A 57,671-nucleotide genomic window follows, 5' to 3' on the forward strand; every position below is an offset into this window, starting at 1 on the left:
ACCTCACGAAGGCCCGCCTCTACGGCGAGATGGCCCTCGTGCTGCGGGAGCGCCTCAAGGACGACGCGCGCGCCGCCGAGGCGGCCACGAGGGCGGTCGACCTCGATCCGACGGGCGTACCGGGGCTCATGATCTCGGGCGATCTCGCGTTCGAGGCCGGCCGTTTCCTCGAGGCGGCGCGGCACTACGAGCTCCTCTCGAGCCGGGTCGACGCCCTGCCGAGGGAGCAGGGGCTCAAGCTGCTGCTCCGCTACGTCGACGCGCTCAGCAAGAGCGGCTCGAGCGGCAAGGCGATCGGCACCGTGCAGGCGCTGCTCGCGCTCGCGCCGGACGATCCGGCGGCGCTGTCGCGCGCCGCGAAGGTCAACCTCGACGCGGGCAGGGCCACGGAGGCCACGGAGCTCTACGAGCGCCTCGTCGAGCGCTTCGGCGCCGGCCTGCCGGAGCGGGAGCGGGCCGAGGCGCTCCTCCGGCTCGGCGAGGCGCGGCTCGCGGCCGGCGACCCGGACGGCGCGGTGGCGCCGCTGAACGACGCCGCGGATCTCGTCCCGGAGTCCCCTGCCCCGCTCGCCCTGCTCTCCCGGGTGTTCGAGGCTAAGGGCGACTGGGAAGAGGTCGCGCGGCTCAAGCACCGGCGGCTCGACGTGGTGACCGGCGAGGAGCGGAGCGCGCTCCTGCTCGAGATCGGCGACCTGCTCGCGACGCACCTCCACGACCGGACGCGCGCGGCGAAGAGCTACGTGGCCGCGCTCGACGAGCGGCCGGACGACCGGAAGATCCTCACCAAGCTGATGCAGCTCTACAGCGAGGAGAAGGACTGGTCGAAGCTCATCGACATCGTCCTCAAGCTCGCCGCGAAGATCGACGACAGCCGGCAGAAGGCGAAGTACCTGCACACGGCGGCGATCGTGAGCGCGCGGCAGCTCGGCGATCTCGACCGGGCGGCCCAGTTCTACGACGAGGTGCTGGAGCTCGATCCGTCCCTCACCCGGGCGCTCGCCGAGGCGATCGAGCTCCGCGCCGAGAAGGGCGACCACGAGGAGGTGGAGCGCCTGCTCAAGGTCGAGCTCGACCGGGCGACGGAGGAGAACGACACCGCGAAGATGCTCGAGACGTTCGACCGGCTGGGCGCCGTCTACAAGGACAAGCTCGGCTGGATGAGCGAGGCGATCGACGCCTACGAGGCGGCGCAGACGCTCGATCCGGACAACGAGGAGCGCAACGAGCTCCTGGCGAACCTCTACGCGAGCAACCCGGCGGAGTACCTGGACAAGGCGGTGGCCGCGCAGCTCCCGATCCTGCGGCGCTCCCCCTACAAGCCGGACGCTTACCGGCTGCTGCGGAAGATGTACACGGAGACGAAGCGGGCCGACGCCGCCTTCTGCCTCTGCCAGGCGCTCTGCTGCCTGAACGCGGCCGAGCCCGACGAGGAGCGCTTCTTCCGGCGGCTGCGCCCGGACACGGCCGCGGCGGCCCAGCAGCCGCTCGACGATGAGGCGTGGGCGACCGCGCTCGTCCACCCGGACGCCGATCCGCTCCTGACCGCCATCTTCGGCGCCATCGAGCCGGCCGTGCTGCGGAAGAACGGGCAGTCGCTGGAGGAGCTCGGCTACCAGCTCGCCTACCAGATCGATCTCTCGCGCCACCCTTACCCGATGTCGCAGACGCTCTACTACGCGGCGGGCGTCCTCGGCCTCGAGCCGCCGGTCACGTTCCAGAACCCGAACGACGGCGGCGGCGTCTCGTTCCTCCACGCGCACGTGCCGGCGATCGTGCTCGGCGCCGCGGCGCTCCAGATGGATCTGCCGACCCAGGCCGCCGCCTTCATCGCGGCGCGCCACCTCACCTACTACCGGCCGGGCATGTACCTCCGCCACCTGGTGCCGACGGGCACCGGCCTGCGCGCCTGGCTGTTCGCGGCGATCAAGCTGATCTCACCCACGTTCCCGATCACGAAGGAGCTGGAGGGGCCGGTGAAGGAGAACCTGGCGGTCCTGGATCCCACCATCGTGGGGCCGGCGCGCGACCAGCTGGCGAGCATCGTGACCAAGCTCCTCCAGGCCGGCGCGATCGACCTGAAGCGCTGGGTCTCCGGCGTCGACCTGACGGCCGACCGAGCCGGGTTCCTCCTCGCCAACGACCTCGAGCTGGCGCAGGAGATGATCAAGGCGGCCGACGACGCGAGCGCCGCTGTGCCCCAGAAAGAGCGGCTCAAGGAGCTCATGCTCTACGCGGTCAGCGAGGAGTACTTCGCCATCCGAAAGCGGCTCGGGATCAACGTCGACAGCTGAGCACCGAGCGCCGGGCCGCGGAGCGCTCTCGCTCGATCGCGGGGCGACCCCGCCTGCGCCCGCCGCGGGGCGCTGCCCGGCCCGCGCCCACCGCGGGCGCTGCCCGGCCCGCGCACCGCGGGCGCTGCCTGGCCCGCGCACCGCGGGCGCTGCCTGGCAGAGCGGCCGAGCTGGATCGTGGACGATCCAGCTCACGCATGTCGGTTCCGGCCCACTTCTGCACCGGACTGGTTGACGGATAAATCAGCAAATTGCTAGGCTGCGGGCCGGCATTAGGCCCCTTTTGGATGTACGTTAGCTCGCCGCAGCATGGCAGCGGGCAGCCTGAGCGATCGTGTGAAAGCACGCCCATGGCGGCAAAGAAGACCCGAAAAACTTCAAAAAAAGACCGGAAGAGAGCGACCAAGGCCAGCGCGGCGAGCTCGAGGCGAGCCGCGCCTGCGGCGCGGACGCGGAAGGCGAAGCCCGCCGCCCGTTCAGCCGCTCGAAAGCCTAAACGAAAGGCCGCGTCCTCTCGACCTGCTGCGCGACGCACCGCTGCCGTGAAGGCGGCCAAGCGCCGGAAGGCGACGACAAAACGGGCGACCACCCGCAAGTCGGCGGCACCGGCGCGGCGCAAGGCGACGCGCGCACCGGCGCGGGCAACCCGGACGGGCGCCAGGAAGAAATCGGCGGCCACGAAGGCGAAGAAGGCGACACGCGCCGCGGCGAAGCGAGCCAGCGCGTCCAAGGCGAAGAAGTCGGCCGCCCGGACGAAGGCGAGGTCGACGCGCGCCGCCGCCAAGCTCAGGACCACCAAGGCCAGGGCGAAGGCGCGGGCGACGAAGGTCAAGGCCAGGGCCGCGAAGGCCAAGGCGACGCGGGCCAAGACGGCGCGGGCCAAGGCCACGAAGGCCAGGGCGACGCGGGCCAGGGTCGCGAAGCCGCGGGCGGCGAAGAAGGCCAGGGCCGCGAAGCCGAGGGCGGCCGCCGGGCGGGCGCGGCGCGCCAAGGCCGCGAAGACGAAGACCTCGCGGGTCAAGGCCACGCGGCCGAGGCTGGCGCGAGTCAAGGCCGCGAAGCCGAGGCTCGTCAGGCGAAAGATCGCGGCGCGCTCCGAGCGGGCGCTCTCGCCGGCGGCGGAGCCGAAGAAGCTCCGCAAGAAGCTGAGGCTCGGCGACGAGCAGCCGAGGCTGAAGGAGCGGCTGAAGCTCAAGCACGGCGGGGAGCAGGAAGCGGCGGTCGAGGCCGAGCGCCCGCGCCGGACGAGCGACAAGCCGCAGCGCGCGAGCGACAAGCCGCAGCGCGCGAGCGACAGGCCGCAGCGCGCGAGCGACAAGCCCGCCGCCGAGAAGAAGAGCGTGCGGCCGGGCGTGGTCAAGGGGAAGGGCCCGGCGTCGTCGATCGAGCGCCGCCGCGTCCCGCTCCGGGAGCCCCCGCGGGTGGTCACGCTGCCGTTGCCGATGCTGCCCCCGCCGCGGCGCGCCACCATCGAGGAGCGCAGCGCGATCATCGAGCAGCGGCTGAACGCGCAGTCGGACGATTTCCGGCGGCGTTATATCGAGAGCCTCGATATGTCGTGGATTTACCACGACAGCGCGCTCGAGGGCGTCGTCTACACGTTCGACGAGCTGCGCGCGGCCCTCAGCGGCCCGGCGCCGCTCGTGACGGACTCGAGCCTTCAGCCGACGTACGATGACATCCGGCGCCACAAGGAGGCCATCGTCTATGTGCGCGAGCAGGGCGAGAACAAGCGGGCGCCGATCACGCTCGACTGCGTGAAGAAGCTGTACCTGATCCTCCACCCGGAGGAGGGGGACCTCAAGACGGTGAAATACCGCAAGGACATCCCCCAGCACCGGCTCTACTTCCACGAGTACGCCCCGCCGGACAAGATCGCCTACAAGGTGCGGCAGATCATCGACTGGCTGAACGACCCCGAGACGCGGAAGACGCGGAACGGCATCCGGATCGCGGCGCGCGCGCACTACGATCTGCTGCGGGTCTATCCGTTCCCGAACGACAGCGGCAAGGTCGCGAGGCTGTTCATGAACATGCTGCTGCTCCGCACCGGCCTGCCCCCGTCGATCATCCACTCGACCGAGCGGCAGCGCTATTACGAGGCGCTGAAGGGCTCGGCGACGACGGTCCTGCAGATGGTGCAGGAGTCGGTGGAGAACGCGCTCGCGAGCGTCGAGAAGCTCCTCGATGAGCATGAGACGCGGAAACGCGCCTTCGTCAGCTGAGACAGCGAAGCGCGGCCCCGGAGGCAGCCCCGCTCCGGTCGGACGGGGCGCGCGCCGCCCGCCCGGGGCCGCTGCCGCCGCTCGTCCCGCGCCGGCGCGCCCGCGGCCTGGCACCCCGCCTCAGGCCACCTTCGCGCGGCTGCGCGCGCTGCACCCGGACGCTCATTGCGAGCTGGACCACAAATCGTCGTTCGAGCTGCTGGTCGCGACGGTGCTCAGCGCGCAGACGACGGACGTGCTGGTCAACAAGGTGACGCCCCACCTGTTCGCCGCCTATCCCGACGCCCGCGCGCTCGCCGGCGCCGAGCCCGCCGAGGTGGGCGCGCTCCTCCGGCGGCTCGGGATGGGGATGTTCAACCAGAAGGCCAGGAACGTCGTGGGGCTCGCGCGGGGCCTCGTCGAGCGGCACGGCGGCGAGGTGCCGAGGACGCTGGCGGAGCTCGTGGAGCTGCCCGGCGTCGGGCGCAAGACGGCGAATGTGGTGCTCGGCGTGGCCTTCGGCGCGCCGGAGGGCGTCGTCGTCGATACCCACGTGCAGCGCCTGTCCCAGCGGCTCGGGTGGACGAAGAGCGACAAGCCGGAGCAGATCGAGCGCGATCTCATGGCGCTCTTCCCGAAGCGCGACTGGGACATGCTGTCTCACACGCTGATCTTCCACGGCCGCCGGATCTGCTTCGCGAGGAAGCCGGCGTGCGGAGGCTGCGGCATCAACGACGCGTGCCCGAGCGCGTTCCACGCGGAGAACGTGGGGCGCAAGGCGCCGCGCTCGCCGCGGCGCGGCGGCACGCAGGCCTGAGCGCCTTCGACGCTGCGCACGCCGGGCGTCGAGCGCACTTACGGAAACGGGAGCGGGGCAGCGCGGCTCATCGACCGTCGTTCATCGCCCATCGCCCATCGCTCATCGCCCATCGCTCATCGCGGCTCGGCACGTCTGCTGTCAGCTGTTTATTCCCTCGGCGCTGAAGACGCGAGGTAAGCTTGGCCCATGAAGGCCTTGTACCTGACCCTCACCCTCGCCTGCCTCTTCACCGCCGCGTGCGGCCGCCCGGAGGACGATCTCTGCGACGACAAGTGCGACTGCGAGGGGTGTAACGAGCGCGAGTTCAACGATTGCCTCGATCGCTACGATGTCAGGTTCGTAGACGCGGACCGGCGCGACTGCCTCGACCGGTACGACGATCTCCTCGCGTGCGAGGACGATACCGGGATTTGCCGCGACTATAAGTGGGATACGGCGTGCAAGGACGAGAGAGAGGCGCTGGATCGGTGCGTGGACTAGCGCCGCCCGTCGGGAGTCCCCGACGGGGTGGCGGACGGCCCGGCGCGGTCCGACGGGCGGCGGCGCAGGCCGCGGGAGCGCCGTCGCCGCGCCGCATCCCGGCGACCTCGACGCCGGCTCAGGGCCCGTCGCCCGGCGCGACGGCGGCGCCGGGGAAGACGGCTCCGGCGCCGCGGAACGCGTCGACGAGCCGCTCCGACGCCGTGTAGGGGTCGACCTCGCGCCGCGCGACGGCGCGCACCGCCGCGTCGAGCGCGGGCCCGAGCGCGGCGACCGCGGCGTCGGTGAGCGCGTCGCGGAGCTGCACGTGCATCGCCTCGCGCAGGCGCTCCTCCCGGCGCGCGGCGCCGGCCGCGGTCCCGAACAGCCACGCCCGGTGCGCCTCCAGCCGGTCCACGAGCGCCGCCACGCCCTCGTTGCGCGTGGCCACGGTCCGCGCGATGGCGGGCTCCCACGGCCCCTCGGCCGGCGCGCCGCCCGGGGCCGACGCCGCGTCGGCCTCGCGGGCGTGGAGCGCCGCGGCGCTGTGCCCGCGCGACCGCCCGGACGCCCTCGCCACCTCGCCGCCGAGCGCGATCATGAGCTCGAGATCGCGCACCGCGGCGTCGGCCCCGTCTCGATCGGCCTTGTTCACTGCGAAGACGTCGGCGCACTCCAGGATGCCCGCCTTGATCGCCTGCACCTCGTCGCCCATGCCCGGCGCCGCGACGACCAGGGTCGTGTGCGCCATGCGCGTGATCTCGAGCTCGTCCTGCCCGACCCCGACGGTCTCGACCAGCACGACGTCGGCGCCCCACGCGTCGAGCACCCGCGCGATGTCCACCGCCGAGCGCGACAGCCCGCCGAGCGCGCCCCGGGTCGCCAGCGACCGGATGAACACGTCGGGATCGCCGAAATGCGCCTGCATGCGGATGCGATCGCCGAGGATGGCGCCGCCGGTGAACGGGCTCGTGGGATCGACCGCCACCACGGCGACCCGGCGATCCTGCTTCCGGAACGCGCCGATCAGGCGGTCGGTGAGCGTGCTCTTGCCCGCCCCCGGGTTGCCGGTCACGCCGAGGACCCAGGCGCGGCCGGTGTGCGGGAAGAGATCCTTCAGGATCGCGGCGTAGTCGCCGGCGCGGTCGTCGACGAGCCGGCAGGCGCGCGCCGTCGCGCGCGTGTCGCGGGCGAGGACCTTCTCTGCGAGCGGATGCACGCGAGCGGTCTAGGCCCGGCGATGCGGGGACACAACCGGCCCGGGGGCGGCGCGGCGTGGGGGTCTCTACCCTTCCCCGCCGCCGCCCGCGGCGCCGCCGGCCTGACCGCCGTCACCGGACGGCCCCCCGCCGGCACCGCCCTCCCCGCTCGCCGACGAGCCAGCGCCGCCGGCGCCGCCCGCAGCGTCGCCGCGATCGACGATCGGCCGCGTCTCGCCGCAGGCGACGGTGAGCAGGGCCGAGAGCACAGCGCAGGAGGCGAACACGAGCGCGCGATTCCACATGGGCGCGTTCTTGAAGCGGGCGGCCTGCGAAGTCCAGCCGCCCACGCCCGCCAGGGCGACGCGGGCGCGGCGGGGCGCCGCCCGGGACAGCCCGCGCGCCCCCGTCAGGGCGCCGGGGTCGCCGGCCGGTCGAAGCGCCGCCAGCGGCCGTCGATGAGCCGCTCGTGCGGCAGGTACTGGGCCTTGTAGACAAGCCGCGAGCACTTCTCGACGTAGAGACCGAGGTACAGGTACCGCAGGCCCCAGGCGCGGCACAGCTCGAGCTGCTTCAAGATCGAGAAGACGCCGGGGCTCAGCGGCTCGAGCTCGGGATCGTAGAACGAGTAGACCGCCGACAGCGACTCCTGCCCGCGATCCACGACGGCGACCCCGACGAGGCGACCGCCGACGCGGTAGCGCATCTCGAACGTCTCGCAGCAGCTGTCCACGAGGAACGCCTCGTAGCCCGCGGCGCCGAGCGGGCCGTCGTCGCGCATCAGCCCCCGGCCGTGCTTGTGCAGGTTGTAGAGGGCGATCTTCTCCCGCGTGGTGACGGGCGGACCGATCTCGACGTCGACCACCTGCTCGCCGCGGCGGAGCACCCGGCGCTGGGTGCGGCCGGGGACGAAGTCGCGCACGATGATCCTGATCGGCTCGCACGCGCGGCACGAGGGGCACTGGGTACGGTAGAGCAGCTTGCCGTGACGGCGGTTGCCCGCGACCAGCCGCCGGTCGAACTCCGCGCGCGTGAGCGGACGGATGGGCACGCGGAGCGGCATCCGCGCGTCGACCTCGGGGAGGTACGGGCAAGGGCTCACCTCGTCGTGGACCGTGAGCTCGATCGGGTCCGACACCTCGTCGAGCCGAGGGAGCTCGACGTCTTGACCCGATGCCGCATCTCGCTCGCTCGATGAGCCCATGTCGCTGTCGATCCGAGCGCTCGAAACCCCGTCGACACGCCGGCCGCTACATTCAGGGGATGCCTGTTGCGCGGCCACGTCAAGCAAAACCCAGTGCGGCACGAGGGCGCGCCGGGAGATCCCGCCCGCTCGCGCAACGCGGCCAGCGGAGCGGTATTCGGCATCGGCATCGGCCAGCGGGCATCCGTTGCCTTGCGCGTTGCGCGTTGCGCGTTGCGCACGCTCTCGCGCCACCGCTCACTCACACCATAGTGCCATTTTGCTTACATTTACCCCGATAGACGCACCCATTGTCCGATCCAGCGCGCTCAGCGCGCCCAGCCGGACGGGCTGCGCGCGGAGCTGCGCGGCGCGCCCTTTTCCCTTGGCCCCGAGGCCGGTATGACCCAGCGCGCGCCCGCGAGGAGAGGTCGGCCCGGTGAAGGGCCCGCCTCGCGCGAGCGACGCAAGAAAGGCCGAACGCTTTGGATCTCACAGGAAAGCAGCGCCGCCACCTCCGGGCGCTGGGGCATCACCTCGACCCGATCGTGCAGCTCGGCAAGGCCGGGCTGACGGACGGGGTCGTCGCGGCCGTCGACGCCGCCCTGGAGCGACACGAGCTCGTCAAGGTACGCCTGGGCACCGAGTGTCCGGACGACCTGGGCGAGGTCGCCGACACCCTCTCCGAGCGGCTCCGCGCCGAGGTGGCGCAGACGCTCGGCCGGACGATCTTGCTCTACCGGCGCCACCCGAAGGAGCCGAAGATCAAGCTGCCCGCAGGCGCCTGACCGCGAGCCGCCCAGCCACCTCGCCGCCCGCCGCAGCGCAGGGCGCCCCGGATCGCCGGGGCGCCCTGGACCGCGTCACACGTGCCGCAGCGCGGGTCGCTCGGCCAGGATGTGATCGAGCCAGGCGTTCGACAGCTTCTCCTGCACCGTGTTGGCCCGGAGCCTCGCGGCGAGGTTCTTGAAGTCGACGTGGTCGATGAGCTGATCCTGGTTGAAGCACGAGAAGACCACCGTCTCCTTGCCCGTCTCCGGATCCACGTGGCGCTGGAGGCACTGCGCGCAGACCTCCTTCATCATGCACTGCATCGGCGAGTTGATGCTCGCGATGCCCACGTGCTTCGGGTTGAGGTGCGGCGCGAGCACGCCGTGCCGCGCCTCGCGCACCGCGTTCATCATCTTGTCCGAGCCGATCGCGATGATGCGCCGGACCTCCGAGAGGCTCGCCAGCTCGCCGCCGAGCTGCCGCTCCGCGTAGGCCCGCATCGCCTGGACGATGTTGCCGCGGAAATGGCGATCCGTGGCGCGCCGCGGGGGGATCTCCGCGCCGCCGTCGGTGCACCAGATGACCTGATCGGTCGCCACCTCGATCTCGTCCTGCTTGAAGAGATCCTCGCCGCGCCGGTAGCCGGCGAAGTAGATCACGCGATCGCCGCGCGCCTTGAGCGCCTTCGCGATCGAGAACAGCACGGCGTTGCCGAGCCCGCCGCCGGCGAGCAGCACGGTCTCGCCCTCGGGGATCTCCGTCGGCGTCCCGGTCGGCCCCATCACGACGACCTCCTCGCCCGGGCGCAGCGCGGCGAGCAACCGGGAGGACGCGCCCATCTCGAGCGCGATGAGCGACAGCAGCCCCTTCTCCTTGTCGACCCACGCGCCCGTGAGCGCGAGCCCCTCCATCGCGAGCCGCGTGCCGCGGACCACCGGCGAGCGCACCTCGTAGTTCTGCAGCCGGTAGAACTGCCCCGGCTCGAACTTCCGCGCCGCCGCGGGCGCGCGCACGACCACCTCGACGATGGTCGACGTCAGCCGCTCGACGCGCTCGACCACCGCGGTGAAATCGTGATCGAGGCGGGCGAAGAGGTCGCGCCGCCGCGCGTCGCGCGCCGCCTGCGGCTCGTCGCCGAGCCGGGCGAGGTCGCGCTGGAACAGCGCGACGACCGACGGGTACGCGTCCTTGGCGCTCGCCATCGCCTTCACGACGCTCCCCGCGTAGTGCGGGTGGTTGTCGCCGTAGAAGCTCACCGCGTGCTCGCCGTCGTTGTAGCTCGTGAAGAAGCCCTCGCGCGCCTTGGCCGGCTCGACCTTGAGCGCGCCGGCCTCGTCGACGTACGCGCGGTGCGGCTGGAAGAACTGCTTCCACTTGTCGAACGCGAACGAGCCCGGGCGCTCCTTCTCGTACGTGACGTTGGGGCTCGTCCCGGCCGCCACGCACACGGTGCGGGCCGGGATCGAGACCGTCTGGCCCGCGCTCCGCCACTTGCCGTCCACGACCTCCTGGCGATCGAAGACGAGCGACGAGACGCACCCGCGCTCGTCGAGCACCGCCTCCAGCGGGGCGAGGTTCTCGACGTAACGGATCCCCTCCTCGAGCGACTTGGCGACCTCCTCGTGGTTCAGCCGGTAGGCGGGCGAGTCGATGAGCCGCTTGCGGTAGACCAGCGAGACGCCGCCCCACGCGTCGATGAGGCCCTGGAACCGCGGCGGCCGCCCCTCGCGCGCGGCGCGCGCGCGCTCGTCGCGGATCTCCTCGGCGTGGCGCCGCTGCTCGGCCAAGAACTCCCGCTCCTCCTCGTCGAACATCGCGAGCACCGACGCCTCGCCCCGCTCGGCGATGAGCGCGTCGAGCCGGTCGGCCGTCTTCTCGGCCTGCACGACGTAGTAGGCCGCGAGCTCCGTCGCGGTGTCGATCGCCGTCAGGCCGCCGCCGATCACCACCGCCGGCAGCCGCACCTGAAGGTTCGCGAGCGCCGAGCGCTTGTAGGCGCCGGCCAGCTGGAGCGCCATCAGGTAGTCCGACGCCTTCCGGATGCCGCGCGCGAGGTTGTTCTTGAGCGGGATGATCGTCGGACGCCCCGCGCCCGCCGCGATCGCGACGTGGTGGAACCCGCGCCGGAAGGCGTCGTCGAGATCGATCGTGCCGCCGAACCGCACGCCGCCGTAGATCCGGAGCAGCCGCTGCCGCGCGAGCGTGATGTAGAGGACGGTGAGGAAGTTCTTGTCCCACCGCACCGTGATCCCGTACTCGCTCACCCCGCCGAAGCCGAGGAGGACGCGCTCGTCGAGCTCGGTGTAGAGCCGCTTGAAATCCCTGACCGGCCGCGGCGGGCGCGTCTCGTCGCCGGTGAGCTCGACCGGCAGCGGCTCGATCTTGAGGCCGTCGATCGCCGCGCACGCGAAGCCCTGCCGCGTGAGGTGGTGCGACAGGGTGTAGCCGGCCGGGCCGAGGCCGACGACGAGCACGTTCTTGCCGTTGTACGGGAGCGCGTGCGGCCGGAGCGCGTCGAGCGGGTTCCACCGCGTGAGCAGCCCGTAGATCTCGAGGCCCCACGGGAGCGACAGGACGTCCGTGAGCGCCGCGGTCTCGACCTGCGGGATGTCCACCGGGTCCTGCTTCTGGAAGACGCACGCCTTCATGCAGTCGTTGCAGATGCGGTGGCCGGTGCCGGGGCACATCGGGTTGTCGATGCAGACGAGCGCGAGCGCGGCGATCGACTCGCCCCGCCCGCGCATCGTGTGCATCTCGCTGATCTTCTCGTCGAGCGGGCAGCCGTGGAGCTCGACGCCGAGCGGGTTCGACTTGATCGCCCCGGTCTTGTTGTCGCGCAGGCCCTTCGAGCACGAGTCCTTGTCGCGATCGTGGCAGAGCAGGCAGTAGTCGACCTGGCTCTCGACCTCGCGGGGCCCCGCGCGCCGGTCGGTCAGCGCGAAGCCGTCGCGAGCCCGCCGCTCGTGCTCCGGCCCGACGAGGAGCTCGGCCGAGCCCGGGCCGTCGCTCGCGCCCTTCCTGTGCAGCTGGACCAGCGCCTGGTAGTCGAGCGTGCGCGGCGCCTTGAGCGTCGGCCAGCGATGCGCCGGGTCGTGCTCGTCGGCGCGGCGCGCCGCGAGCCACGCCTCGACGGCGTCGAGCGCGAACGCGACGACCGCCGCGTCCTCGGCCTCGGTCGGCTCCGCGCCCGCGACCGCGACGGCCGGCGCCACGCGCTCGGCGAGCGCCGCGTCCTCCCGCAGCGCCGCGCGCGCCTTCGCCGCGCGGCCGCGGAGCTCGTCCGTCCACTTCGCGCCGCCGGCCTTGGCGGCCTTGCGCGCGATCTCGTCGACCTCGATCAGCGCGAGCGTCGCGCGCGCGATCGCGAGCTCCTCGGCGGCGGAGCCGCTGTCGAGCGCGCTCGCCGGCGCGCCCATGGCCGCGAGCGCCCGCCGCGCCGCGTGCGCCGCCTCGACGTGCGTGCCCTGCCAGGCCTTCCCGGGGCTCGGCTTGAACAGCCGCTTCTTCGAGAACTCGCGCTTGAAGTCCCAGAGCGCGGCCCGCTCGCGGGTCGCGTCGATCTGCGCCTGGGTCTCCCGCTCGACGCGGAAGAGCGTGGCGACGAAGCGGCCGACGTACGGCGCGGCCGCGAGGAGCGCCTCGGAGACCTGCTCCGCGGTGAGCGCGGGCCGGTCCGCGCCGCCGCCCCCGGAGCCCGCCTGCTCCGCGCGCAGGGCGGACCGGTACGCGTCGAAGCGCGCGTAGGCGCCCTCGTCCGTCGCGTGGAAATACTCCTCGAAGCGCTCCGTCAGCTCGGCGAGCTTCGCAGGGTCGAAGAGATCGACGTAACCGAAACCAGGGATTCCGAGCTCGAGCTCGGAAGGATCGGAGGTGGCCTGCACCCACGAAGAGAAGTCAGCCTGCACGCCAGCGTTCGCTTCCATACCCGCAGCAAATGCTTTCTATTTCAAGGGGTTTGCCCGCCCGGCGAGGGGCGCGCGCACCCGATCTCGAGGGCGACGTAAAGTAGCACCGGGCCGTAGCTCCGACCTGTCGCTTAGGCAACATTCCTCGAGCTCATCCCGCGCTCGCCGACGCGGCGAGCGCGCAACGGCTGCGCGCTGGCGAGCTGCCCGCAGCCGCGAGCCCGCCGGCGCGGCGGAGCGCGCAACGGCTGCGCGCCGGCGAGCTGCCCGCAGCCGCGAGCCCGCCGGCGCGGCGGAGCGCGCAACGGCTGCGCGCCGGCGAGCTCGCCGCGGCCGGGAGCGCCGCCCGCGCGCGCGACGAGGAGCGGGAGGAGCCCGTCGCGGCCGTCTGCAGGACGGCGCCGCGCGGCGGGAGCGCCGCCCTCGCCGCGGGCGCCGGAGCGCCGCGATCAGAAGCCCTGCGAGACGACGCGCTCGATCGTGTGGGTCGAGATGTTGCCCGCGATGACGTCGGGATCGCGCAGCAGCGCCTGGTGCAGCGGGATGTTCGTGCGGATGCCGCCGATGATGAACTCGTCGAGCGCGCACCGGAGCCTCGCGATCGCCTCGGCCCGGGTCGCGCCGTGCGCGATCACCTTGGCGACCAGCGAGTCGTAGGAGCTCGGGACGCGGAAGCCGCCGTACACGCCGGAGTCGACGCGGACCCCGACGCCGCCGGGCGAGTGGTACTCGGTGATGAGCCCCGGCCACGGCACGAACGAGCGCGGATCCTCGGCGTTGACCCGGCACTCGATGGCGTGGCCGCGGAAGCTCCAGGGGCGCGTGTCCGGCAGCGAGAGGCGCTCGCCGGCGGCGGCGAGGATCTGCTGCGCGACGAGATCGACGCCGGTCACCATCTCGGTGACCGGGTGCTCGACCTGCACGCGGGTGTTCATCTCCATGAAGTAGAGCTCGCCGCGCTCATCCATCAGGAACTCGAGCGTGCCGAGGCCCGTGTAGCCGGTCTCGAGGATCGCGGCCCGGATGATGTCGCCCATCCGGGAGCGCTTCTCGTTGTCCATCGCGGGGCTCGGCGACTCCTCCATCACCTTCTGGTGCCGGCGCTGGAGCGAGCACTCGCGCTCGCCGAGCGTCCACACGCCCCCGTGCTGATCCGCGAGCACCTGGAACTCGATGTGGCGCGGCGCCTCGACGTAGCGCTCGAGGTACACGTCCGGGTTCTTGAAGCCGGTCAGGGCCTCCTGCGTCGCGATCTCGAACGAGCGCTGCACCTCGCCGGCGTGGCGGACGATGCGCATGCCGCGGCCGCCGCCGCCCCCGGAGGCCTTCAGGATCACCGGGTAGCCGACGCGCTCGGCCTGCTCCGCCGCGTCCGCCGCGCTCGTGAGCACGCCGGTGCCGCTCAGCATCGGGATGCCGAAGCGCTTGGCGACCGCGCGCGCCGACACCTTGTCGCCCCAGGTCCGCATCGCCTCCGCGCTCGGCCCGATGAAGGTGAGCCGGCACTTCTTGCAGACCTCGGCGAACTTCGCGTTCTCCGAGAGGAACCCGTAGCCGGGGTGGATCGCGTCGGCGCCGGTGACCTCGGCGGCCGCGATGATCTGCGGGATGTTGAGGTAGCTCTTCGACGCGTCGGCCGGGCCGACGCACACGGCCTCGTCCGCGAACCGGACGTGCAGCGCCGCGGCGTCCGCCTCGGAGTGGATCGCGACCGAGCGGATGCCGAGCAAGCGGCAGGCGCGGATGACACGCATCGCGATCTCGCCGCGATTGGCGATCAGGATCTTCTGGAACACGGCACCCTCGCCCGGGCAGCGCTAGCTGCCCCGCACCTTGAAGAGACGCTGCCCGAACTCGACCGGCTTGCCGTTGTCGACGAGGATCTCGACGATCGTGCCGGGGGAGTCCGCCTCGATCTCGTTCATCAGCTTCATCGCCTCGATGATGCAGAGCGCCTGACCCACGCGGATCGCGCTGCCGACGTCGACGAACGGCGGCGCGTCAGGAGACGGCGAGCGATAGAACGTGCCGACGAACGGCGAGGTGACGTACGAGATCCCCTCGTCGCTCGCGGCGGCGGGCGCGGGCGCCGCGGCGGGCGCGGCCGCCGGCGAAGGCGCCGGAGCAGGCTGCGCCGCGGGCGCCGCGGCCGGCGCGCTCTGGAGCTGGTAGGCGACGGGCGCGAGCTGCGGCGCCCCGCCCTGCGGCGCGAAGCCCCCGCGCGTGAGCCGGATGCGAACGTGTTCGTCCTCGAACTCGAAGTCGCTCACGTTGCGCTTCTCGAGGAGGCGCACCAGCGCCCGCAACTGCTTGAGGTTGATGTTCATGGAAGGACGTTCGGCCATCGATGTTTGCCGCCTTTCAACCAGAGTGACGGCGCGTGTTCAATCTCTTTCGACCGGTCGCAGCTTCTCCAGGTGCCCGAGCAACCCGAGCAACCCGAGGACGTACGAGCTCGGACCGAAGCCCGCGACGCGCGCCATGCACGCGGGCGCGATGCGGGAGCGGCGACGGAACGGCTCGCGAGCGTCCGGGTTGGAGATGTGCACCTCGACGGTCGGGAGCGCGCCCGCGCGGATCGCGTCGTAGAGCGCGATGGAGGTGTGCGTGTACGCGCCGGCGTTGAGGAGGATGCCGTGGAAGCCGCGATCGCCGGCGTGGCTGATCGCGGTCACGAGCTCCCCCTCGCAGTTCGACTGCATGCACGACACCGAGGCGCCGTGGGCCTGTGCGGCCTCCTCGACGGCGCGGTGGATGTCATCCAGCGTGGCCGTGCCGTAGATCGCTGGCTCGCGCTTGCCCAGACGATCGAGGTTCGGCCCCGAGATGACCGAGATCCTGAAGCCGCTCAGGCGAGCTCCTTCAGCAGCACCGGCACCTTGGTGCGCAAGAGGTAGCGGGCCTTGCCGATGTTCGCGTCGGGCGTCATCGAGAAGGCCACGAAGTACGAGTTGTTCACGACGCGGATGAGCGTGGTGACCTTCTCCGCCTGGATCGCGATCTCGGCGGCGTTGCCCGCGTCGAGCATCTCGGCGGCGCGCTGGATCGACTTGAGCACGACGCTGAACTCCGCGCCGATGGTGGCGATGTCGAACGCGGCCCCCGGCTTGGAGTAGCTGTCGACCGCGATCCCCTCGAAATCCATGAGAAGGGTCGCGATGCCGCCCTCGGTGTTCTCTACGACTTCCTTCAGCACGGCCTGGAACATGGGGGGAGACTACCCAAGCGCGGCACGATCGGGAAAACAAACGAACCGACGCGCGTCCGACGCGCGTCCGGCACCAGGTTCGGGCGCCCGCGGGCGGCCGGGCGTGCCGGCACGGCTGGCCTGGCCGCGCGGGGGCGCCTCGCGCCGGCCGCCCGCGGCAGCAGACGAGCGCGCGGAGCGGCGATCTCGCGGCGGCGCGGCGGCGCGTAACACCGCGAAAGCTCGCGCCGTCCGCCCGGCAGCGCGGCGATCGCGATGAGCGGCGAGCGCGCTTTGCCTCTTGCATCCTGGTCCCAGCCGGGCGATTCCCGCCCCAAGGGGCCCGCTCCAAAGCACGCCTTGACCCTTGTCCCGGCGAGCGGCTAACGTGCGGCCGTTCTTTCGCCTCGCGGCAAGGCCGCAGGCGGATCCCGCCGGCGCGTCTCGCCGGGGGGACGACGTCAAACGTGGCCGGGCGCGGCCCTGCGTCGCGCCCGCCAGCTCATCAAGAAAAACAAGGACGGCCCAACATCTATGCGTGCGCGAGCCGGGGATCCCCCCCGCACGATGCCCCAGAAGATCCTCGCCGGGCGGGCGACGGATCCTCAGCTGCGCGGTGATCTCGTCCAGGTCAAGGTCGACCAGGTGATCCTCTCCAGGGCGCCGTCGCGCGCGCTGGCCGAGGCCATCGCCACGGGCATGAAGAAGACGCCGGTCGAGGTCGCCGTCGCCTACGACGGCACCTGCGTGGCCGACGCGAGCTCGCTCGCGGACATCGACGAGGGGAGCCCGCACTCGGTGTCGCCCGAGTTCCCGACCTACAACATCCCGATCGCGCGGCCGGGCATCGGCTTCCCCGCGCCCGTGCACCTCGAGCGCTTCGCCGCGCCGGCGCGGCTCGCCCTCACCGACGACCCGCGCCTCGCGACGGTCGGCGGCATCGGCATGCTGTCGCTCGTCGTCTCGCCGAGCCAGCTCGGGCAGGCGCTCGCCACGGGCTCGGCCTGGCTCCGGCCGCCGCGGAGCGTGCAGATCCACCTATCGGGCAGGGTGCGGCCCTTCGTGTGCGCGAGGGACGTCGCGCTCGAGCTGCTCCGCAGGAACCTCGACGAGGTGGTCCGGCGCATCGAGGGCGAGCACCACGCGCCGGTGATCCTCGAGTTCGCCGGGCCGAGCGCGCGGCTCCTCTCGGTGGGCGACCGCGCGGTGCTCTGCGGGATCGCGCCGCAGGTGGGCGCGGCGGCGGCGCTGTTCGTGAGCGACGAGAAGACGGAGGTCTTCCTCCGCGATCAGCGCAGGTCGAAGGCCCACCGCGCGCTCGTGCCGGACCCGGGCGCGCCGTGCGAGGAGGTCGTCTCGATCGACCTCGGCACCGTCGACCCGCTGCTCATGGACGAGGAGGGCGTGGTCCGGCCGGTCCGCGATCTCGCCGGCAAGCCGGTGGCGCAGGTCGTCCTCGGGGGCGACTCCGGCGTGACGTTGCGCGACATGCTCGCGGCGGCGCTGCTGCTCAAGTCGAAGCGCGTCCCGTCGCGGCTCGACCTGCTGGTCGCGCCGCCGTCGCGCCAGGTGCTCGAGGTGCTCGCGCAGTCCGGCGCGCTGGTCGACCTCGTGGCGACGGGCGCGCGCATCGTCGAGCCGGACCGGCGCGTCGTCACCTCGGAGATCTACCCGCCGCCGCCCGGCGGCCTGTCGCTGCGCACCGCCGATCCGGAGCCGCGCATCGCCGGGGCGCCGTCGTTCGTCGTGGCCTCGGCCGAGACGCTCGCCTACGCCGTGGCCACCGGCTCGGTCGGCGATCCGCGGTCGTTCAAGCGGCCGGTGCGGGTGACCGTGCCGCGGGCGCTGCCGACCGACGACGTGCTGATCCTCCGCGACAAGAAGGGCGAGCAGGTGAGCACGAAGAAGCCGCCGCCGGCGCCCGCGGCCGTGCCCTGGAAGGGGCCGCTGACGCTCGACGTGCTCGCGGGCGTGCCGAAGGGCAACGGGCGCGCGGCGGTCGGGGCGCGCGGGCGCAAGGCCGCCGCCCCGGCCGAGCCGGCCGCGCCCGCAGCGCCGGTCGCGCCGATCGTCGAAGACGACAAGGCGCAGGCCGCGCCGGCCGAGGGCAAGGCGGCGGGCGGGGTGGCGCTCGTCCTGTCGACGCTCGACGAGGTGCGCGCGGTCGCTGAGCGCGCGACCGACCTGTCGACGGTGCGCGCGGTGGTCGCGCCGTTCGTGCCGAGCACCGCGGTGTCGGCGTTCGCGAGCGAGGGGATCGCCACGTTCCTCGTCGGCGCCGAGGCGCTCGGCAGCATCAAGGAGCAGAAGAGCGTGGAGCTCCCCGCCCCCGCGCAGTGGGGCGACCGCGTCGCGGCCGTCTTCGGGAGCGAGCGCGTCGAGGTGGCCTGGCTCGCGACGGGCATGGAGCGGAGCTGGACCCACGCAGGCACGGTGCGGCAGCCGCCCAGCGCGGGCAAACCAGCGCGGTAGCGGGCGAGCGCGCGGCGGACGCGGCGGGGTGCGCGCATCCCCCGCCGAGCCCCCGGAGAACGCGGGCCGCCCCCGCCGGAGCCGGGGGAAGCGAGGCACCCCCGCCGAGGACCGGGAGCGCTGCGCTCAGGGGGTCGCGCGCACGGGGGCGAGCGGGGCGAGGAGCTTGATCTCGTTCGTGAGATCGCGGAAGCGGATCTGCTGCTCGTTGATCTGCATCTCGAGCACGATGACGCGCTTCGTGATCTCGTCGAGGCGGGCCGACGCCTTGGCGAGCCGGTCGGTGAGGTCGCGGCGGAGCTCGTCGGCGGTCTTGTTCTTCTCGATCGCCCTGAGGTTCTGGCGGAGCTCGTGGCTCTGCTGCTCGAGGCGCTGCTGCTCCGCGATCAGCCTGTCGCGCTCGTCGATCGCCGGGCGCAGCTTGCCCCGGACCTCCCAGGCCTGGCCGAGCTGCTTCGCCACGGCCGCGTCGGCGCGCGGGTCCTTCAGGTAGGCCTGCACCGCGTCGTCGGCGAGCTGGCTGAGCCAGTCGATCTGCTGCCGGAAGGTCCGCCGCTCGTCCACGTCGAGCACCGCCGTCCCCCGCCGCGGGACGTCGACCGGCACGAGCGCGCTGCCCGTGCCGACGTTGTCCTCCGTGCCCTTCGGCGGCGCGTGCAGGCGCGTCCCGTGCAGGCGGGGGTGCTTCACGAGCGTCCGCGCCGCGAGATCGCCGCCGTTGCGGACGGCGTACTTGGTGTGCGTCACCCAGTCGCGCTCGATCTCGAGCGCGCCGCCCTCGATCTTCGCGAGGCGCGCGCCCTCGGCGGTCTCCTCGCGCGCCGTGTCGACGGCGAGGCCCCGCTCCAGCGCGAACGGCACCGTCGTCGTGGCCCCCGGCGGCAGCGGCTCGACCATGCCCTGGCCGAGGAACGCGCCGTTCTCGAAGACCGCGATGGGGCCGCGCTCCAGGAGCCCCTTCGTGTCGTTCGTGAAGCGCGCCACGCGGAACGGGTGCGAGCTCGACGCAGGCACGCCGCCGTCGGGCGCGAACAGGAAGATCGACTCGCCGGGCACCTGCTTCGCGAGGAGCAGGACCATCGTCGCGCTCCGGTCGGGGATGTCGACCGGGAACGGGATGTCGTAGCGCGTGGTGCCCGCCTCCATGGCGACCGCGGCGAGGGCGCTCATGTTGCGCGGCGGCGACGGGTTCATCATCGCCCTGTTGTCCATGGCCAGCGGATCGTCGGCGAACACCGCCCCGCCCCGCCGCGGGGACGCGGCGCCAGGCGCGCCGATCGCGCCGCCGGCGGCCCGCTTCGCCGCCGGCTTCGCGGGCGCCTTGGACGCCTCGGCCCGGCTCATCGGCGACAGCCCGCCGCGAGCGCCGCCCTCCTCGGCCTCGAACGCGTACCCGCGGCCGTCATCTGCGTCTGCCGCCGCCGGCGGCACGGCCGGCGCCGCCTCCGGCGCGGGCATCGGCGGCGGCGGCGGCGGCGCGGCCTCGGCGGCCAGCGTGGTCTCGCTCGTCGGCACGGACGCGATCACCTCGCCCTGGTCGCTGACGATCGGGCGCGGCGGGATCGCCGCCTGGTCGAGCGTCGCCTGGAAGGCGAGCGGCGCGCCCGCCACGAGCGACAGCTTCACGCCCTGCCAGTCCTCGCCCGAGAGGTTCTGCACGATGCCCCATGCCTGGAGGTGCGCCTGCTTCGACGCCGCGCCCTGGGCCCCGGCCGGGCCCATCACGAGCCGGTAGGACGGGCGCCACACCGGCGTCTCGGCCACGTAGCCGACCACGAGGTCGTGCTCCCGCCCGTCGAGCGTGAGCTTCACCTTCTCGAGCTCGTCCCGCTTCTTCTCCCCCGCCGCCGCGCCCTTGTCCTTGGGCGGCGGCGACGCCGCCGTCACCTCGGGCCCGGGCTCCTCCGGCGCGTCGCCCTCGCCCGAGCCGTCGTCGACCTCGACCGGGAACGACGCGCTCCGGACGCTGCTGCCGCCGGCCTCGATGACCGCGAGCGTGGCGAGGAAGTCGCCGACCTTCTCCTTGCGCACGCGGAAGGTCACCTGATCGGCGTCGATGAGCCCCCGGCGCTCGAAGTACGCGACGCCGTTCCTGTAGATGACCACGCGCCGCAGCGCGAGCCCCGAGGCGTCCACGTCGGGGCCCCGCGCGCAGCCGGCGAGCAGAGAGAGAGCGAGGAGCAGGCCGGAGCCCGCTCGCGCGACGTCGTACCGTCTCATGATGTCCGTGGGTTTCTCTTGGGTCAGCTGTCGGAGGGCGCCGTCGAGGCGCGGCGCCAGTCGGGCGGCAGGTCGAGAAAGCCCTCGTTGCAGAGGAACTCGTAGAGCCCCTCGCAGACCTCGCCGCAGATCATGCTGAAGAGGTGGGGATCGGTGATGAAGAGGATCGTCTCGTCGCGCTCGGAGCCCGCCGTGTCCGCGAGCTGCGCGACCAGCTCGTCCTCGGCGAAGCCGACGAGCATCACCATGAGGGTCCGCTCGAACGCCGCGCGGAAGCGAGGGAAGGCCTCGCTCGTCACCTTGTACGCGAACGCCCTGCCCTCGTACGTGCGCGCGTCCCGGACGACCTTCGCGGCGACCTCGCCGAGGCTCGGCGCGAGCCGCTCGCCGAAGAAGTCGACGAGCACGACGTGCACCACCGAGACGATGCGCCTAAGCTCGCTCGATCGGCGCGACAGGAAGGCGTCCTGCATGTCCTTCGTGAGCTTCGCGAGCAGCTCGAACGACTGCTCCCGCGCCTCCTCGGAGGCGAACTCGAAGCCCTCGAGCTCGGCCTCGATCCGGTTCTTGTAGCGGGTCAGCACGTAGAAGAGCGCCTGCTCGCCGTGGTGGATCACCTTCGGCGCGCCGTCGCGGCCCCGCGTCTTCTCGTGGAGCTCGGACTGGAAGAACAGGCGGGCGAGGTTCTTGTGGATCTTCTTGAGCCGCCGCTCGACGAGCAGCGAGATGCCGTCCTCGCGGATGACCCGCTCGAGCAGGGCGCGGAGGGTCCGCTCGTGCGCGTCGCGGATCGAATCGCGGTTCTTCGCCCCGCGCTCGCCCGCGCCCGCGGAGGCCTGGATCACCTTCAGCTGGGCGACGACCTGCGCGGTGACCGCGTCGAGCTCGGGGTTTGTCTCGAGATCGGCGCGGTAGTGGACGATGCGGGCCTGCATCTGCTCCTCGAGCAGGCCGAGCGCCATCTCGGTGATGTGATCCTTGAGCGCCTGGCTGACGTGCTCGCCCACGCGCCGCGGCGCGTTGGGCGGGAGCGACCTCGGCGGGTCGGGCGACGACCGCTCCCCTGGCCTGGCCCCAGGTTGCGATCGGCCCGAAGGCGGCAGCGGCGGAGGGTTCCGAGGGGCCGGGGCCATGAGCGGAGAGCATACCGGAACTCGCCGGCGGTGTGCGGCTTTGGCGGAGCGGCGCAAGTCGGAGTAAGACGGCCACCATGCACACGGTCGCTTCACGTACGAGAGCCTGGGAACCGGAAGGACAACCGGCGCCCTCCTGCCCGGCGCCCTCCTGGTCGGCGCCCTCGCGCCTGGCCCGCCGGCGCCTCGCGGCGGCGTTCGCGCTCGCGCTCGTCAGCGCCGGAGCGGGCTGCTCCCGCGAGGGCGACGGCCACCCCCCGCCCGCGCGCAGGCCGGAGCCCACGGCGCGGCAAGATCCCGCCGCGGCCGGCTCGCAGGCCGCCGCGGCGGAGAGCGCCGCGCCGGCCGACGGGAGCGCCGTCGCGGTCAAGGAGGGCGGCGCCGCGGGGCCGCCGGCGGCGCAGCGCCCGAAGATGAACGTGCTCGTGATCTCGATCGACAGCCTGCGCGCCGACATGCCGTGGAACGGCTACGAGCGCGACATCGCGCCCCGGCTGACCGCGTTCGAGAAGAAGGCGGTCAGCTACACGCGCCACTACGCGATCTCGTCGTACACCTCGATGAGCGTCGGCGGCTTCCTCGCCGGCAGGTACCCGAGCGAGGTCGAGCGCAGTGGCTACTTCTTCGGCAACTACCCCGACAGCGTCCTGATGTTCCCGGAGCTCCTGCAGAAGGCCGGGGTGCGGACGATGACCGCGCACGCGCACTTCTACTTCGACCAGAAGGCGGGCTTCCGGCAGGGCTTCGACGTGTACGAGATCGTGCCGGGGCTCTCGGCCGACAACACGACCGACCGGAACGTGACGAGCCCCGGGCACCTGGAGCTCGCGATCAAGATGCTCTCCGACAAGGCGAACATCTCGGGCACCTTCTTCGCGTACTTCCACTTCCTCGATCCGCACGACGTGTACATGACGCACGAGGGGATCGAGCCGTTCGGCAAGCGCGCCCGCGACAAGTACGACGGGGAGGTCAAGTTCACCGACATGCACGTGGGCAAGCTGCTCGATTTCGTCGCGCAGCAGCCGTGGGGGAAGGACACGGCGATCATCATCACCGCGGACCACGGCGAGGCGTTCGGCGAGCACAAGATGTACCGCCACGGCTTCGAGGTGTGGGACGTGCTCACCCACGTGCCGCTGATGATCCAGGCGCCCGGCGGGATCACCCCGCGCCGGATCGACGCGCCGCGCAGCTCCATCGACCTCGCGCCCACGATCCTGGACATGACCGGCGCCCCGCCGGAGCCGTCGTTCCCGGGCAAGAGCCTCGTGCCCGAGCTCTACGGCGCGAGCGCGGAGACGCGCGACGTCATCGTCGATCTGCCGCGCACGAGCGACAACGACCGGCGCAGGGCGCTCATCAGCGGGCGGCACAAGCTCATCGCCTACGGCGACGACGACGCGTTCGAGCTCTACGACGTCGTCGCGGATCCGGGGGAGACGAAGGACATCAAGCGCGAGCAGGGGGCCGTCTTCGAGGCGATGAAGGCCATCTACAGGGAGCGCTCCGCGGCCATCAAGGACGTGTGCCCGAAGAACACGGCGAAGCTCAAGGGGAAGAAGAAGAACAAGCCGTGCTAGCGCTGGCGGTCCAGCGAGCGGCGGCCTAGCGCGCGGCGGGGGCGACGGCGATCGTCACGGCGTCGTCCTCGCCCGCCTCGCTCGCGGCCCGCGCCACGAGGCGGGCCCCCTCGCACTCGAGGTGCAGCACGACGGGCGCCTCCACCTGGCGGCCGCACGAGGGATCGCCGGAGACGCGCGCCGCGAAGGCGCCGCGCGCGAGCTCGACCGCCAGGGCGATCCCCCCGATGCGGCCCTCCGGGTCGTCCGGGGCGACCTCGCGCGCCGAGCGCGCCTCCTCGAGGCGCGTGAAGAGATCAGGCCCCCGGATCGCGACCTCGATCGGACGGCCCGCCGCGTCCCCGAGGACGGAGATCTCGATCTCCGCCTGCCGCGGCGCGCTCTCGCCCCCGGCGTTCACGACGAACGGGAGCGCGATCCGCTTCGCGCACACGGCCGCGCCCGGGGCCGCGCGCTCGCCGGCGGGCGCGCACCGGGGCGCCGGCAGCGTCAGGCTGAACGGGACGATCACCTCGGCGGGCGCCTCCGCGAGCGGGCGCCCCCAGGCCTCCCTGCCGAGGAAGCGGCGCAGCCACGCGGCGAGCTCCTCGCGGACCCGCGCGCGCTCCGCCCGCTGCCGCGAGAGCTGCGCGTCGGTCTCGCGGGCCGCGCGCGAGAGCAGATCGCCGGCGCTGCGCTCCCGGACGAGCGCGCGCAGCCGGCGGGTCGCGTCCTCGCGGAACGCGCCCCTCGGCAGCGTGGCCAGGTACGCCGCGAGCCCCGCGGCCGTCCCGCGCTTCGCGGCGTAGTAGACCGGCTCGGCCCGCGCGAGGTACGCGCGCACCTCGGCGACGAACGCCCCCTCCGGATGGCGCTCCAGGTAAACCGACGCCGCCGCGAGCCGCCCCTCGAGGGTCCTCGACACGCGGGTCGCCCGGTACGCGGCGTAGTCGTCGTGGCTCGCGAGGAGCGCCGGCCTCGAGGCGCACCCGGACAGGACCGAAAGCGCCGCGGCGCACGAGAGCGCCCGAGCGGCCCGCGCGAAGCGGAGGCCGGGGGTGGCTGCGCCGCGCCCGCTCACGGGGCCTCCTCCAGTGGGCAGAAATTGCACTCCGTCGGGATGGAGGCGCCCTCGTCCGCCATGTGCTCGCGGTACGCGTCGCAGCTCGCCGTCTGGAGCTTGTGCAGGCACACCTCGCCGTCGTGGACCAGCGGGTAGCAGCCGATGGGGAGCTCCGGCGCGGCCCCGAAGCTGCACGCGGCGGCGCAGGCGCGCGTGCGCAGGCCGCATTCCTCGCACTTGGCGCAGTCGATCTGCGCCTTCAGCGCGAAGAACTTGCGCGGGTCGAGCTCCTCCGGCGCCTGCCCACAGCTGCCGATGTCGCCCACGACCGGCCCGATGCCGGCGAGGAGCAAGAGCGCCGCGACCCCCGCGACCTCGTTCGCCCGGAGGCGCCCGCCGCGCCGCTCGCGCCCCGGCGACCTCATGGCAAAAGCTCGTGATCGATCATGAGCCCGAGCTGCGCCGAGACGACGGGGTAGACGGTGTACGCCGCCTCGTACGTCGCGGCGCCGTAGAAGAGATCCCCGACGAGCTCGCCCGAGAGCGCGACGCCCGCGAGGAGGTAGTACCCGAGCCCCACCGCGAGCTCGCCGCCGACGTTCACGTCGGGCTCGATCAGGATCGCCGCGCCGAGCCGACCGTACGCGAGCGCGCGCGGGAGGCCGCGGTAGGCGACGAAGTAGCTCGGCGTGAGCGACTCCTGCGGGACGCCGCTCAGCGCGATCGAGAGGCGCAGCGCGCCGCCGTGCTGGACGCCGTCGGCCGGCCCCAGCGCCAGGGCGACCCCGAGATCGAGGTACCCCGCGGTGAGCGAGAGCGACTCCGCCGTGTCGCCGAGCTGCGTCTGCAGGCGGTACGGGTTGTTGAACCGGAGCCCCGTCCCCATCGCGAGGGACGACACGACGCGCGCCGCCGTTCCCGGCGGCCGCGCGAGCGCGCGGTACGCCTCGAGCTCGGCGCCGCCGCCCTGCTCGCCGGGCGGCGCCTCCGCGGCCGCCTCGCCGCGGCCGGGAGCAGGCTGGGCCGCGGCAGCGCGCCCGAAGGACGCCCCGAGCAGCACGGCCACGAGCGCAAGCCCGGTCCGGAGTTCCAGCATCGCCACGAGCCTTCTACCCCGAGGTGGCGCTCGCTGGCACGCTCAATTGCGTCCCGGCCAGCGCCGTCGCCGCAGCGCCGCGCGTGGCTCGCGGCCGGCGCGTCGGCGACGGCGCCGGCCGCGGCCCTCGGCACGGTCCTCGCCCCCGTTGCGTATCCGCCCGCTGCACCTGCGGACCGGACCCTGCATGGCGAGACCACCGTGAGCAATTCAAGCACCCGAGGCAGGCAGAGCACCGCCGCACCTTCACCGGCGCTACGCGCGCCGCGCGCGAGCGCGACGCAGCGCCGAGAACGAGAAGATCGCAGCGACCAGGGAAGGCCGCGCAAGCAGCCGCAGGCCCCCGTGGCCGCGCGATGGGCCGGCGCGACCGAGCTGGACGAGCCATTCTCCGACGTGCTCGACGCCGCAGCGGCGCCCCCGCTGCGCGGCAAGGTGAGCCCGCGCAGCGAGCTCAGCGACGTGGTCCCGACGCTCGACGACGAGGTCCGCGGCTACCACCACCATCCGAACGACGCCGGCTGCACCGAGTTCGAGGTGAACCCCGACGCCGCCGACGCCGCCGCCGATCTGGCGAGCGATCTCGGGGCGGAGTTCCTCGAGGGAGCGACGAAGGGGCAGGACATCAGCGACGTCGTGATGTCGCATGACGACGACGACGGCGACCTGCCCTATCTCCTGGAAGACGAGGAGGTCGAGTCCGTGGACCCGGACGCCGACGAGGACGACGAGCAACCCGTGACCCAGCGGATGCGACGGAACGTGGGCTGAGCGGCGGCGCGTCGAGCCGAGGCGGCGCGCCGCGCCGCCCAGCGCGCGAGCGGGACCGGCCCGGTCACGCCTGGCCGAGCACGGGCAGCTCCGCCACCACCTCGCCGTCGATGCGGATGAACGCCAAGAGGCCCTCGTCCTCGTAGGCCAGGACATCGAGCACGATCCGCTCGCACAGCGGCAGCACGTACAGCGCTCCGTCGTCCGCCATCACGGTCATGGATCGCGCAGGTGCGCTCGCCGTGAGCAGCGTCTCTGTGGTCCGTCGTCGCGCATCCATGTTGCTTGAGCTCCCAGGCTTGAATCGAGCTCCGGCCACCGCCGGCGCCGCGAGGCTAGAGGGCCTGCCCGCCCTCCTACCAAGCGCCTTCCGTGCCACCGCGCTCGCGCTGCAGCGTCAAAGCCGGCGACGTCCCGCGACGACATATGGGTTTCGCCCCCGCCCGCGGCGCTCTGCCGCAGCAGCTCGCCCGCAAGCAGCGCCGCGCCCCGCCCGCAGCGGAGCGACGCTCCCCGGAGGACCGCGAGGACGACATTTCGAGCCGCCGCCGGCCTCTCCGAGGCCGCGGCGCGCGCCAGACCGCCCGGCCGCGCGCGTTCAGCGCGTCCCGCGCGCGCTCCCTTCGTCCGGCGCCGAGGCCGCGGACAGGACCTTTCGCGCGAGCTTGGAAACACCGTACTCCATCGCGCCCGGATCGAGCCACGCCGCCTTCTCGTAGGGGGCGGCAAGCTTTGCCCGGCAACGCCACGGGGCCGCCACCTCGGCGCGCGCGACCGTCACGTCGAGCCGCCGGTGCGTGAGGATGTGGCGCACGCGGCCGACCTCGCGGAGCGGCGCGTCAGGCGCGACGCCGACCTGCTCGAGGAGGGCTCGGGCGTCCGCGAGCGCGCGCGCCTCGACCATGGGCGGCTCCCAGAGCCCGCCGAAGAGGCCTCCCTCGGCGCGGCGGAGGAAGAGCACGCGGTCGCCCGACCGCACCACCGCGGCGACCATCGCGACCGCCGGGACGTCGCGCTTCGGGGCGATCACCGGCAGCTCCGCCTGCCGTCCCTCGGCGCGCGCGGCGCACGCGCCGTCGACGGGACAGGCCTCGCAGCGGGGGTTGCGGGGCGCGCACACGGTCGCGCCGAGCTCCATGAGGGCCTGGTTGAAGCGTCCCGGATGAACGCTGCCCGCGGCGGCCCGCACGAGGCGTTCCGCGGCCGACCAGAGCTTGCGCGTGCCCGAGGTGCTGCGGATGTCGTCGTCGATGCCGTCGATGCGGGAGAGCACCCGGGCGACGTTGCCGTCGACGAGCGGCACCGGCTGATCGTACGCGATGCTCGCGATCGCGCCCGCGGTGTACGCGCCGACGCCGGGCAGGGCGAGGAGCGCCGGGACGTCGCGGGGGAGCGCGCCGTCGTGGCGCTCGGTGATCTCGCGCGCGGCGAGGTGGAGCACGCGGGCGCGGCGGTAGTAGCCGAGGCCGCTCCACAGCGAGAGCACGTCGTCGATCTCGGCGGAGGCGAGGGCGGAGACCGTCGGGTAGCGGGCGAGGAAGCGCTCGTAGTACGGGATCACCGTCTCGACGCGCGTCTGCTGGAGCATCACCTCGCTCAGCCAGATCGCGTAGGGGTCGCGCGTCCTCCGCCACGGCAGGTCGCGCGCGACGCGATCGAACCAGGCCCCGAGGGCGGCAGCGATCTCCCGATCGCGCTCGCTCGGATCCAGCGGCGCCGGCGGGGGCGCGCCCTGCTCACCGGACGAGCCGCGGCGGCGCGGGGCGCGCTCCTGAGCCTGGCTCTGGCGTGCGCCCGAGCGCGAGCGCGCGGATGTCGGGTCTGCGCCCTCGCGCGAGGGCGTCTTGTCTGCGCCCTCGCGCGAGCGCGATGACGTCTGGTCTGCGCCCTCGCGCGAGCGCGATGACGTCTTGTCTGCGCCCTCGCGCGAGCGCGAGGGCGACCGGGGCTTCGTGCTCACGCGCGAGAGGCCCGCCCTCTGCACCATCGGCGCGGATTGCGCGCCGCGCGCCTCGCTTTGTGCGAATTGCGCGGCCGCCGCTCGCCGCGCTCAGAAAACGCTTCCATCGCGCGGGACTCTAGCGCAAGAGCCGACCGCGGTGTCGTCCCGGCGCCCCTGCCCCTCCCCGGTCGTCCCCAGGGCCGCGCGCCTCGGCGCCGCGTTGCTCCTCGGGCTCGTCGCGGCGGGCTGCCGCGACGAGCCGCGCCCCTGGGAGGGCCAGCCTGGCCCGCCGGTGGTGCTCTCGGCGGCGCCGCCGAACGTGGCCGTCACGGTCGGGGCCGGCGGGCTGTCGGACGCGGACGCGGGACAGGGCGAGGGCGACGCCGGAGCCCCCGCGGATCCCGACCTGCCGGTCCTCCCCGTGCGCGTCGGCGGGCCCTGGGTGCGCTGCTACGGGAACTTCAAGATCAGCGGCAATCCGCTGAAGGACGTGACGCGCCTGTCGCTGCTCTGCGGCCCGGAGAACGGCATGCGCCGGGTCTCGCCCAAGCCGATCGAGGGGCAGGTGGCCGAGGGGGGCGCGATCGTGACGGAGAAGTTCCAGGCGCTCCGGGGCGCCTGCTACCGGGTGTTCGCCGTCGGCGGCCCCGGGCTCCTCAACCTGGACGTCGCCGTGCGGAGCAGCCGCGGGGCGATGATCGCCAGCGACGGCACCGAGGACGCATGGCCGATCGTCCAGCCGGATCGGCCTTTCTGCCCGCTCGAGGACGACGACGCCACCGTCGAGATCAGCGCCCGCCGCGGCGCCGGCCGGTTCGCGGCGGAGGTGTGGATGCTGAAGTCCTACAAGCGAGCGCGCGAGGGCGACGCTGGAGCGGAGTCCGACGAGCCCTACGAGATGAACGAGACCGACGCCTACGACGGGCTCTGAGCCGGCGACGCGCCCCCCGCGATCGCAGGCGGGCGGCCGCCGCGGGGCGGCGAGGTTCTGTCCGGGTCACCACGACCTCCCGCCGCGCGGCCGGGGCGAAGGCCGAGCTCACCTGCCCGCGAAGCGGCGCGCGAAAGGCTCCCCATCGTCATCAAAATCCGGCAGATCCTTGGACCATGGCGCGACGCCGGCACCCTGCGCGAACCCCTGCATTGACGTGGCCGCCCCGTCCCGCTAGGGGAGCCCGAGCCATGGCCGACGACACCGAGCCGCTCCGCGAGGACGAAGGGGACAAGGTGGAAGGCGAAGGCGAGAAGAAGCGCCTCTTCGAGCGCGCTATCCCGGAGATCTTCAAGCGCGTGGTCGAGCGCGCCGTCGAGAGCGGCATCGACAAGCTGAGCGAGGGGCCCGAGAACCTCCGGCACTTCGTGGGCGACCTCAAGCTCCCCAAAGAGGTCCTCCACTACCTCTACACCCAGATCGACGAGACCAAGAACGGTCTCTACCGGGTCGTCGCCAAGGAGATCCGGGACGTGCTCGAGCACACCCAGTTCGCGGACGAGATCACGAAGGTGCTGACGAAGCTCTCCTTCGAGATCAAGACCGAGATCCGCTTCGTCCCGAACGAGGCGGCCAAGCGAGACGACGGCCAGGACGAGCCGAGGACGGGCCTGCCGAAGCCGGAGGTGACCGCACAAGTGAACGTCAAAGACCGAAGCAAAGAGACCGGGCGAGACCGGCGCCGCGAGGAGAAGTGACGACGAAGAAGCTTAGGACGGGCGGCGAGGTCGACGCCTGGTGCACGAAGTGCCGCCTCGATCTTACCCATCGGATCATCGCGATGGTCGGCGACGTGGTGAAGAAGGTCGAGTGCAAGACCTGCATGTCGCACCACCTCTATCGCCAGCCGAAGAGCGAGCGCGAGAGCCGCGCCGCCGCGCGCGCCGCGTCGCGGAGCAGCGGCGAGCCGAGGGCCGCGTCGTCGGCCTCGACGCGCGGCGGCGGCGTGGAGCGCCTCACGGCCGCCCAGCGCGCCGAGCGCGATCAGACGCTCGCGTGGGAGCGCGCCATCGCGGGGCAGCCCTCCGGGGCGTTCAAGCCGTACCGCACCACCCTCACCTTCGGTGAGGGCGAGCTCATCCACCACAGCAAGTTCGGCGACGGCGTGGTCGCGAAGGTCATCGATCGGGGCAAGATCGAGATCCTGTTCAAGGACGGGCCCCGGACGATGGCGCACGGGCAGGTGTAGCGAGCTCTGCGCGGGCTTCCGGCGCGCGGAGCTGGCCGGCCGCGCTCGCTCGCAGCCCGGAACTTGGGGCTGCCCGCGCGATCGGGTAGCCTCCCGGTCGCCGTGGACAAGCCTTCGCCCCCTCTCGCCAGCGGGCCCCCGCGCAGGCGGCGGTCCCGCCCGCGCTTGCCCGAGCGCGCGCTGCGCTGCGTCGCGGTCTGCGCGATCGCCGTCGAGGCGCTCTGGTACGGCATCCACGAGGTCCCCGGCTTCGGCCCGGCGCTCGCCGACGGAGCGCGGGCCGTGGTCGGTCCGGCGCCGGTCGCGTGGGCCGAGGACGTGGCCTACGGCGTCGCCGACCGCCTGAACCAGGCCATCTACCGGCACGCGCCCCCGAAGACGTTCTGGGAGCCCGCGCCCGCCGCCGCCGCGGAGGCCGTGCGGGACGAGGGCCTGGAGGCGGAGTCGATCTCGTCCCCGTCGCCGTTCGAGCCGCCCTTCCGCGAGGTCGCGGCCACGGGCGACGGCGTCTGGACGCCGATCCCCGACGCCGTGCGCCCCGGCGATGCCCCGGTGCTCTGGCGGAGCGCCGTGCACCCGGATCCGAGGCGCGTGTTCGCCGCGATCGCCGTGGTGGCGATCGACCTCGGGCGCGTCGACCTCCGGCTCGTCGCGGGCACGAAGGAGCCGTTCTCGCCGGACGTCCCGGCCGAGCGCCGCCCCGGGCTCGTGCCCGAGGGCCACGCGGGAGAGCTCATCGCCGCCTTCAACGGGGGCTTCAAGGCGATGCACGGCCACTACGGGATGATGCTCGACGGCGACACGTTCCTGCCGCCGCGCGACCGGGCGTGCACGATCGCCCTCTACCGCGGCGGCGCGGTGCGGATCCGCACCTGGCCCGAGCTGCGCGCCGACGAGGCCCGGATGGCCGCCTACCGGCAGACGCCGCCCTGCCTGGTCGAGCAAGGCGAGCTGCACCACGCGCTCTACGACTCGAACCGCGACTGGGGCGCGACCGTGAGCGGCGAGACGGTGATCCGGCGCTCGGCGCTCGGCGTCGACGCGACCGGCAAGCTGCTGTTCTACGGGCTCGGCGAGGCCGTGACCGCGCGCACCCTCGCCCGGGGGATGAAGGCCGCGGGCGCGCACGACGTCGCGGAGCTCGACGTGAACCACGCCTACCCGCGCTTCCTCCTGTACGGGCGCGGCGAGGGCGGCGAGGGGCCGCGCGCGCGGTCGGCGCTGATCCCCGACGTGCAGTTCAAGCCGGAGGAGTACGTGGCCGAACCCGCGCCGCGCGACTTCTTCTACCTGCGGCGGCGGCGGGCGGCGGCGACGCTCGGCATCGCCGACCCGGCGCCCGCCGACGACGTCCTCGATCGCGGCGGGCGGTGAGCCCTCGATCCGCGGCGCCCCGGCCGAGCGCTCGCCGCGGCCCCGCCCGTCAGCGCCGGTCGAGCAGGTCGCGCACGCGCTGCGCCAGGGTGTCGGGGGTGAACGGCTTCTGCAGCAGCACCAGCTCGCGGTCGGCCTCGGCGCCCGCGAGGACGTCCTCCGCGTAGCCGGACATGTACAGCACGCGCGCGCGCGGCTGGATCGCGAGGGCGCGCTCGGCGAGCTCGCGGCCGTTCATGCCGGGCATCACGAGGTCGGTGAGCAGGAGGTCGACCGCCTCCTCCCCGTCGCTCGCGAGCGTGGCGAGCGCCTCCTCGCCGGTCGCGGCCGACAGCACGCCGTAGCCGCGCCGCTCGAGCACCTCGACGATGAGCTTGCGCACGGCGTCGTCGTCCTCGACGACGAGCACCGTCTCGTCGCCGCCGGCCGGCGGCGGCCGGGTGCGCGCGGGCGCCGCCTCGGAGCGGTCCTCGACGCGCGGCAGGTAGATGCGGAACGTCGTGCCGAGCCCGACCTCGCTCTCGACCTCGATCAGCCCGCCGCTCTGGCTCACGATGCCGTAGACCGTGGCGAGGCCGAGCCCCGTGCCCTTGCCGCGCGCCTTCGTCGTGAAGAACGGCTCGAACAGGTGCGCGAGCGTGTCGTGGTCCATCCCGTCGCCGCTGTCGGTCACCGACAGCACGACGTACGGGGGGCCGGCCGCGGCGGACGCGTCGGCTTCGTCCTGCTCCGCGGGCACGAACGACCGCGCCGCGGGGCTCTGGCCGGGCTCGCCGAGGGAGGTCTCGACCACGAGCTTCCCGCCGCCCGGCATCGCGTCGCGCGCGTTCACGACCAGGTTCAGGAGGACCTGCTCCAGCTGGCTCTTGTCGAACTTGATCGAGCCGAGATCCCGCCCGACGTTCGTCTGCAGATCGATGTTCTCGCCGATGAGGCGCTGGAGCATCGTCTGCATGTCGAGCACCACCGCGTTGAGGTCGAGCACCTCGCGCTGCAGCACCTTGCGCCGGCTCATCGCGAGGAGCTGCCGCGTGAGCGCCGCGGCGCGCTCCCCGGCCTTCGTGACCTGGAGGGCGTCGCGCCGGAGCGCGCTCTCGGGCCCGAGCCGGCGCAGGATGAGCTCGCCGTAGCCGAGCATCACCATGAGCATGTTGTTGAAGTCGTGCGCGATGCCGCCGGCCAGCCGGCCGAGCGCCTCCATCTTCTGCGACTCGCGCGAGCGCTCCTCGCGCTGCCGGAGCGCCTCCTCGGCGCGCCGCCGCTCGGTGATGTCGCGGAGCAGGACGAGGGCGTGCCCCTCGAGGAACGGCATCGTGCGCGCCTCCACGTGGCGCTCTCCGCCCGAGCTCGGGACGGCGTGCTCGAGCGCGACGACGGCGCCCGTCTCGCGGGCCTCCCGGACCGCACGCTCCAGCTGCTCCCCGAGCTCGCCGGGGAGCGCCTCGGCCACGCGCTTGCCGAGCGGCGCCTCGGGCGCGACGCGGAGCGCGGAGGGCCGCGGCTCGTTGCAGTCGACGATCCGGAGCTCGGCGTCGAGACGGAAGCAGAGATCCGGGATGGCGCGGACGAGCGCGCGGAGCTCGCCCGCGGCGCGCGCGCTCTCCCGCTCGGCGCGCCGCAGAGCGACGCTCTGCCCGATCTGGCCGCCGATCGACGCGAGGACGAGGAGCAGCGGCTCGTCGCGGCGCAGCGGCGCGCGGCTCCTCAGCTCGATCACCCCGGCCACGCCGTCGCCGCACGGGATCGGGGCGGCGCACGCCGCGCGCTCCCAGCTCGGCCCGCGCGCGGCGTCAGCGGAGTCGACGGCGCCGGCGCGGAACGCCGGCTCGCCGCTGCGGAAGACCTCGCCGACGAGCCCGTGCTCGGCGGCGGGGTGCGGCTCCTGGCGGAGCGCCTCCTCGATCGCCTCGCGCTCGAGGTGCGCCGCCGCCCGGGCCGCGACGCAGCGGAGCGCGCTCGACGCCCCGGCGAGCGGCGCGCACCCCGCGGCGCTGGCCTGCGGCTCGGCGAGCCAGAGCGCCGCGACGTCCCAGCCGAGGTGCTCGACGAGCGCGGCGACCACGCGCGACGCGGCCTCGGCGAGCGAGGTCGAGCCGGTCAGCGCGGTCGCCGTCGCGAGCAGCGCGGCCAGCCTGGCCTCGGCCTGCCGGGCGTCGGCTGGCGCGGCGCTGGCACCGTCGGCCGCCGGCGCGGCGCTGGCACCGTCGGCCGCCGGCGCGGCGCTGGCACCATCGGCCGCCGAGCCGGCACCGTCAGGCGCCCCGGCGTGGATCGATCCCTCGAGCTCCAGATCGGCGTGGGACACGTGAAACCGCGGCGCCCCCATGCGCTCAGCCGCTGGTCTTCTCCGCGGCGCCGCTCTGCAGGTCGACCGACCAGCACACGGCGCTCGCCGAGGGCTCGCCGCCGGGCGGCCCCACGCTGACCTCGGCGCGCGCCGGCCCGACGGCCCGGATGTAGAGCCGCTGCCCGACGGCGTCGCGCCCGAGCGCGCAGACCGCGCGGCGCACCCGAGGATCGTCGGCCGCGACCTCCCCCTCGTCCTCGGCCGCCATGAACAGGACCTCGATCTCCGGCTTCAGGCAGGCGCCCATCTCGCGCCACGCGTCGTAGTCGACCGACGGATCGAGCACGTCGGCGAGCTGCCCGTGGCGGGCGCGCCCGACGCGGTAGCGGAACGCGTCGCGCTTCTCCGCGCGGAGCGTGGCCCCGATCCGATCGAACCGCAGCGACAGCGCGCCGAGCGCGGTGGCCATCTTGACGGTCGGCGCGCCCAGGTTCGCCTTGTCCGGCTCCTTGAAGCGGTGCAGCTGCACGCCCGCGGGCAGCACGCCGGCGAGCAGCTCCGCGAAGCGCGGGTTCATCCCGAGGCGCCCGGCGAGCAGGATCCGGAGCCCCTGGTACGGGTCCGGCTCGCGCCCGATCTTCGCCACCGCGCCGGCGAGGTGCTGCCGGAACACGTCGATCGCGTCCCGGAACCACCCGTCGAGCGCGCCGCTCAGCGCGCCGCGGTCGATCGAGAGCGGCACCACGGAGCTCTCGCCGTCGAGCCCGACCAGCGCGAGCTGCTCCTCGACCGGCGCGCTCGGCCCCCCCTCGAGGAGGGGCCGCAGGAGCTCCTTGAGCGCCCAGGTGTTGGCGCGCGCGTCGGGCGACGGCGCGAAGAGCGCCTCCGCGTCGCCGAGCGGGCTCTCCTCGGGCGGGCGCTCGAACGGGATGCGGCGCTCGCGCATCTCGGCCTGGCTGGCCGCGTACACCCGGTAGGCGAGCCGGTGCAGGAGCCGCTCGCCGCCGAGCCAGGGGATCGCCGTGGGATCGAGGTACTCGACCATCCGCTCCAGCCCCTGCGCCGCCTCGTGGGCCTTCGCGCTCCGCAGGAGGCCGAAGGCGATCCCCGCCTCGCTGGCCCCGGCGTCGATGACGCAGAACGGGACGCCGCCGTCGCGCGGCTGGATCCCGAACATGCGGAACGCCTGGACGGCGTAGGCGATCGCCGACGGGCCCGCGTCGACGACCTTCAGGCCCTCGAGGTCGTGGTACTCGCAGAGCCCCGCGGGCAGGCTCCGGAAGAGGCCGCGGCGGAAGGCGATGAGCACGCTGGCGCGGCGCTCGGGCGACCAGCCCGTCGGCATCGTGATCGCGTAGCGCGTGGAGATGCCCCGCGAGCGCTGGTTCAGGTGCAGGCCGACGTAGTACGCGTAGAGCTCGAGCGGGTCGAACGGGTCGTGCGCGCCGATCCCTTCCTCGTCGATGATGGGCGGCGCCGGCTTCTTCAGCGCCTCGGTCGTGTCGGGATCGCACCGGCCCCGGAGCCGGAACGGCTCGCCGCGCTCGGTCCGCTCGCGCAAGAGCGCGAGGGCCGGGATCGAGGCCGCGGCGCGCTCGTGTGCGCCCTCGCCGGGCCGGAGGCGCATGTCGCGCGCCGCGTGCCCGACGAGCACGTCGCCCCAGCGCGTCATCGGCAGGATCACCCGGTCGCGCCACGCCTTCGTGGTCCGGGCGAGCGCCTCGAACGCGACCTCGCTCGGGTTCTCGTTGTCGGCCGAGACCCGGACCGGCCCGTCGGCGCCGATCCGGACGAACTCGGCGCCGCCGCGCTCTCCCCGGACGGCGACGGCCGTCGACGCGGCGCCGACGTCCACGGCGACCCAGTCGGTGCGCATGTCGAGCCGCGGATCGCGCCGCTTCACCTCGGGCGGGATCGGGTCCTTGTCGGTCTTGCCGGTGCGGCGGTGCAGCCCGACCACGCGGCCCTGCCGGAGGATGGCGATCGCCGTGGCGCCGAGGAAGCGCGCGCCCGTCCAGAGGCCCTGCGCGGGGTCGACGAGCGTCGTCCCCTTCACGGGCTCGAGGTTCGCGACGACCTTGGGGAAGAAGTCCGCGATGAGCTCGGGCGAGGCTACCCCGTCGTAGCGCTCGACCTTGATCGGGGGCGAGTAGTAGTTCTGGAGCCCTTCGCCGTAGATGCGCGGGCTGACCTGGATCAGCTTCAGGTAGGGGATCGGGCAAGTCTGCTCGTCGAGACGGAACTCCTGGTAGAGCTCGGACGGACCGACCGCGTTCTCCATCTCGGGCGCGATGCGGGGGACGCTCGCGCTCATCTCGGTGCCGAAGTACATGAACTTCGTGCCAGCGCGGCCCGTGAAGGCGGCAATCCTGACCTCGTTGAACGTCGCCTGCCCGACGATGAGCGGCGGCAACGCGATCACGTAGTCGAGCACGAGCGTGGTGAGCCACGGCTGGTCGAAGAGGCGCGATTCCCAGCGCATGACGAGCGTCGGGAACTCGCGGCCCGCGAGCGACACGACCTTCTCCGCTTCGCGAACCAGGGTTCCGTCGACCGATAGCTCGTAAACCGGCATACGAGGGCGACGTTATCACGAAGAACCCCTGCGCCAGCCCCGCGGATGCGCGGGCGGGGCTTTCATTCCGCCGTCGGCCGGCGGGCGCGCGGCGGGCCTGCGTCGAACGGCGCGCGTCGCGCCGGGCGGCGGTGCGCGGGGCGGTCCGCGCGCGGGCGGTCCGCGTGCGGGTAGGCGGCGGAAGCGGAGACACGACGGCGCGCCCGCCCCCTAGGGCGTAGGCTGCCCTCGGGCCACCGTGCTAGTCTGCCCGGGTGATTTGCTTCTCCGCACCGGGAACGCCGGCATGAGCGCGCTGGTCGGCGAGATCATCGACGGCAAGTACCGGATCGTCCGGCTGCTCGGCCAGGGGGGCATGGGCGCGGTCTTCGAAGGCGAGAACGTGCGCATCCGGCGCCGCGTCGCCATCAAGCTGCTGCACGCCAACATCTCGAGCCAGGCCGAGTCGGTGGCGCGCTTCGAGCGCGAGGCCCAGGCCGCGGCGCGGATCGGCTCCGATCACATCTGCGAGGTGCTCGACCTCGGCGTGCTGCCCGACGGCACGCGGTACATGGTCATGGAGTACCTCGAGGGCGAGACCCTCGGCGCCAAGATCGAGCGGGCGGGGCGGCTCGGGCCCGAGATCACCGTGCCGATCATGGTCCAGGTGCTCGAGGCGCTCGGCGCCGCGCACGCCGCGGGGATCATCCACCGCGACCTGAAGCCCGACAACATCTTCGTCATCCCCGTGAAGGCCGGGCTCAGCAACTTCGTGAAGGTGCTCGATTTCGGCGTCTCGAAGTTCTCGCAGCTCGCCGGCGGGGAGATGAGCATGACGCGCACGGGCGCCGTCGTCGGGACGCCCTACTACATGTCGCCCGAGCAGGCGCGGGGCTCCAGCCCCGTCGACCAGCGGACCGACATCTACGCCATGGGCGTGCTGCTCTACCAGGCGACGACCGGTCAGGTGCCGTTCGACGCGGCGACCTTCAACGAGCTGCTCTTCAAGATCGTCCTCGAGGCGGCGCCGGTGCCCCAGCAGCTCGTGCCCGACCTCGACGTCGAGTTCTCCGGGATCATCCAGAAGGCGATGGCGCGCGAGCCGGGAGCCCGCTTCCAGAGCTGCGCGGAGTTCAAGAGCGCGCTCCTCGCGTGGGCGGCGGCGCGGCCCAACCTGGCCTTGCTGAGCACGGGGCGGACGTCCCTCTCGCGGCTGTCGCTGCCGTCCCAGCCGGAGGTGACGACGACCCCTCCGCCCCCCCTCCGCCCCGACACCCCCTCGTGGGGCCAGAGCGGGCCGCCGGTGCCCGGCATGGGCCACACGCCGCACACGCCGCAGCTGACCGCCAACTCGTGGGGCGCCTCGTCGGGCGTCACGGGCCGCGCGACGCGCCCCCCGTCCAGGATGCCGGTCGTCGCCGCGATCGCCGCGACGGCCACCCTGCTCGGCGCCGGCCTCGCCGCCTGGTTCGCCTTCGGCGGCAGCGGGGCGACGGGCGCGGCCAGCCCGGATCCGAGCGCCGTCAGCGCGACGGCCCTCGCGACGCCGCCGCCGCCTCCGACGACGGCGACGCCGCCCCCGCCGGAGCCGCCGGTCGTCACCGCGAGCGCCACGGCCGCAGAACCCACGCCGCCCACGCCGCCCGCCACGGCGGAGCCGAGCGCCGTCCCGGCGGCGTCCTCGGCGCCGGTGAAGCCGCTCACGCCGCGGACGCCGCCTTCCCAGACGAAGCCGCCGCCCGTGACGAAGCCGCCGCAGCAGGCCCCGTCGACGAGGCCGAGCGCGCAACCCCAGAAGCCGCAGAAGCCGGGCGTTCCGGGCGACTTCGGCTACTGAGCACGCGCTCGGGGCGCTCCCGTCAGAACGCGCCGCGCACCCCGAGCCCGGTCGGCGTCACGTAGGGGGCGACCCACGCCGAGCTCGACGGCTCCGGCTTGGACGTCAGCTCCAGCACGATCAGCGTCGCGCCGCCGACGAGGAGCACGCCGCCCGTGATGAGGTTGATCGCGCCGGTCGTCTGCTGATCCGCGGCGTCGGCGTCGAGCCGCTTGATCTGCTGCTGGATCAGCGGACCGCAGCCCGCGCCGGGGCCTGCCTGCGACGACTCGCACCGGTGCGTATCGCTCAGGTCGTTCGCTTTCTGCTGCGTCGAGCCGCCCTTCGCCAGGAACACCGAGCCCACCACGACCCCGCCGAGCCCGAGCGCCGCGGCCGCGATGCCCCCGCCCAGCATGAGCACGTTCGTATTTCGCTCCGGCTTGCCCGGCGGGCCTTCGGGGGGGACCTCGCCCGGGCCGCTGCTCCAGGTCCCCTGCCCCTCCCCCGAGGCGTCGGGCGAGGGCGGCATGGCCGGGCTCTCCGGGACCGGGATCTTCAGCTCCTTCCGCTCGCCGTCGCCGAGCGTGACCGCCTGCTCGATCGGCGAGAGGCCCGGCGGATAGACGGTCACCACGTGATTGCCGGGATCGATCGGGCGGTGCACGCCGAGCAGCGCGTCCGCGACCGGCTGTCCGTCGAGCTTCACGGCGATCTTCCGGCCGGCGGCGCCCTCCAGCGCGATGCGCAGCGACGCGATCCTGGGATCGACCGCGGCGAGCTCCTCCCGCGCGTCCTGCTGGGCCTTCTTGAAGGGAGACGGCGCCGTGGACGGCAGCTCCTCGCGGACGATCCGCAGGTACGTCTCCTTGGCCGCCACGAGCCGGCCGAGGCGCGTCTGCGCGCGCGCGATCAGCAGGAGGTGCGTCGGCGCGTGCACGATCGCCTCGGCGCGACCGAGCAGATCGATCGCCTCGTCGAAGCGGCCGGACGTGAACGCTTCGGCGCCCTGCGTGGCCAGCGACCGGGCCGCTGCTCTGTCCTGGTCCGACTGTGCGAGCACCTCGCCTGTCGGGAGCAGCAGGAACAGCGCCGCAGCGAACGGAACGCATCGTCTCAAGAGCACTCGGGCCTCCTCGCGCGCCACGCTATCACAGGCCGTCGGCAACGGAACAAATCAGCCCCGCGGCGCCGCCGGCCTGCGCTCTGTCCGGCGTTTCGCGGCGCCTCCGAGCGGCGGCGCTGCGCGCGGGCCGCTCGACGCCCTCTGCGCGCTTCGCGCAGCGGCGCGGCGAGCCTGCGCGCAGCGCGCCGCGCACCGCCGCTCGGAGGCGCCGTCCGCGGGCGGCTGTGAACCGTCCGCACAGCGCGATGGCACCCATTCTGCTGCGTGGGACGCGCCATGGACTGCCTCCGCTCCTCCGCGCCCCTCGACGCGGGACTCCCGTCCTCGGAGCGATCCCTCAGGGGACGCCTGCTCGGGGGGCGGTACCTCATCGAGCAGCTGATCGGCGCCGGCGCGATGGGGCGCGTCTACCGCGCGCGGCACCTCGGGCTCGGGCGCGCGTGCGCCGTGAAGATCATCCGCGAGCGCGGCGCCTCGCCGGGCGCGGCGGGCGGAGCGGGTCGCCGCGCCTGCACGACGCGCGTCTGCGCGCCGTCGCGCCGGGAGGACCCGGACCCCCGCGCCTCGAGCGGCGTGAGCGAGCGGCCCTCGACCGACTCGAGGCCGCGCTCCGGCGGCGCCCGCGCCGGGGACGCGGTGCTGAGGTTCCACGTCGAGGCGATGGCGGCGAGCCGGCTCGATCACCCGAACATCGTGCGGGTCCTCGACTTCGGCTGCGAGCCGTCGTTCCCCCACGGCGCGCCCTTCGCGGGCGCCGACGGGCGCGAGCCGGAGCCGCCGAGCCTCTGGTACCTCGTCACCGAGCACCTCGACGGCAAGGACCTCATCGACCTGCTCAACGCCGCGCCGATCCTGCCCGCGGAGCGCATCGTCGCGATCATGCGCCAGCTGTGCTCCGCGCTGCAGCACGCGCACGACGCGGGCGTCATCCACCGCGACGTCAAGCCCGAGAACATCCGCCTGGTGCCCCGCGTCGACGACGGCGGCGCGCCGTTCGAGCAGGTGAAGCTCCTCGACTTCGGGACGGCGAAGCTGCTCCACGACGAGCGCTCCGGCGCGCTCGCGGGCGCGCCGCTGCTCGCCGCGGCCGCCGACGACGGCCGGCTCGTCATCGGGACCCCCGCGTACATGAGCCCGGAGCAGGCGGCAGGGCAGCCCGTGGACGCGCGCAGCGACATCTACGCGTGCGGCGTGCTGCTCTTCGAGATGGCGACGGGGCGGCTCCCGTTCGAGCGCCCGACGCCCGTGGCGCTCGCCGCCGCGCACGTCGACTCCCCGCCGCCCCTGCCGAGCGCCCTCCACCCGGAGATCGATCCGGATCTGGAGGCGCTGATCCTGCAATGCCTGCGCAAGAACCCGGACGACCGCCCGCAGAGCGCGCGCGCCCTGCGCGAGGCGCTCGCGCACATCGCGCTCCGCAGCGGGCGCTCCGCCGCGGAGGAGCGCGCCCCGGCGCGCGCTGCGGACGACGCCCCGGCGCGCGCTGCGAACGACGCCTCGGCGCGCTCCGCGTGCACCTCGACGTGGGTCGGGTACCGTTCCCCGTCCTCGCTGCCGGGGAGCGCGCTCCTGGATCTGCCCTGCTCCCCGCCGGACGCGCGGCGCGATCCCTCGTCCGCGTCCACCTGGGTCGGCCACGGCGCCGCGCCCTGCCCGCCCGCGGCGCTCGTCGAGCCCGCCGCGGACGCCGCCGCGGCCGGCGCGCCGCCGGCGGACGCGGCGCCTCCCAGCGCCGCGGCTCCGTCGCCCGCTCTCGTCTGCGCGCATCCCAGCCCGGAGCTCGACGCCGCGCTCGCGCCCGTCCTCCTGCTGCGGGCGCGCCTGCCCGGCGGGCTGCGGAGCCAGGCGCGGCTGCGCCGACGGCGTCGCCGGCGGCTCGCTCCGGTCGTGGTCGGCACCGTCGCGGCCACGGTGCTCGGCGGATCGCTGTGCCTGCTCTTCAGCGCTGCCGGCGCCGCGCTCGCCCCGCTCGCCTCGCCCTCGCCGGGGCGCGACGGCGACGCGCCCCCGACCGGCGATACGCGGCCGACGCCGCCACGCGCGGACGAGCCGGAGCGCGCCTGTCCCCTGGAGCCGCCGTGAGCGCCGCGGGAGCGGGAGACCGGCCTCGAGATCGGCGCGCCGGGCGGGTCGACGATGTACAGCCGGTGCCCAGCGCCGCGGGCCGGATGGCGACGCCGTTCACGCTGGCTGCCGAGCCTCCGCTTCAGCCCGGTGCGAACGGAGCTCACCCCGAACGGCACGTCGTCTGCAAACGCTGGCCTCCGCGTTGACGCGGGAAGACGCCCCTCGGCGTCGCCCGGTGTCGAGAGGAGCGAACCATGTCCGTGCTGTTGTGGATCCTGTTTGGGCTCATCGTCGGCGTCATCGCCAAGCTGCTCACCCCCGGGCGCGATCCCGGCGGCTTCGTGGTGACCGCGCTGCTCGGCATCGCGGGCGCCCTGCTCGGCGGCTTCATCGGCCGGGCCCTCGGGCTCTACCCGTCGTACCAGTCGAGCGGGGGCTTCTTCATGTCGATCCTGGGCGCCGTCATCCTCCTCGCCATCTACAACGCGACGCTCGGCCGGAGGGCGACGAGGCCCTGAGGGCTCGCCCCCTTCGCGGGCTCGCGCCGCAGCGGCGAGGCGGGCGGCTCGAGCAGCGCCGCGGCGGACACCACGCGGGCCGGCCCGGCGCGCCGGTCCAGGCGAAACTCGAGCGCGACGTCCGGCGGCAGCGGCCGGATCGCGCCCGCGCCGTAGCAGCGGCGGTAGACGAGATCGCCCGGCCCCGCGCCCTGCCCGCCGAGCTGATGGCTCCACCACCGCGAGTAAACCGTCGGCCGCGCGGGATCGACCGCGAGCAGATCGGCCCGCTCGAGCCGCACATCGCTGTGATCGCCGCGGTCGGCGGCGCCGTGCTCGGCGGTGAGCCGCCCGTCGTCGCCCACGCTGTAGACGATCCTGAACCCCTCGACGTCGCCCTTGCCGTAGGCGACGCGCTGAACTCCCGGGCCGAAGAGCAGCCCGTGCGTGTAGACGAGGTCCACGGCGAGCGCTGGCAGCACGGTCCAGGTGAGCCAGTTGTTGCCCCAGGGCCGCTCCTCCGAGAAGAACGCGTAGTAGCCGACGGAGACCGTGCCGCGCTCTCCCGGCGCGCTGCGGTAGAACAGGACGTCGCCGAGCTCCCCCGCGCTCGCGACCGTCGAGCCGACGCAGATGGGCTGCTGCTCGATCGCCGCGTCGATCGCGCTCGGCTCCGCCGGCGCGAAAGGCGCGTCGGCGGCCGGGCGCGGCAGCGCGCCACCGCCCGTGGCGCTCGCGAGGAGGGGTACGGCCACTGCGGCGAACGCGACGCCGCGGTTCAGGGGATTCCGGAGGGGCATCAGGGCGGGCTAGGCTAGCGAGCCCGTCGCTGGGCGCGCCACCGCAAAGGGCCGTTCGCGTTCGGCCCATCACGGCGGCGTCACCGAATGGATGTCTCCCGGAGATCGCGCGAGCTCCGCCCTTTCAAGGCCCGCGAGGCGAGGGCGAGCGGCGGGCGGCGCTACCGGGGCGCGCCGCGGCTCGCCGGCGCGGCGCCGCCGTCGAGCGCGCCGATCGCCCTGCCCGCGAGCGCGCCGGCGGCGAACGTGACCGCCGCGATCACGAGCCACTGCAGGAGCCGGGCGCGCCGCGGCGGGCGCGCCTCCCTCCAGTGCGGCGTCACCGCGTCCCTGCCCTCGCTGCGCTCGATCTCGATCGCCGCCTCCTCCGGGCCCGCCCCCGCGTCGACGCCGCGCGCCGCGGGCGCCGCCTCGCCGCGATCGTCCCCGGAGCGGTTCGTCAGGGTGCGCCGCGCGCCCGGGCGCCCGCGGACCCCGGCGGATCGACGGCAGCCCCGCACGAGCAGCGATCGGTGGCGATCGCGCCCGCTCGCGACCTCGCGCACGAGCGCGGCGATCTCCTGGCCGGCGAGGAGCCCGCGCTCGCTCGAGCTCGGCTCGTCGCCCCCGCCCGGCGCCCTGCGCACCGAGGCGAGCACCTCGGCGAGCGCCTCTTCCATCTGCGCCGCGGCCTCGAAGCGATCGTCGGGATCGCGCGCGAGCGCGCGCCGCACCGCCTCCTCGAGCAGCGCAGGGCACGCCGGGCGGAGCGGCGCGATCGCCGGCACCTCGCCCGAGAGCACCGCGCGCATCGTGGCGCCGTCTTCCTTCCGGTGGAACAGGCGGCGCCCCGTCAGGAGCTCGAACAGGATCACCCCGACCGCGAAGAGATCGGCCCGCGCGTCGATCCGCTGCCCGCGCAGCTGCTCGGGCGCCACGTAGCCGAGCTTGCCCTTCACCGTGGGGGCGTCGCTCGACGGCGCCGGGCCGCCCGCCTGGCCCGGAGAGCCGAGCGGGAAGGCGTCGTCCAGGATGCCGCGCATCGCCGTCATCTCCGCGACGCCGAAGTCGATGAGCTTGATCTCGCCCTCGAGCGAGAGGAGCACGTTCTGCGGGCTCACGTCGCGGTGCACGAGCCCGACGAGCTGCCCGCCGTCGTCGCGGAGCCCGTGCGCGTGCCCGAGCGCCCGCAGCACGCCCACGCCGATCTCGAGGGCCGCCTCGATCGGGAACGGCCGCCCCTCGGCGAAGAGCGCGCGCGCGGCCGCCGCCAGATCGCAGCCCGGGACGTACTCGACCACGAGGTGGTGGCGCCCCTCGTGAAACACGAAGTCGTAGAACCGGATCACGTTCGGGTGCTGAAGCCGGGCGCTGATCCACGCCTCCCGGAGGAACATCCGCACGATCGACGGATCCCGCCGCGCCTCGGGACGAAGGCGCTTCACGACGACGGGGTGCGCGATCCCTGCCGACCCGCGCCGGCACGCGAGGAACAGCTCGGCCATGCCGCCGGCCGAAAGGCGCGCGAGCAGCGCGTAGCCGCCGTCGCCCATGGGCAGGTCCATCTCGCGAGGCCTCCACGGCTGCGCGGGCGCGCCCAGCTCGTCGCGCCCCGGCATGCCGAAGGCGCGGAGCGAGGACGGCCGCCGCGCCATCCACTGCCGGAGTCGCCCCACCCCGGCCACCCCCCGGACCTGCCCGCGCCGCCACATCGCCCCTCCGCTATTCACGCTGCATGCCACGGAGAGGGCCGCGTCACCGTCACCTCCGAGCCACGGGCGCCCCGCGCCGCTGCGTGGATCCCGCCGGATGAGAGCGCATGTCGGCAGCTGCGGAGACCCGAGGCGAGCGCCGCTTCCGGCGGAAAAGCCGAAAATTCGATGGCCTCCTGTTCCGCACAGGCGCGTAGAGGGCCGCGCGCGCAGAGGACAGCGCGCGCAGCGCCGGGCCCCGCCCGCGGCGGAACGCGGATCAGGCCGCGGTGGCGGGCGAGGCGCGGACGCGGCGCGCGAGCAGCGCGCGCAGCTCGCGGAAGGAGACGGCGCGCAGGGCGAGGAGGAGGGCGACGTAGACGGCGACGCCCACCGCGATCGACGCCCACATCCCCGCGAGCGCGCGCGCGGCGTAGGCCGCGGTGGCCATCGCCGCCGTCGCGGCGAGGATCGCGGCGATGCGGCCGAGCTCGACGCACTGGGCCCAGCGCGCGCTCAGGCCCCACGACGCGATCAGCGACCCGGCGCTGACGACGAGTGTCGCGCCCGCGGCGCCCACGGCGCGGTAGCGCGGCAGGAGGAGCAGGTTCAGCGCGACGTCGGCGACGAGCGCCACCGCGAGCAGCTTCACCATCGCGACCTCGCGCTTCGCGGCGAGCAGCGGCAGCGTCACGACCTGGAACGCGAACGTCACGGGGACGCCGCAGGCGAGGATCCGGAGGACGTCCGCCGCCGGCGCGTAGTCGCCCGCCGATCCGTAGACGAGCTGGACGATGTCCGGCGCGAGCAGGAAGACGCCGGCGGCGACCGGCAGCCCGAACAGCGCGGCGACGAGCATGCAGCCGCCGTAGAGGCGGCCGAACGCGTCGCTGTCTTGGGCGTAGAGGCGCATGCCGGCCGCGAAGGCGGCGCCGAGCAGCACGTCGGGCAGCATCCTGAAGTTCTCGCTCAGCACCCAGGCCGCGCTGTAGACGCCCACGGCCTCCTCGTCGCAGAGGGCGCGGAGCATCACGCGATCGGTCTGGAGCAGCGCGCTCGCGAGCGCCCCGAGCGCGCCGATGGGCAGGCTGCGCTTCACGATCTGCCAGAGCTCGGCGGGGGGCGTGGTGAGCTCGGGCCGGTAGAGCCGGGAGCGCAGGTAGTGCGCGGTGATCCCGAGCTCCAGCACGTTGCCGAGCAGGAACGCCGCGGCCGCGGCGACGACGCCGAAGCCGAGCGCGAGCAGGGCCGCGGAGAGCGCGATGACGAACAGCCGCGCGCCGAGCTCCGCGTAGAGGATGTACTGGAAGCGCTCGTGGGCCTCGAACGAGAGCCACATCGTCGAGTAGAGCAGCGTCGCGAGCTGGGACGCCGCGGCGAGCACGACGAGCTGCGCGCCGAGGCCCGAGCGCGTCGCGAGCGCGACGGCCACGGTCGCGCCGAGCACCAGCGTCCCGGTCACGCCCCGGATGGTGAGCGCCGCGCCGAGGTGACGTGGCCCGAGCTCCGGCTTCACGGCGATCTCCCGGGCGAGGTACCCCCGCACCCCGATGCCGGCGGCGATCGTGACGATCCCTGCGATCGCGAGCGACGCCTGGAACTCCCCCCACGCGGCGACGCCCACCTTCCGCGCGAGGTAGCCGACGAACACGACGCCGAGGACGGCCATGATCGCCTGCTTGAGGAGCATCAGCGCCGCGTTGAGCGCGATGCGCCGGCCATCCTGCATGAACACCTCCAGGTGTCCCCCTGGGGTGGGGCACCGCCGTCCACGCAGCGGGAGCGGGCCCGATTCGAGCATCGTGCGCTCCCAGAGCGCGTCCGTCTCGCGCGGCGCGCTCGGCGCTGGAGCGCCCGCGGCGCGCCGCTGCTCCGAGCTCAGCTCGAGGAGCCGTCTCGGGCAGCGCCGATCAAAGAGGCGCTCATCGGGCCCGAGGCACCAACAGCAGGAGGACCGCCAGCGCAGGAGGGGGCCGGCAATCCTCGGAGCGGGACACGGGATTCGAACCCGCGACCCTCAGCTTGGGAAGCTGATGCTCTACCAACTGAGCTAGTCCCGCTTGAGGTGGAGGAAGCTTCTACCCAATCCCGAGCCGCAGAGCAACCCCCTTCATCTCTTTTCCGTCCCTATTTCTGTCCCCGTTTCCGTCCCCGGATTCTTCCGCCGGTTCCGGCCCCGCGTTCCGGCGGATTCCGACCGACGCCGCGCCCGGCGCTCGGTCGGCGGGGCGCTAGCGGCGCGCGCGCGCGCGGAGCGCGGGCACGCCGAGCACATCGCCCGGCAGCGGCGAGCGCCGCCGCACGGCGCTGTTGCAGTCGCTGGTCGCCGCCGCGATCGCGCTCGTGATCTCGTCCGCGCCCGCGTCCGGCGGGATCCAGGGCAGCTGCTGCAGCGTGGGCCTGTCCGGCGGCAGCCACCGCAGGCTCCTCGTCACGAGCACGACCGGGTGGTCGCTGTCCACGAGCTCGCTCGCGAGCCGCGCGCCGCCGAGCGGCGCCGGCGGCAGATCGAGGCAGATCAGGCACGCATCGAACCGCTCGGTCGCCGACGCGAGCAGGGCGTCGTCGATCGACGACGCGTCCACGATCTCGACGTTTGCCAGGGTCGCCTCGATCGCGCGCGCCAGCGCGTCGCAGGTCGCAGCGCGGGCGTCGTGCGCGAGCAGGATCCGGAAGCTGCGCACCGAGCGCGGCCCGGGCCTGCACGCCTCGACGACCTGCAACCTCCCCGAAGCCGGCGTCGCGCGCTCACGAGGTGCACGTCGAACGGTCATGGACTCCCCTTCCTCAGTCACACCAGGGCAACCGTGCCCCAGGCTAACACCCCTTGAGCTCAAACTGACCAACCTTTATATGAGGACGCGCTCTTTCTCGGCACGCCGCGCTGCGGCTCTCTCTCTAGCTCGCCTCGCCGCGCCGCGGCATGCTGGCATCGACTACGGAAACATCTACGAAGGACGGTCATGCATGAGTCGGTTTCTCATCTCCACACCTTGCGAGTGCCAGGCAAGCCTCTCAGCCACCCTGGACGAGCACCGGCACGTCACCGCCGGGTGGGCCACCCGGGCTCCCCGCGGCCGGTCGGCCGGCGGTGAAGCCGACAAGGAGCTCGCTCCTGCGCACAGCATCAATGCCCACCTCGACCGGTTCGACGTGGCGTGGTTGTGCCCCTACTGCGGGCGCAACACGCTCCGCACCTTCTATGCGGGCGCGATGAGGCGGCTGCCCGACGCGCCGCCTGCAGCAGGGCTCGCCCCCTCCGGCACGACGCCCGCGCCCTGACGGCCCGCGGCGCCGCGCTCTCCTCGACCCGATCCCCTCGATCCGTTCATCCCGCCCACCGATGCGCCGCGCCCCTGCGGCGCCGCGCCGGCGCCGCTCGCCGCCCGCGCGCGCAGCCGGCGAACGACGTCGACGCGACCCCGCGTCCCCCTCCCCTCGCCGACGCGCCCGCAGCTCAGCGCCGGGCTGCTGCGCCGCGTCCCTCGCGGAGGCGGAAGCGTGCAAACGCGACCGAATCATGGCCCCTCAACCCGCCGCGCGCCGGGGCCATTCCCATCCGCTCACGATCCTCCGCGGCGCGCATCGGCGCCTCCGCGGCGCGCATCGGCGCGCGCGCCGCCCTCCCGCTCAGCTGCCTTTTCCCGGCTGCGAGGTGCCCATCGTCCCGAAGACCCAGTCCCAGAGCGGCGACGACACGCCCCACCGCGCGCGTTCTCCCGTGTGGTGATGGACCATGTGATGCCGCTTGATCCACTTCCCCCAGCGCGAGCTCATGCGGAAGTGGTGAATGGCGTAGTGGGTGCCGTCGTACACGAGGTACCCGAGGCTGAAGCCGATGAACAACGGATCCGCGGGGACAGGGCCGAAGACGGCGCGGAACAGCATGTAAAAAACGGCGCCGAGGGGAATGCTGGCGCCGAGCGGCATCACGAGCCGGTCGGCGTCCTGCGGGAAGTCGTGGTGCACCCCGTGGAGGACGAAGTGCATCCGGCGCTGCCACAGGCGCGGACCGACGTAGTGGAACACGTAGCGGTGCAGGACGTACTCGGCGAACGTCCACAGGAACAGACCGACGAGCACGAGGCCGAGCCCGGACCAGAGGCCGACACCAAACCCGGCGGCGCGGACGCCCAGGTAGCCGAGCACCGGGAGCCAGAAGGCGAACGGCGTGATCGGGTGGATCCGCGAAAATCGCTCGATGAGCGGCGTCTCGAACATCTGGCAGGTCGCAGGACGCGCGGTGCGCTCGGTGGTGGTGCCCGTCATCGTGCACCCCTGCTACCTCATTTATCCATTGTCGGCCAGAGGTAGGCCGGCGCCCAGCGGATCGGCGGATGCCGGGAAATGGCCGTGCTCCCCGCCGCGCTCGATGCGGGTCAGGGCGCCCCCTCCAGGCGGCGACGCGCGCGCGTCGCGCGCCCGGACAGCCGCGCGCCGCGCGCGTCAGCCCGCGAAGGACGCCTCGTAGAGGTGGCGGAGGTCGTTCCGCGAGCACGGGCGCGGGTTGCTCGTGTGGCAAGCGTCCTGCGCGGCGAGATCGGCCAGCGCGTCGAGCTTGTCGCGCGAGACCCCAGCCTTCTCGAGACCGGCCGCGAGCCCGATGCGGGCGCGCAGCGCGCGGATGGCGTCGGCGCACGCGGCCGCGTCCTCGGCGGCGCCGAGGAGCGCCGCGACGCGCGCGAGGCGCGGCGCCGCCGCGGCGACGTTGAACTCGACCACCGGCGGGAGGCAGAGCGCGTTGGCGAGGCCGTGGTGCAGCCCGCACTCGCTCGAGAGCGGGTGCGCGAGCGAGTGGCACGCGCCGAGCCCCTTCTGGAACGCGACGGCGCCCATCATCGCCGCCTTCATCATGGCGCCGCGCGCCTCGAGGTCGTCGCCGTGCGTCACCGCGCGCTCCAGGTTCGCGGCGGCGAGGCGGATGCCCTCGAGCGCGATGCCGTCGGCCATCGGGTGATCGCCCTTCGCGACGTACGCCTCGATGCAGTGCGTGAGCGCGTCGAAGCCCGTGGCCGCCGTCAGGAACGCCGGCATCGACCGCGTCATCACCGGGTCGAGCAGCGCGGCGTTGGCGAGCAGGTACGGCGAGAAGATCACCGTCTTCCGGTGGTTCACGTCGAGCGTCACCACGCCCGAGCGGCCGACCTCGCTGCCGGTCCCGGCCGTCGTGGGGATCGCGAGCATCGGCGGGACGCTCGGCGTGATGAAGCGATCGCCGCCGGTGGCGTCGTCGTAGTCGACGAGCGGCCGATCGTGGTTCACGCCGAGGCGGACGAGCTTGCCGACGTCGAGCGGCGAGCCGCCCCCGAGCGCCACGACGAGATCGGCGCGGGCGTCGCGGAACGCGGCGACGCCGTCGTGCACGTTCTTCTCGACCGGGTTGCCGAGCACGTCGTCGAAGACGGCCACCTCGAGCCCCTCCTTCCGCAGCGAGGCCGCGACGGGCTCGAGCAGACCCGAGCGGACGACGCCCTTGTCCGTGACGATGAGGGCCCTCGTCGCCCCGAGCCGGCGCGCCTCGGCGCCCGTCTGCTCGACGACGCCGGCGCCGAAGAGGATGCGTGTAGGAAAGCTCCAAACCGTGAACTGGCTCATGATCACACCGCCTCGAAGTAGCGCTTCAGCTCCCAATCCGTGACCGCGCGCTCGTACTGCCGTACCTCCCAGTCGCGCGTCAGGACATAGTGGTCGACGAACCTCTCGCCGAGGATCTCGCGGGCCCTCTGGCTGCCCGCGAGCAGCCGCGTCGCCTCCGCGAGCGAGCGCGGCAGCGCGAGGCGCGACGACTCGGCGCTCGACGCGTCCCCCGAGGCCTGCGCGGGCGGCTCGACGCGGTGCTCGATGCCGTAGAGCCCCGCGCCGAGGCACGCGGCCATGGCGACGTACGGGTTGATGTCCGCGGCGGTCTGGCGGTACTCGACGCGCGCGCCGGGCGTGCCGAGGCCGATGAGGCGGATCGCCGCCGTGCGGTTCTCGACGCCCCAGCTGGCGGTGAGCGGCGCCCAGACGCCGGGCACGTACCGCTTGTACGCGTTGATCGTGGGCGAGTAGAGCGCCGTGAGCTCGGGCATGAGCGCGATCTGGCCGCCGACGTAGTGGCGCAGCGCGGGCGGGAGCCGGTCGGGCGACGACGCGTCGTCGAAGATGTTCTTGCCGTCCCGCCAGAGGCTCTGGTGCAGGTGGCCGCTCGAGCCGGGCAGGTCCGCGTTCCACTTCGCCATGAACGTGACCGAGAGGCCGTGCTCGTGGGCGATCTGCTTCATGGCGACCTTGAAGAGCGCGGCCTTGTCCGCGGCGCGGAGCACGTCGTCGTAGCGGATCGCCGCCTCGTACACGCCCGGGCCGGTCTCGGTGTGCAGGCCCTCGATCTCGACGTCGAAGGCGCGCATCTGGTCGAGGATGGCGGCCATGAGCTTCTTGTTCTGGCCCTCGCGGACCCACGAGTAGCCGAACATGCCGGGGCTGAGCGGCGTGAGGCCGGCGAAGCGCTTGTCGTGCAGCGAGCGCGGTGTCTCCTCGAAGAGGAAGAACTCGAACTCGCACGAGAACTTCGCCGAGATCCCCATCCGCTCGCCCTTCGCGATGACGCTCCTGAGGAGCGAGCGCGGGCACGCGGGGTGCGGGGCGCCGCGCTCGTCGCGGAAGTCGGCGAGCATCGCGACGGTGTTCGGCTCCCACGGCAGGTCGCGGAGCGTGCTCGGGTCGAGGACCGCGTGCGCGTCCGGGTAGCCGGTGTGCCAGCCGGTGACCTTGGTGTTGTCGTAGAGGACGTCGGCGATGTCCCAGCCGAAGATGACGTCGCAGAAGCCGAAGCCGCTCCCGAGGGCGCTCTTCAGCTTCTCGAGGGAGACGTACTTTCCGCGGAGGAGGCCGTCGATGTCAAAGCCGCCGATCTTGGCGCGGGTGATGCCCCGCGCTTCCAGATCGGAGAGGAGCTTCTCGGAGGTCGAGGCGGTCATGGGCCGCGACGATAGCAGGGGTACGGGGCCGCTGGGCAAGCGCGCGCGCCGGCCCCGGGCGACGTCCCCGCGGCATCTCCCGGACATGCGCCGGACGCGCGCGCGGTCTGCCCGCGCGCGCGCTCACTTCACCCGGACGCTCTGGATCGGGTAGCGCTCCGCGAGCGGCACGAGCACGCGCTCGACGAGCTCGCGGACGCGCGCGTAGCGCTGGTGGTTCGTCGCGGCCGGGTTGCGCTTCGAGTCGACGACGCCGATGCGGATGTCCAGCGTGCGGGCGTCCTCGACGCCCCCGGTCACGAACGCGTCCGGGTGCACCTTGTCGAGCTCGACGTTGAGCTCCGCGGCGTCCGGGACGGCGCCCGCGAAGGTGACCTCCAGCGCCTCGCCCAGGCCGTTCAGCACGGCGTTGAGGTTCTCCACCGGGAACGGCTGGCGCGCGAGCCACGCGACGACCGCGCGCCGCGCGCCGCGCAGCGCCACGCTGACGGCGAGCGCGACCGCGATCGGCGCGAGCGCGAGGGCGCCGAGCGCGCGCGCCACCGAGGGGCCCGCGTCGCGGCCGAGCGCCGCGAGGAACGCGAGCAGGAGCGCGCCCGAGGCGAGCGCCACGAGCGGCGGATCGGTGAGCACGCCCCACCGCGAGGTCGACGCGTTCATGATCCGCGTGAAGCGGGCCGACACGCTCTCTTCGGCGCGCCGCTCCGCGGCGCTCCCGTGGGCCTGGTCAGGCATCGCCGGCGTCTCCGAGCATGCGCCAGAAGAACAGGCCGACGCCGAAGAGGAGCAGCACGCCGGCGACCCAGAACGAGCGCACCGGGCCGAAGCTCAGCACCTCGCCCGATCGTTTCATGATGAGGTCGGCGACCGTGACCACGCAGGCGAACACGATGCAGGCCACGGGCAGCGCGAGCTGCTGGAGGAGGCTCGGCCCGGCGGCGATCGGCCTCGGCTCCGGCGGGCGCGGCCGCGCGTCCGGCGCCGGCGGGCGCGCCGACGGCCGGTACCTCATCGACGGCAGGTCCGACAGCGGGCGCACCGCGGCCGGCGCCAGCGACGTCGCGCGCGGCGTCGCGCCGAGCGCCACCTCCAGCGGCGGCGAGCTCTCCATCATCCCGCCGCCGCGCGCGTGGAGGCCCGGCGGGGCGCTCTCCATCCCGCCGCCGCGCGGGAGCGCGCCCACGGGCGTCGCCTCCGCGAAGCCGGCGCGCTCGTCCCAGAGGCCGCGGCCTCGCGCGCTCCCGGGCACCACGTCGGCGGCGAGCGCGCCCACCCCCCGGCCCCGCGTGCTCTGCGGCGCCTCGGGCAGATCCATCTCGAGCCCGGCCGAGTCCGAGGGCGGCGCCGGGCGCACGCTGCTCGCGGGCCCGTCCCGGCGGCCGCCCCGGGGCGAGCGCATCGAGGCGGGGGCCACGTCGAGATCGATCTCGAGCGACCCTGTGTCCCTGGGCGTGTCGAGCCAGACGTGCCCGGCGCGCTTGACCTGCGGGGCCGCCGCGCGCATCGACGACGAGGGCGGCGGCGGGGTGGAGTACGCGTCCTCGAGCGCGGCGGCGCGCCCGAAGGTGGGCGCGAGCCCCATGGCCGCCTCCAGCTCGGTCCAGAAGGTCTCGATGTCCCTCGTGCGGTCGCGCGGGCTCACGGCGAGCGCGCGCTCGAACACCGCGTCGACCTCCGGCGGGATGTTCGCGCCCTCGGTCCGGGGCGTGGGCCGGCGCTTCACGTCGAGCGCCGTGCCCATCATGGCTTGCGCCTCGCCATCGATCACCTGCCGCCCGACGAGCGCCTCCGCCATGGTGAGCGCTAGACCCCAGACGTCGGTCCAGGTTCCCGTCTGCCCGAACCGCTTCGGCGCCCACTGCTCCGGCGCGCCGTACGCCGGCGAGAAGGCGTTCAGCGGGTCGCCGTTCGTGACCCGGCCGACGGCCTGCTCGGCCAGCGTCTTCGCCTGGGCGATGCCGTAGTCGAGGATCTTGAGGCGCTCGGTCCCCTCCTGGGTCGTGATGAAGATGTTCTCGGGCTTGAGGTCGCGGTGGATGATCGACACCGTGCCGTTCGGGCTCGGGAAGCGGTGCGCGCGCGAGATCGCCTGCGCGATGGGGCGCATCATCTTCATCAGCCGGTGGAGCGGGATCGGCGGCTCCCCCTTGAGCCTGCGCCGATCGATGACCTTGTCGAGCGACTCGCCCTCCAGCCACTCGAGGGCGAGGAAGGGGACGAACTCCCCGCGCTTGAGGTGCAGCACGTCGACGTGGAGCGGGCGGACGACCTCCGGGATGGAGGCGGAGAGCCGGAAGAGCAGCTGCGCTTCCTCGCGGAATTTCTCGAGGAAGAGCTGGCGCTCGCGCGGGGTCTTCGCCTCGGAGACCTTCAGGCATTTCAGGGCGACCGGCGCGCGAAAGCCGCCATGGATCGCGCGGTACACCACGCCGAATCCCCCCTCCGCGACCACCTGCTCGACGTGGAAATTACCCGCCTGCGTGGTCCCGACGATGCCGAAGACGTCGTCCGCCATGCTCCCCTGAGCCATAGCGCACGGCGCCGCTGGACCGAAGGGCGAAACCGAATTTTGCTGTTCGATTGTGCCGATCCCGCGTGCCGATGCCGCAGCCGGTCATCGGGATGCGCCGAGGTGGCCAGATGGGCGCGGAGGACGGAGAAGGGAGCGCGGCCGGTTGTTCTGCGTGTTCCGCGTGACGGCTGGCGTCGCCGCCGGCGCGGCCGGAGGCGCTGGGTCAGCTTCGGAGGTGCGAGGAGGCGTCGCGGTGGGCCTTGTCCTCTTCCTGGAGGATCGAGAAGACGAGGCCGGCGCCGATGATCGGCAGCAGCCAGACGAGCTGCGCTTGCCAGACCTTCTGCTTGGTCTCGTAGACGCGGCTTCGGAAGACGCGCACGGTGACGTAGATCTGGAAAGCGAGGAGCGCCGCGAGCGCGGTGCCGACGAGGATATCGAAGGGCGTCATGGGTGGACCGCGGACCAGCCTAGCCATGAAGCGCCCCCCCGCAACCCGGCGGCGCCCGCGGGGGCGATTTCGTCCGCGGCGGGCACGATGCCGACGCGGGTCGCGCGCGGATGGGTCTGACGGGTGGCCGTGGGTGAGGTGGAGAGGATCCTCGGCGACGTTGTCTCGAGGACGAGCGCACCGGCGGCGCCCGCTCGTCTGATCTCCGGGCAGGCCGCAGGCCGACCCGGGTTGCGGGACGCGTGGTGCCCGAGCGCCGGAATGCTGCAGGCGGGCGCAGGCCTCGTCGTCGAGCTGTCAGGATCGCCGCCCGGCGGCGACGCGAAGTAAGGCATCTTACTAGAATCCCCGCCCGGTAGCGCCTTTAGGTAAGGCATCTTACTCGAATTGCCCCCCGGCGGCGCTTCGCCACATTCCAACTCGCGCCGAGCGCCTACCGGTGGCACCTTGAGGTAAGGCATCTTACTCGAATTGCCACCCGGCGGCGCTTCGCCGCATTCCAACTCGCGTCGATCGCCTACCGGTGGCACTTTCAAGTAAGACAACTTACGTCGATACGCCGCCAGGGGGCGCCTGCCGCATTCCAACTCGCGCCGAACGCCTCCCGGTGGCACCTTCGAGTAAGATAACTTACGTCGATACGCCGCCAGGGGGCGCCTGCCGCATTCCAACTCGCGCCGAGCGCGGCTACGGCTCGTTTTCCTGGCAGACCCGGGACCTCAACCCCCTTTGCCTGAGAAGGGCAGCAGCTGCTCCCTGAGGACGTTCAACCTAAGTTCGATGGGGGCGAGTCGGCGAAGACCGCTGCCTGCAGCTGGCGTTGCTTCGCAGTCCTGCGCCGAGCCCGATAGTCGACGCACTGGGCAGTGCGAAGGCGGCATCGCTGAGGGATTTCCCTGAAGGCGACGCCGCGGCCTGATACCCTCGGCAGAGGGAGCATGGCCAAAGAGCGCGAGCACAGGTTGCGAGTCCTGCACATCTCGGATCTCCACGTGCGCGGACCGCGCGAAACGGAGGCATGGCGCAGGCGGCGCGTGCTCGGCGAGGCGTGGGAGAGAAATCTCGACGACCTCGTGAAGGATGGGATCCCGATCGATCTCGTCTGCTTCACCGGAGATGTCGCCGACCACGGAACCTCGGAGGAGTACGGGCCAGCGACGGAGTTCGTGGAGGCGACGCTCGGGCGGCTCCACGTGCCGAAAGAGCGGTTCTTCGTGGTACCAGGGAACCACGACATCCATCGCAGGACGAACCAGGCTGCGTGGAAGAAGCTGCGCTCCCTGCTGTTCGACGTACCTGCGATCGAGAGGTCGCGCTGGCTCCAGGGCGGCAAGGCGCCCCGGGGCCTGCGGGACAAGCAGCGCGAGCAGATCCTCGAGCGCGGAGCCGCCTTCCGTACGTGGTTGTCGTCCATCGGGCGTGAGGCCCTCTTGCCGGATCGCTCGCCGCACGGACGCCTCGGCTACCGCGTGCGCGTGCCTGGCTTACCGTTCGACGTGCAGGTCATCGGTCTCGACTCGGCGTGGCTCTGCGGCGACAACGCGGACAGCGGCAGCCTCCTGCTCACCGAGGGTCAGGTGGCGCGCCTCGCCACGGACGAGCACGGCAAGACCTTGTCGGGCTTCCGCCTCGCGCTCATGCACCATCCGCTCACGGATCTCGCCGACGCCGACAGTTGCCGCGATCTGCTCGCTGAGCACGTGGATCTCGTCCTGCGCGGACACCTGCATCGCGAAGAGATCGCCGCGTGGGTGGGCCCCGGGCAGATATTGCGGCAGGTCGCGGCCGGGTGCCTCTACGAGGGGAGCCTCGGAAATACCTGGCGGAACGCCTGCCACCTCTTCGATGTGACGGTGGACGCAGCGGGAAGGCCGAAGCGCTACGACGTGCGGCTGCGTGGGTTCTCCGATCGCCAGGCGGGCTTCTGGTTCGATGATGGAAGCTTGTACGCAGAGGCGCCTAACGGCCGCCTCACCTGGATGGTGCGCCCACCGTCCGAGCCTCCACCCCCTCCTTCCACGCGTGGCCGCGTCTTCGTCGGGCGGAGAGAGGAGTTGCAGCGCATCGCCGAGGCGCTACTGCCCAGCGCGGGCGAGCGCAAGCCAGCAGCGATCTGCGCGGTACAGGGGATGCCGGGCGTGGGCAAGTCGTACCTCGCGGAGCAGTTCCGGCTCGACCGGGCCAGCGATTTCCCGGGCGGGGCGGTGCTCGTCGCGCTCCAGCCGGAAGAGGGCCGTGCGGCGGAGCCGCTCTCGACCGCGTTGCTTGGGGACATCGCGGATCAGCTGTCCCTGCGCGCGCCGCCGGAGGAGATGGCTGCGCGCGTGCGCGACCGGCTGCGTGTGCCGCTGACGCTCCTCCGCGTGGAGAACGTCGACAGCGAGGCTGCGGCGGGCGCGGTCGTGCGGCTCGCGAGGTGGTTGCGGGATTGCCCGATGATCGTGACAGGCCGCTACAAGGGGCTTGGGAACGGTGCAGGCTGGGCGCGCGTTCCGGTACCGGAGTTCGACGAGCCGACGGCGCTGGAGCAGCTCGAGGCCGAGCTTCCGCCTGAGCGGGTGCGAGGGAAGAGGGAAGAGCTCCGGCGTCTCGTGCGGGAGCTCGGACGCTTGCCGCTGGCGCTGCATCTCGCCGCCGGGTACCTGCGCGAGGGCGGATATGATGCGGGGACGTTCCTCGACGAGCTGCGGAGGAGCGGGTTCGATCTCGATCCGAACCACCCGGACGACAGGCTGAGCCAGGAGGATCCACGGCGGGCGAACCTACACCGGACGTTCTCGCTGTCGCTGGCATTGCTCGGCAGGCAGCTTGGGGCTGACGCGAACGTGCTTGTCGCGGGGCTGCGTGCGCTGGGGCATGCGCCGCTCGGCGGGTTCGGGCGAAGCCTCGGTGAGGCGCTCGCCGGGCTCTCCGCAGTGGATTTCGCCCGGTTGATGAACACCGCGGGAAAGCTGTCCCTCGTGATGCCAGCGGAGGAGCGGGAGGACGATGCCTGGCGCATCCACCCGTTGCTCGCGGAGTGGCTACGATGGGGCGCGGATGAGGCCGCGGTGCTGGCTCGAATGACGGAATGGTTCGTGGAACGGTTGCGGGCGAAGGC

At 73.3% G+C, this 57,671-nt stretch carries 46 protein-coding genes and 1 tRNA gene (2 of these 47 running past the window's edge); 17 read left to right on the top strand and 30 right to left on the bottom strand.

Going from position 1 to position 57,671, the window contains the following annotated elements:
- Window positions 1-2,291, top strand: partial view of a protein kinase domain-containing protein gene (locus tag WME98_RS48485; RefSeq protein WP_437948332.1) — the 3' portion only. It extends 2,992 nt beyond the left edge of the window; the window shows 2,291 of its 5,283 coding nt (coding positions 2,993-5,283); the start codon falls outside the window, past its left edge; it ends in the stop codon at window positions 2,289-2,291.
- Here the strand turns inward: WME98_RS48485 and WME98_RS48490 are convergent.
- Complete coding sequence (locus tag WME98_RS48490; protein WP_437948333.1) at window positions 2,275-3,651, bottom strand: hypothetical protein; 1,377 nt, start codon at window positions 3,649-3,651, stop codon at window positions 2,275-2,277. The genes WME98_RS48485 and WME98_RS48490 overlap by 17 nt on opposite strands.
- Here WME98_RS48490 and WME98_RS48495 point away from each other — a divergent pair.
- The 3 genes from WME98_RS48495 to WME98_RS48505 all read left to right on the top strand — a co-directional run bounded on the left by WME98_RS48495 (window position 3,644) and on the right by WME98_RS48505 (window position 5,795).
- A complete protein-coding gene (locus tag WME98_RS48495; protein ID WP_437948334.1) occupies window positions 3,644-4,516 on the top strand; it encodes a Fic family protein in 873 nt (290 codons plus the stop codon). The two genes, WME98_RS48490 and WME98_RS48495, sit on opposite strands and share 8 nt — an antisense overlap.
- A 172-nt stretch (window positions 4,517-4,688) precedes the next feature.
- The gene (gene nth, locus WME98_RS48500) at window positions 4,689-5,312 is read left to right on the top strand and encodes an endonuclease III (RefSeq protein WP_437954118.1); all 624 of its coding nucleotides are present in this window, start codon (window positions 4,689-4,691) and stop codon (window positions 5,310-5,312) included.
- Between the two features lie 189 nt (window positions 5,313-5,501).
- The gene (locus WME98_RS48505; protein WP_437948335.1) at window positions 5,502-5,795 is read left to right on the top strand and encodes a hypothetical protein; all 294 of its coding nucleotides are present in this window, start codon (window positions 5,502-5,504) and stop codon (window positions 5,793-5,795) included.
- Window positions 5,796-5,913: 118 nt separating this feature from the next.
- Here the strand turns inward: WME98_RS48505 and meaB are convergent, their stop codons facing one another.
- The 3 genes from meaB to WME98_RS48520 form a co-directional block, all read right to left on the bottom strand.
- Window positions 5,914-6,993 (bottom strand): methylmalonyl Co-A mutase-associated GTPase MeaB, encoded by a 1,080-nt coding sequence (gene meaB / locus WME98_RS48510; protein WP_437948336.1) that lies wholly within the window; start codon window positions 6,991-6,993, stop codon window positions 5,914-5,916.
- Window positions 6,994-7,059: 66 nt separating this feature from the next.
- Window positions 7,060-7,278: a hypothetical protein gene (locus tag WME98_RS48515; RefSeq protein WP_437948337.1), complete on the bottom strand. Its 219-nt coding sequence runs from the start codon at window positions 7,276-7,278 to the stop codon at window positions 7,060-7,062.
- A 104-nt stretch (window positions 7,279-7,382) separates the two neighbouring features.
- Window positions 7,383-8,177 (bottom strand): arginyltransferase, encoded by a 795-nt coding sequence (locus tag WME98_RS48520; protein WP_437339216.1) that lies wholly within the window; start codon window positions 8,175-8,177, stop codon window positions 7,383-7,385.
- 464 nt (window positions 8,178-8,641) lie between these two features.
- Here WME98_RS48520 and yhbY point away from each other — a divergent pair, with 464 nt between their 5' ends.
- The gene (gene yhbY / locus WME98_RS48525) at window positions 8,642-8,944 is read left to right on the top strand and encodes a ribosome assembly RNA-binding protein YhbY (protein WP_020736636.1); all 303 of its coding nucleotides are present in this window, start codon (window positions 8,642-8,644) and stop codon (window positions 8,942-8,944) included.
- A gap of 75 nt (window positions 8,945-9,019) precedes the next feature.
- Here yhbY and WME98_RS48530 read toward each other — a convergent pair whose 3' ends face one another.
- The 5 genes from WME98_RS48530 to WME98_RS48550 form a co-directional block, all read right to left on the bottom strand.
- Entirely contained in the window at window positions 9,020-12,850 is a 3,831-nt protein-coding gene (locus WME98_RS48530) for an FAD-dependent oxidoreductase (RefSeq protein ID WP_437948338.1), read from the bottom strand.
- Between the two features lie 431 nt (window positions 12,851-13,281).
- Window positions 13,282-14,628 carry an acetyl-CoA carboxylase biotin carboxylase subunit gene (gene accC / locus WME98_RS48535; RefSeq protein WP_437948339.1) on the bottom strand — a complete coding sequence of 449 codons (1,347 nt, stop codon included), beginning with the start codon at window positions 14,626-14,628 and terminating at the stop codon, window positions 13,282-13,284.
- A 21-nt stretch (window positions 14,629-14,649) separates the two neighbouring features.
- Window positions 14,650-15,177: an acetyl-CoA carboxylase biotin carboxyl carrier protein gene (accB, locus tag WME98_RS48540; protein ID WP_437948340.1), complete on the bottom strand. Its 528-nt coding sequence runs from the start codon at window positions 15,175-15,177 to the stop codon at window positions 14,650-14,652.
- Between the two features lie 39 nt (window positions 15,178-15,216).
- Window positions 15,217-15,684, bottom strand: a complete 468-nt coding sequence (locus tag WME98_RS48545; protein WP_437954119.1) for a type II 3-dehydroquinate dehydratase — start codon at window positions 15,682-15,684, stop codon at window positions 15,217-15,219.
- A complete protein-coding gene (locus WME98_RS48550; RefSeq protein WP_020736641.1) occupies window positions 15,681-16,040 on the bottom strand; it encodes a roadblock/LC7 domain-containing protein in 360 nt (119 codons plus the stop codon). Before WME98_RS48550 ends, WME98_RS48545 begins: the two co-directional genes overlap by 4 nt.
- Before the next feature lie 546 nt (window positions 16,041-16,586).
- On the opposite strand from WME98_RS48550, the gene WME98_RS48555 reads away from it, so the two are divergent.
- The gene (locus tag WME98_RS48555) at window positions 16,587-18,491 is read left to right on the top strand and encodes an aconitase family protein (protein WP_437339219.1); all 1,905 of its coding nucleotides are present in this window, start codon (window positions 16,587-16,589) and stop codon (window positions 18,489-18,491) included.
- A gap of 126 nt (window positions 18,492-18,617) precedes the next feature.
- Here the strand turns inward: WME98_RS48555 and WME98_RS48560 are convergent, their stop codons facing one another.
- Together WME98_RS48560 and WME98_RS48565 are read right to left on the bottom strand one after the other, a co-directional pair.
- Complete coding sequence (locus WME98_RS48560) at window positions 18,618-20,711, bottom strand: hypothetical protein (protein ID WP_437948341.1); 2,094 nt, start codon at window positions 20,709-20,711, stop codon at window positions 18,618-18,620.
- 23 nt (window positions 20,712-20,734) lie between these two features.
- Window positions 20,735-21,718 (bottom strand): hypothetical protein, encoded by a 984-nt coding sequence (locus tag WME98_RS48565; protein WP_061621393.1) that lies wholly within the window; start codon window positions 21,716-21,718, stop codon window positions 20,735-20,737.
- 203 nt (window positions 21,719-21,921) lie between these two features.
- On the opposite strand from WME98_RS48565, the gene WME98_RS48570 reads away from it, so the two are divergent.
- Window positions 21,922-23,427, top strand: coding sequence for a sulfatase (locus tag WME98_RS48570; RefSeq protein ID WP_437948342.1), 1,506 nt, complete (start codon window positions 21,922-21,924; stop codon window positions 23,425-23,427).
- 25 nt (window positions 23,428-23,452) lie between these two features.
- Here WME98_RS48570 and WME98_RS48575 read toward each other — a convergent pair whose 3' ends face one another.
- The 3 genes from WME98_RS48575 to WME98_RS48585 are packed head-to-tail and all read right to left on the bottom strand — an operon-like array spanning window position 23,453 to window position 25,565.
- Window positions 23,453-24,487, bottom strand: coding sequence for a hypothetical protein (locus tag WME98_RS48575; protein WP_437948343.1), 1,035 nt, complete (start codon window positions 24,485-24,487; stop codon window positions 23,453-23,455).
- On the bottom strand, window positions 24,484-24,894 hold the full coding sequence (locus WME98_RS48580) for a hypothetical protein (RefSeq protein ID WP_437948344.1): 411 nt from the start codon (window positions 24,892-24,894) through the stop codon (window positions 24,484-24,486). Before WME98_RS48580 ends, WME98_RS48575 begins: the two co-directional genes overlap by 4 nt.
- Window positions 24,891-25,565, bottom strand: a complete 675-nt coding sequence (locus tag WME98_RS48585) for a hypothetical protein (protein ID WP_437339224.1) — start codon at window positions 25,563-25,565, stop codon at window positions 24,891-24,893. Before WME98_RS48585 ends, WME98_RS48580 begins: the two co-directional genes overlap by 4 nt.
- A 345-nt stretch (window positions 25,566-25,910) precedes the next feature.
- On the opposite strand from WME98_RS48585, the gene WME98_RS48590 reads away from it, so the two are divergent.
- Window positions 25,911-26,336 carry a hypothetical protein gene (locus tag WME98_RS48590; RefSeq protein WP_061627164.1) on the top strand — a complete coding sequence of 142 codons (426 nt, stop codon included), beginning with the start codon at window positions 25,911-25,913 and terminating at the stop codon, window positions 26,334-26,336.
- Between the two features lie 64 nt (window positions 26,337-26,400).
- On the opposite strand, the gene WME98_RS48595 is transcribed toward WME98_RS48590, so the two are convergent.
- Window positions 26,401-26,616 carry a hypothetical protein gene (locus WME98_RS48595; protein WP_061627165.1) on the bottom strand — a complete coding sequence of 72 codons (216 nt, stop codon included), beginning with the start codon at window positions 26,614-26,616 and terminating at the stop codon, window positions 26,401-26,403.
- 318 nt (window positions 26,617-26,934) lie between these two features.
- A complete protein-coding gene (gene mutY / locus WME98_RS48600; protein ID WP_437948345.1) occupies window positions 26,935-28,296 on the bottom strand; it encodes an A/G-specific adenine glycosylase in 1,362 nt (453 codons plus the stop codon).
- Window positions 28,297-28,435: 139 nt separating this feature from the next.
- Here mutY and WME98_RS48605 point away from each other — a divergent pair, with 139 nt between their 5' ends.
- The 4 genes from WME98_RS48605 to WME98_RS48620 all read left to right on the top strand — a co-directional run bounded on the left by WME98_RS48605 (window position 28,436) and on the right by WME98_RS48620 (window position 31,832).
- Window positions 28,436-29,209, top strand: a complete 774-nt coding sequence (locus WME98_RS48605) for a hypothetical protein (RefSeq protein WP_437948346.1) — start codon at window positions 28,436-28,438, stop codon at window positions 29,207-29,209.
- Between the two features lie 251 nt (window positions 29,210-29,460).
- Window positions 29,461-29,967: a hypothetical protein gene (locus tag WME98_RS48610; RefSeq protein ID WP_020736653.1), complete on the top strand. Its 507-nt coding sequence runs from the start codon at window positions 29,461-29,463 to the stop codon at window positions 29,965-29,967.
- Complete coding sequence (locus WME98_RS48615) at window positions 29,964-30,458, top strand: hypothetical protein (protein WP_437339228.1); 495 nt, start codon at window positions 29,964-29,966, stop codon at window positions 30,456-30,458. Before WME98_RS48610 ends, WME98_RS48615 begins: the two co-directional genes overlap by 4 nt.
- 165 nt (window positions 30,459-30,623) lie before the next feature.
- A complete protein-coding gene (locus tag WME98_RS48620) occupies window positions 30,624-31,832 on the top strand; it encodes a phosphodiester glycosidase family protein (RefSeq protein WP_437948347.1) in 1,209 nt (402 codons plus the stop codon).
- A gap of 49 nt (window positions 31,833-31,881) precedes the next feature.
- On the opposite strand, the gene WME98_RS48625 is transcribed toward WME98_RS48620, so the two are convergent.
- Both WME98_RS48625 and WME98_RS48630 read right to left on the bottom strand, forming a co-directional pair.
- Window positions 31,882-34,158 carry an ATP-binding protein gene (locus WME98_RS48625; RefSeq protein ID WP_437948348.1) on the bottom strand — a complete coding sequence of 759 codons (2,277 nt, stop codon included), beginning with the start codon at window positions 34,156-34,158 and terminating at the stop codon, window positions 31,882-31,884.
- Window positions 34,159-34,162: 4 nt separating this feature from the next.
- The gene (locus tag WME98_RS48630) at window positions 34,163-36,694 is read right to left on the bottom strand and encodes a hypothetical protein (protein WP_437948349.1); all 2,532 of its coding nucleotides are present in this window, start codon (window positions 36,692-36,694) and stop codon (window positions 34,163-34,165) included.
- 286 nt (window positions 36,695-36,980) lie between these two features.
- On the opposite strand from WME98_RS48630, the gene WME98_RS48635 reads away from it, so the two are divergent.
- Entirely contained in the window at window positions 36,981-38,510 is a 1,530-nt protein-coding gene (locus tag WME98_RS48635) for a serine/threonine-protein kinase (protein ID WP_437948350.1), read from the top strand.
- A gap of 22 nt (window positions 38,511-38,532) precedes the next feature.
- Here WME98_RS48635 and WME98_RS48640 read toward each other — a convergent pair whose 3' ends face one another.
- Window positions 38,533-39,615, bottom strand: coding sequence for a tetratricopeptide repeat protein (locus WME98_RS48640; RefSeq protein ID WP_437948351.1), 1,083 nt, complete (start codon window positions 39,613-39,615; stop codon window positions 38,533-38,535).
- Window positions 39,616-39,891: 276 nt separating this feature from the next.
- Between WME98_RS48640 and WME98_RS48645 the strand changes: the two genes are divergently transcribed.
- On the top strand, window positions 39,892-41,697 hold the full coding sequence (locus WME98_RS48645) for a serine/threonine-protein kinase (protein WP_437948352.1): 1,806 nt from the start codon (window positions 39,892-39,894) through the stop codon (window positions 41,695-41,697).
- A gap of 239 nt (window positions 41,698-41,936) precedes the next feature.
- Window positions 41,937-42,200, top strand: coding sequence for a GlsB/YeaQ/YmgE family stress response membrane protein (locus WME98_RS48650; RefSeq protein ID WP_061628248.1), 264 nt, complete (start codon window positions 41,937-41,939; stop codon window positions 42,198-42,200).
- Here WME98_RS48650 and WME98_RS48655 read toward each other — a convergent pair.
- From WME98_RS48655 to WME98_RS48675, 5 genes are all read right to left on the bottom strand, one after another.
- The gene (locus WME98_RS48655; RefSeq protein WP_061628249.1) at window positions 42,161-42,979 is read right to left on the bottom strand and encodes a hypothetical protein; all 819 of its coding nucleotides are present in this window, start codon (window positions 42,977-42,979) and stop codon (window positions 42,161-42,163) included. The two genes, WME98_RS48650 and WME98_RS48655, sit on opposite strands and share 40 nt — an antisense overlap.
- A 161-nt stretch (window positions 42,980-43,140) precedes the next feature.
- The gene (locus WME98_RS48660) at window positions 43,141-44,688 is read right to left on the bottom strand and encodes a serine/threonine-protein kinase (protein ID WP_437948353.1); all 1,548 of its coding nucleotides are present in this window, start codon (window positions 44,686-44,688) and stop codon (window positions 43,141-43,143) included.
- 241 nt (window positions 44,689-44,929) lie between these two features.
- Window positions 44,930-46,378 carry a flippase gene (locus tag WME98_RS48665; protein WP_061625079.1) on the bottom strand — a complete coding sequence of 483 codons (1,449 nt, stop codon included), beginning with the start codon at window positions 46,376-46,378 and terminating at the stop codon, window positions 44,930-44,932.
- Window positions 46,379-46,636: 258 nt separating this feature from the next.
- Window positions 46,637-46,709 (bottom strand) — tRNA-Gly (locus WME98_RS48670).
- Between the two features lie 171 nt (window positions 46,710-46,880).
- Window positions 46,881-47,423 (bottom strand): hypothetical protein, encoded by a 543-nt coding sequence (locus WME98_RS48675; RefSeq protein WP_061625078.1) that lies wholly within the window; start codon window positions 47,421-47,423, stop codon window positions 46,881-46,883.
- Window positions 47,424-47,616: 193 nt separating this feature from the next.
- On the opposite strand from WME98_RS48675, the gene WME98_RS48680 reads away from it, so the two are divergent.
- Entirely contained in the window at window positions 47,617-47,931 is a 315-nt protein-coding gene (locus tag WME98_RS48680) for a hypothetical protein (RefSeq protein ID WP_020736665.1), read from the top strand.
- A gap of 348 nt (window positions 47,932-48,279) precedes the next feature.
- Here WME98_RS48680 and WME98_RS48685 read toward each other — a convergent pair whose 3' ends face one another.
- The 6 genes from WME98_RS48685 to WME98_RS48710 all read right to left on the bottom strand — a co-directional run bounded on the left by WME98_RS48685 (window position 48,280) and on the right by WME98_RS48710 (window position 54,571).
- Window positions 48,280-48,918: a sterol desaturase family protein gene (locus tag WME98_RS48685; RefSeq protein WP_437948354.1), complete on the bottom strand. Its 639-nt coding sequence runs from the start codon at window positions 48,916-48,918 to the stop codon at window positions 48,280-48,282.
- 177 nt (window positions 48,919-49,095) lie between these two features.
- Window positions 49,096-50,250 carry an iron-containing alcohol dehydrogenase gene (locus WME98_RS48690; RefSeq protein ID WP_437948355.1) on the bottom strand — a complete coding sequence of 385 codons (1,155 nt, stop codon included), beginning with the start codon at window positions 50,248-50,250 and terminating at the stop codon, window positions 49,096-49,098.
- Window positions 50,247-51,608: a glutamine synthetase family protein gene (locus tag WME98_RS48695; RefSeq protein WP_437948356.1), complete on the bottom strand. Its 1,362-nt coding sequence runs from the start codon at window positions 51,606-51,608 to the stop codon at window positions 50,247-50,249. Before WME98_RS48695 ends, WME98_RS48690 begins: the two co-directional genes overlap by 4 nt.
- Window positions 51,609-51,731: 123 nt before the next feature.
- Window positions 51,732-52,343, bottom strand: coding sequence for a hypothetical protein (locus WME98_RS48700; RefSeq protein ID WP_437339241.1), 612 nt, complete (start codon window positions 52,341-52,343; stop codon window positions 51,732-51,734).
- Complete coding sequence (locus WME98_RS48705; RefSeq protein WP_437948357.1) at window positions 52,336-54,123, bottom strand: serine/threonine protein kinase; 1,788 nt, start codon at window positions 54,121-54,123, stop codon at window positions 52,336-52,338. The genes WME98_RS48700 and WME98_RS48705 overlap by 8 nt, the downstream gene beginning before the upstream one ends.
- Window positions 54,124-54,343: 220 nt before the next feature.
- Complete coding sequence (locus WME98_RS48710; protein ID WP_437948358.1) at window positions 54,344-54,571, bottom strand: hypothetical protein; 228 nt, start codon at window positions 54,569-54,571, stop codon at window positions 54,344-54,346.
- 938 nt (window positions 54,572-55,509) lie between these two features.
- Between WME98_RS48710 and WME98_RS48715 the strand changes: the two genes are divergently transcribed.
- Window positions 55,510-57,671 carry the 5' portion of a metallophosphoesterase gene (locus WME98_RS48715; RefSeq protein WP_437948359.1) on the top strand. 2,080 nt of this gene lie beyond the right edge of the window, so the window shows 2,162 of its 4,242 coding nt (coding positions 1-2,162); its start codon is at window positions 55,510-55,512; the stop codon falls past the right edge of the window.

Source organism: Sorangium sp. So ce296, from assembly GCF_051529605.1.
Taxonomy (GTDB): Bacteria; Myxococcota_A; Polyangia; order Polyangiales; family Polyangiaceae; genus Sorangium; species Sorangium cellulosum_D.

Excerpts from the sequence above, each read along its gene's own strand:
- WME98_RS48505 (WP_437948335.1), top strand. The coding sequence starts at position 5,502 with ATGAAGGCCTTGTACCTGACCCTCACCCTCGCCTGCCTCTTCACCGCC.
- WME98_RS48710 (WP_437948358.1), bottom strand. The coding sequence starts at position 54,571 with ATGACGCCCTTCGATATCCTCGTCGGCACCGCGCTCGCGGCGCTCCTC.
- WME98_RS48635 (WP_437948350.1), top strand. The coding sequence starts at position 36,981 with ATGAGCGCGCTGGTCGGCGAGATCATCGACGGCAAGTACCGGATCGTC.
- WME98_RS48560 (WP_437948341.1), bottom strand. The coding sequence starts at position 20,711 with ATGAGACGGTACGACGTCGCGCGAGCGGGCTCCGGCCTGCTCCTCGCT.
- WME98_RS48550 (WP_020736641.1), bottom strand. The coding sequence starts at position 16,040 with ATGTTCCAGGCCGTGCTGAAGGAAGTCGTAGAGAACACCGAGGGCGGC.
- WME98_RS48695 (WP_437948356.1), bottom strand. The coding sequence starts at position 51,608 with ATGACCGCCTCGACCTCCGAGAAGCTCCTCTCCGATCTGGAAGCGCGG.
- WME98_RS48700 (WP_437339241.1), bottom strand. The coding sequence starts at position 52,343 with ATGCCTGACCAGGCCCACGGGAGCGCCGCGGAGCGGCGCGCCGAAGAG.
- accB (WP_437948340.1), bottom strand. The coding sequence starts at position 15,177 with ATGGCCGAACGTCCTTCCATGAACATCAACCTCAAGCAGTTGCGGGCG.
- WME98_RS48650 (WP_061628248.1), top strand. The coding sequence starts at position 41,937 with ATGTCCGTGCTGTTGTGGATCCTGTTTGGGCTCATCGTCGGCGTCATC.
- WME98_RS48665 (WP_061625079.1), bottom strand. The coding sequence starts at position 46,378 with ATGCAGGATGGCCGGCGCATCGCGCTCAACGCGGCGCTGATGCTCCTC.
- WME98_RS48685 (WP_437948354.1), bottom strand. The coding sequence starts at position 48,918 with ATGACGGGCACCACCACCGAGCGCACCGCGCGTCCTGCGACCTGCCAG.
- WME98_RS48610 (WP_020736653.1), top strand. The coding sequence starts at position 29,461 with ATGGCCGACGACACCGAGCCGCTCCGCGAGGACGAAGGGGACAAGGTG.
- WME98_RS48570 (WP_437948342.1), top strand. The coding sequence starts at position 21,922 with ATGCACACGGTCGCTTCACGTACGAGAGCCTGGGAACCGGAAGGACAA.
- WME98_RS48555 (WP_437339219.1), top strand. The coding sequence starts at position 16,587 with ATGCCCCAGAAGATCCTCGCCGGGCGGGCGACGGATCCTCAGCTGCGC.
- WME98_RS48580 (WP_437948344.1), bottom strand. The coding sequence starts at position 24,894 with ATGAGGTCGCCGGGGCGCGAGCGGCGCGGCGGGCGCCTCCGGGCGAAC.
- WME98_RS48675 (WP_061625078.1), bottom strand. The coding sequence starts at position 47,423 with ATGACCGTTCGACGTGCACCTCGTGAGCGCGCGACGCCGGCTTCGGGG.
- WME98_RS48585 (WP_437339224.1), bottom strand. The coding sequence starts at position 25,565 with ATGCTGGAACTCCGGACCGGGCTTGCGCTCGTGGCCGTGCTGCTCGGG.
- WME98_RS48625 (WP_437948348.1), bottom strand. The coding sequence starts at position 34,158 with ATGGGGGCGCCGCGGTTTCACGTGTCCCACGCCGATCTGGAGCTCGAG.
- WME98_RS48520 (WP_437339216.1), bottom strand. The coding sequence starts at position 8,177 with ATGGGCTCATCGAGCGAGCGAGATGCGGCATCGGGTCAAGACGTCGAG.
- WME98_RS48515 (WP_437948337.1), bottom strand. The coding sequence starts at position 7,278 with ATGTGGAATCGCGCGCTCGTGTTCGCCTCCTGCGCTGTGCTCTCGGCC.
- WME98_RS48630 (WP_437948349.1), bottom strand. The coding sequence starts at position 36,694 with ATGCCGGTTTACGAGCTATCGGTCGACGGAACCCTGGTTCGCGAAGCG.
- WME98_RS48655 (WP_061628249.1), bottom strand. The coding sequence starts at position 42,979 with ATGCCCCTCCGGAATCCCCTGAACCGCGGCGTCGCGTTCGCCGCAGTG.
- WME98_RS48705 (WP_437948357.1), bottom strand. The coding sequence starts at position 54,123 with ATGGCGGACGACGTCTTCGGCATCGTCGGGACCACGCAGGCGGGTAAT.
- WME98_RS48530 (WP_437948338.1), bottom strand. The coding sequence starts at position 12,850 with ATGGAAGCGAACGCTGGCGTGCAGGCTGACTTCTCTTCGTGGGTGCAG.
- WME98_RS48645 (WP_437948352.1), top strand. The coding sequence starts at position 39,892 with ATGGACTGCCTCCGCTCCTCCGCGCCCCTCGACGCGGGACTCCCGTCC.
- WME98_RS48595 (WP_061627165.1), bottom strand. The coding sequence starts at position 26,616 with ATGGATGCGCGACGACGGACCACAGAGACGCTGCTCACGGCGAGCGCA.
- WME98_RS48680 (WP_020736665.1), top strand. The coding sequence starts at position 47,617 with ATGAGTCGGTTTCTCATCTCCACACCTTGCGAGTGCCAGGCAAGCCTC.